Consider the following 57671-nt stretch of genomic DNA (forward strand, 5'->3'; position numbering starts at 1 on the left):
CTGTCCGGCACGGCTGCCTTGGGCTTCATAATCGGTGCGGTCCTATCCGGTACCGCGGGTTTTATCGGAATGCACGTGTCGGTTCGCGCCAATGTCAGGACCGCTCAGGCATCGTCCCATAGTCTGGCCGCCGGCCTCGACATCGCCTTCAAGTCGGGCGCCATTACCGGCATGCTGGTGGCGGGCCTCGCCCTGCTCGGCGTGTCGATCTACTATTTCATCCTGACCTCGGTATTCGGTCATCCGGGCGGCTCGCGCGAGGTGATCGATGCGCTCGTGGCCCTCGGCTTCGGCGCGTCGCTGATCTCCATTTTCGCCCGCCTCGGCGGCGGCATCTTCACCAAGGGGGCCGATGTCGGCGGCGATCTCGTCGGCAAGGTTGAGGCCGGTATTCCGGAAGACGATCCGCGCAACCCGGCAACCATCGCCGACAACGTCGGCGACAATGTCGGCGATTGCGCCGGCATGGCGGCGGACCTGTTCGAGACCTACGCCGTGTCGGTCGTCGCCACGATGGTGCTGGCCGCCATCTTCTTTGCCGGCACGCCGGTACTCGAATCAGCCATGGTCTATCCGCTGGCGATCTGCGGTGCCTGCATCATCACATCCATCATCGGCACCTTCTTCGTCAAGCTCGGCTCCAATGGCTCGATCATGGGTGCGCTCTACAAGGGGCTGATCGCAACCGGCATCCTGTCCATCCTCGGTCTGGCACTCGCCACCTCGATGACCGTCGGCTGGGGCGTGGTCGGCACGGTCGCCGGCAAGGAGATCACCGGCTCGAGCCTGTTCGTCTGCGGTCTCGTCGGCCTCGTCGTCACGGCGCTGATCGTGGTGATCACCGAATATTATACCGGCACCAACAAACGGCCGGTCAATTCCATTGCCCAGGCCTCTGTCACTGGCCACGGCACCAACGTCATCCAGGGGCTTGCCGTCTCGCTGGAATCGACGGCCCTGCCGGCCATCGTCATCGTCGGCGGCATCATCGCCACCTACCAGTTCGGCGGCCTGTTCGGCACCGGCATCGCCGTCACCGCCATGCTCGGTCTTGCCGGCATGATCGTTGCTTTGGATGCCTTCGGTCCTGTCACCGACAATGCCGGCGGCATCGCCGAAATGTCGCATCTGCCGCCCGAAGTGAGAAAGTCGACCGACGCGCTCGATGCCGTCGGCAACACCACCAAGGCGGTCACCAAGGGCTATGCCATCGGCTCCGCCGGCCTCGGCGCGCTGGTGCTGTTTGCGGCCTACGCCAACGACCTGCAATATTTCGCCGCCAACGCCGAGCAATATCCTTACTTCCAGGGTGTCGGCCCGATCTCCTTCAGCCTTGCCAATCCTTATGTCGTGGCAGGTCTGATCTTCGGTGGTCTGATCCCCTATCTCTTCGGCGGCATCGCCATGACGGCGGTCGGCAAGGCTGCCGGCTCGATCGTCGAGGAAGTACGTCGCCAGTTCCGCGAAAAGCCCGGCATCATGGCAGGCACCGACCGGCCGGATTACGGCCGCGCCGTCGATCTTCTGACCCGTGCCGCCATCCGCGAGATGATCATCCCCTCGCTGCTGCCGGTGCTGGCACCGATCGTCGTCTATTTCGGCGTGCTGCTGATCTCCGGCGGCGACAAGGCCTCTGCCTTCGCGGCCCTTGGCGCGTCTTTGCTCGGCGTCATCGTCAACGGCCTGTTCGTGGCAATCTCGATGACGTCTGGCGGCGGCGCCTGGGACAATGCCAAGAAGAGCTTCGAGGATGGCTTCGTCGACAAGGACGGCGTGCGCCACATGAAGGGGTCGGATGCCCACAAGGCATCGGTCACGGGCGATACGGTCGGCGATCCCTACAAGGATACGGCAGGTCCCGCCGTCAACCCGGCGATCAAGATCACCAATATCGTCGCACTGCTGCTGCTGGCGATCCTCGCCGGCTGATTCGCGAGAGCGTCCTGCCTCTGAATGGATGCGGGACGCTCCAATTCTCCGAATAGAAGCCACAAACAGGAAAGCCCCGGATCGTCTCCGGGGCTTTCTCAATTTTTGAAACTGTTCTGCGGTTCTTATTGGCTCATGCCGCTCAGCATGTTCTTGACCGCTGCGGCACCGCTGCTGGCTGCGCCCGTGCCACCGGCAAGAATCTGCTGCAGGAAGGACAGGTCGCGTCCGCCGGTCGGCGTCGTGCGCGAGATCATGTCGAACACCTTGCCGTCCTTCATCGTGTAATTGGCCTTGCGGGCGACGGTGCCGTCCTTGTCGAGATAGATCGCAAGAATTGACTGCTCGACCAGATGCGGCTTCATGAAGGCCACGGGGCGCTCGCGCTTCTGCGAGATGTAGTAGAGCACTTCGGTATCGAAGGTCGCCGTCGTCGACGGCGTCCCCATGGTCAGAAGCACCTGCTCGCGGCTCGATCCGACAGGGATCAGCTCGAGCGACTTCTGGTCGATCACATAGCCATTATACATCGTGTCGCCGATATTCATCGACGTGCAGCCGGAAGCGGTGACGGAAGCGAGAAGCACCAGGCTGATGGCAGTTTTATTCAGAAATGTCATTCCGTACTCGACAGTCCGCTTCTTCAACGGCATCCCCCAGGGTAATAAAGGCCGGCGTCCTAACCGGGTTTCTGCTGTTCATCACCATTGTGGCTATTCCGGGGACGATGACCCGGTCCCACACAAGGTTTTTCCGGATCGAACGCACCGGTCGCGGCCTTGGCCGAACGGCATTGCAATTCGCGCCTGCTTCGGTAAACCAGCTTTTGTCTCCATGCAACATTAGGCCCGGCCAAAGGCGGGACTTTCGATGATCTTCGGTCTGTTCAGGAAGAAAAAGCACAATCAGGCCATTGTCGAGCGCCAGTACGCAACCTTGACGTCGGCAGCCCGCATCCCCTTCTTTTACAGCGATCTTGGCGTTCCGGACACGGTCATGGGGCGCTACGAGATGCTGTCGATCGTGATGATCCTTTTTTTTCGCCGCACGGCCCATTCCGGCACGAGCGGACGGGAATTGGCGCAGGAGATCATCGATGAATTTTTCCAGGACCTCGATCATTCGATTCGCGAACTGGGTATCGGCGATCAGGGCGTGCCGAAGCGGATGAAGAAACTGGCAGGCATGTTTTATGGCCGGGTGGAAAGCTATGCGAAGGCTCTGGATAGAGGTAACAAGGACGATCTTGCCGCCAGTCTGGCGCGCAATGTCCGACCCGGTGAGGACCCCGCACCCGATATGGGCGGTCTCGCCGCATGGATGATCGAGGCCGAGCGGCAGCTCGCAGAGGTCTCCGAAGACGATATATCCCGCGGGGCGGCAATGATCCTGCCGCCGGTCCGCGCAAGTGAGGAAGAATGAAGAACGATCACAACAATGCGGGCAAGCCGCCTTTCTCCTATCCGGTCAAGGTCGGTAATATTTCCGCCAATGCCGTCACCGTCATGCTTGAGGCAAATGATCGCGAGCGCCGCGACGTGGCCGACCTCTGGAACGTGGTGGAGGTGAAGTCGCTGTCTGCCGAAGTCCATCTGTCGCGCTGGAAAAAGGATGGCGTGCGGGCCAAGGGCAGGGTCAAGGCCGAGATCGTCCAGTCCTGCGTCGTCACGCTGGAACCGGTCGAATCGGTGATCGACGAGCCTTTCGAGCAGATCTTCGTGCCGGAAGGCTCGAAACTGGCCCGTATCGTCGCCAATGACGCGGCCGAAATGGTGCTGGATCCCGACGGCCCGGATCTTCCCGAAGCCTTCAACGGCGATACGATCGACGTCGGCGAAGCCGTCACCGAGTTCGCCGCCCTGGCGATCGACCCATATCCGCGCAAGTCTGGGGTTGAGTTCGCCGATCACATTGAAAGCGATGCGAGCGCCAAGAGCGACAAGCCGAACCCCTTTGCCGTCCTCAAGGACTGGAAAAAGGACTGACCCTGTTGTAAGCGGCGCCGAAAACTATATTTTGGCCACGATTTCGCCGGGTGGGCCACGCATGAGCATGGCCCAAACTCCGGCGGCGACCGCCAGGTAGGCTGAACGCCGGTCTGGATGGCCGAAGATTAAGGATCAGAGACGCGTGATCAGAATTTCTCTGGATGCGATGGGGGGCGATTTCGGTCCCGAGGTTGTCATACCCGGTGCCGCCAAGGCCCTCGATCGGCATCCTGACGTAACCTTCATCCTGTATGGATTGAAGGCGGAATGCGAGCCGTGGCTCGCCAAGTTTCCCAAGCTGCGCGAACGCTCCGTTTTCCACGAATGCGAAGTCGCCGTCGCCATGGACGAAAAACCGAGCGCCGCTCTCAGGCGCGGCCGCTACGTATCCACCATGTGGCGCGCGATCGAGGCCGTGAAGCTTGGCGAGGCCGATGCCTGTGTGTCGGCCGGCAATACCGGCGCGCTGATGGCGATGGCAAAATTCTGCCTGCGCACCATGGCCAATGTCGAACGCCCGGCGATTGCCGGCGTCTGGCCGACGCTGAAGGGCGAAAGCATCGTGCTCGACATCGGTGCGACGATCGGCGCCGACAGCCAGCAGCTTCTCGATTTCGCCCTGATGGGCGGCGCCATGGCCCGCGCTCTCTTCGAAATCGACCGCCCGACGGTCGGCCTTCTCAATGTCGGCGTCGAGGAAGTGAAGGGCCAGGAAGAGGTCAAGGAGGCCGGACGTCTGATCCGCGAGGCCAACCTGCCGACGATCGCCTATCAGGGCTTTGTCGAAGGTGACGATATCGGCAAGGGCACGGTCGACGTCGTCGTCACCGAAGGCTTTACCGGCAATATCGCCCTGAAGACGGCAGAGGGAACCGCCCGCCAGATTGCCACACTGCTGCGTCAGTCGATGTCGCGCACGCTCTTCTCCAAGATCGGCTATCTGCTCGCCAAGCCAGCCTTCGACCTGCTGCGCGAGAAGATGGACCCCAACAAGGTCAATGGCGGCGTGTTTCTCGGCCTGAACGGCATCGTCATCAAGAGCCACGGCGGCGCCAATGCGGAAGGTTTCGCGGCGGCGATCGACGTCGGTTACGACATGGCGCGCAATGATCTGAATGCCAAGATTGCCCAGGATATGACAGTTTACCATGCCAAGCGCCAGCCGCCGGCCGGCCCTGAAGCTGCATGACGACAGGATGTGATTGAGAATGATCCGATCAGTAGTTCGCGGTTATGGGGCAGCGCTCCCGAAGCGGGTAATGACCAACCGCGAGATGGAGAGCATCGTCGATACCACCGACGAATGGATCGTCCAGCGCACCGGCATCACCCAGAGATACATTGCCGGCGAAGGCGAGACGACCGCCTCGCTCGGTGAGCTGGCCGCCCGTGCGGCGCTCGACAATGCCGGACTGACACCGGCCGATATCGATCTGGTTCTGGTCGCCACCTCGACGCCGGACAACACGTTCCCGGCCACTGCCGTCGACATCCAGCGCCGCCTCGGCATGGAGCACGGCTATGCCTTCGACATGCAGGCCGTCTGTACCGGCTTCGTCTACGCGATGGCGACCGCCGACCTGCATATCCGCGGCGGAATGGCGCGGCGCGCCCTGGTCATCGGTGCCGAGACTTTCTCGCGCATTCTCGACTGGAAGGACCGCACCACCTGCGTCCTGTTCGGCGATGGTGCGGGCGCCCTGGTCATCGAGGCACAGGAAGGCGAGGGAACCGTCGCCGACCGCGGCATCCTGACCGCCAAGCTGCGTTCCGACGGATCGCACAAGGAAAAGCTCTATGTCGATGGCGGCCCGTCTTCCACCGGCACGGTCGGCCATCTGCGCATGGAAGGCCGCGAGGTCTTCAAGCATGCGGTCGCGATGATCACCGACGTCATCGAAGGTGCCTTCGCGGCAACCGGCACGACGGCCGACGACGTCGACTGGCTGGTTCCGCATCAGGCAAACCGCCGAATCATCGATGCTTCCGCCAAGAAACTCGGCATCCCGCCGGAAAAAGTGGTCGTGACGGTGGATCTTCACGGCAACACTTCGGCAGCCTCGATCCCGCTTGCGCTTTCGGTCGCCTGTGCCGACGGTCGCATCAAGAAGGGTGACCTCGTGATGCTGGAAGCCATGGGCGGCGGTTTTACGTGGGGTTCGGTTCTCGTCCGCTGGTGATCGTTCCCTTCTTCGGATCAAATAGCTGATTGCTCACAGGTGCTTGACCCTCGCCGCCAAGCAAAATAGTCTTAATTGGCTTTGATAAGATCAATATTGGAAACTGGGCGGGGATCATGGCCGGAAAGACAGTGACGCGTGCAGACTTGGCGGAGTCGGTGTTTCGCAAGGTCGGGCTCTCCCGGACCGAATCGGCCGAACTGGTTGAAACCGTGATCGACGAGATCTGCAATGCGATCGTCAGGGGCGAAGTGGTCAAGCTTTCGTCCTTTGCGACCTTCCAGGTGCGTTCGAAGAACGAGCGGATCGGCCGAAATCCGAAGACCGGCGAGGAAGTGCCGATCTCTCCCCGGCGGGTCATGACCTTCAAGGCGTCGAACGTATTGAAGCAGCGGATCCTCAAGGCGCATCTCAGCCGCAAGGCCAAGATGAAGTCTGCCGCACCGGTCGCCTGAGCTGGTTTCATTCCCCTCTGGCGAACCAGTCTCCTTGTCATTCCTGTGAACACACTTGAATCTGTCGTCTCAAGCCATTGAGATAGGTATGATTCGTGACGTACCGTCACGAGCCTCAGGTGATTTGCCCTGCGGTTGTTTGGAGGTTTGAGCTTGGACAAGAGCCCGGATGCATTTCGCACGATCAGCGAGGTTGCGGATGATCTCGACCTGCCGCAGCACGTGCTGCGTTTCTGGGAAACCCGGTTCACCCAGATCAGGCCGATGAAGCGTGGCGGCGGGCGCCGCTATTATCGCCCGGAAGATGTCGAACTGCTGAAGGGCATCCGCCATCTGCTCTATGATCACGGCTACACGATCAAGGGCGTCCAGAAGCTCCTGAAGACCAATGGAAACAAGTTCGTCGCGGCCATCGCCTCCGGCGACGTGGCGACGATGGACGCCATCATTGCGTCAAACAGCGACAAGCATTCCGAACCCAAGGTGGGGGGAGGCGAGGAGGATCAGGTCCTCGGCCGCCCCAAGGTCAAGCCCAGCGGCCGCTTCTTCGGCTTCGGCTCCTCCGGAGACGACGATACGCCGGAAGTCTCGATCGGCAAATCCAGCGTGGGCAAGGAAGACCGGGCGCTACTTCAGGAAGCCTTGTTCGATCTTCTGGAATGCAAGCGTCTTCTCGATCAGGTCCGATAGGCTCGCCCGCGCGGGAGCGCGGGCATTGAGCGCGTCTATGCAGACAGCCTGCGCTGGGGCTGGCAACTATAGCGCAATGGTTGAATTTTGAGCCGGAAGACGGGCATGCTTGTCCATCGATAAGCGTATCTCAACTTCCCGTCTTCACCGGAATTTTACCGTTCACCTCTGGTTCAGAACGAAAACTGGATCATTTCACCTTGGGAGACACATTCCGAGGAGAAGAAAATGAAGAAACTTGCGATCATTCTGGTGTCGGCCGTTACCGCCTTTTCCGGCGTAGTCCCGGCCCAGGCGTTCCCGATGGTGAATGCTCCACAGGTCCAGACCGCGCAACAGGTGGAAAAGGTGCAATACCACCGCCATCATGAATGGCGCGGCGGTGGCCATCGTTACCACCGCTACCATGGCGGCCGCCACTACCGCTACGATGACCGTCGCTGGCGCTACCATCGCCACCACCATGGTTCGAATGCAGGCGCCATCATCGGCGGTCTTGCCGCCGGCGCCATCATCGGTGGCGCACTGGCTCAGCCTCGCTACGCACCGCCGCGCCGCTATGTCGGCGGCAACAGCCATGTGAACTGGTGCTATTCGCGTTACCGCTCATACCGCGCCTATGACAACACGTTCCAGCCCTATAACGGCCCCCGCCAGCAGTGCTATTCGCCCTATCGCTGATCGTCGGCACTGAATGAAAATGCCGCCCGGTTCGCCGCGGCGGCATTTTTCATCCGGACGGACGCGAAGTCGTTCAGCGGCTTGCGCAAGCCAGAGAAGATAATCGCGAAATGTAATCAGGGAAAAGAGGGGGAAATGGTCGGAATGGCGGGATTCGAACCCACGACCCCTTGACCCCCAGTCAAGTGCGCTACCGGGCTGCGCTACATTCCGACCCGCTTCGTAGAAGCACGATCTCCATACTGGGATGCCATTCGTAGCGCAAGCGAAAAATCCGGACAGGATGGCCGACCGCGGACGCTTTCCAGCGCAAAATAATCGCGCGCTGCGCTGCGGCCTTGCAAAGGCACGGCGCGGCTGAAATTCATCGGAATTGGTGAAAAGTAAAAGGCGGGCTCGACCAAGTCTTACCCTGCTGGACATCGCCGCCATGGGGTTCTGTCAGTATCACACAAGTAACGCTCTCGCCGGTCTGCGGCAGTATCGCGTCGCCTTCTTGTGGTGAAATCAGCGGAAGCGGGGAGCCCGGCTTGCGTTCATCAGCAGTTCCTGCTGCGATGCAAATGGCCCGAGAAGCTTGAGGAGCCGGGCTTCTTCTTCAGTGTCGAGGCGATAGCGCCGGGCAAAGTCCGCAACGCTCCAGACCTTTTTCAGGCCCTTGTCTTCGATTTCTGCTGTGCTGAGATGCGATGTCATGTGAACCCCTCTTCGCGTTCAAAAGACGTTGCTAAAGCAATCTGGACGAACTATGCGCTTTTATAGTTAAGTTTATATGCGCAATTTTAATTTTATTCTTCTTTCACCTTCACGCCGTTTTCGCCGATGCTGATCGACACGCCGTCCGGCTTCGTCTCTTCGCGATAGAAGTAGAAGCTCAAGCCCGCAATCACGACGATCAGGGCTCCGATGAGTATGTAAAGGCTGTTGCTGCGCGCCATGCGTCTTCCCGTTGTTGGTTGGCGGCGGGAAAACGCGTTAAACCTCAGATGGTTCCTGAAAATTTTAAATTATTTAGCCGTCATTCGCAGAGTTTAGATTGTCGGGCTTGATCCCTTCGTCCATGCCCTGCTGGTGCAGCCTCACGCCGGCGCCGGACGCGTCCTGCTGGCCGGCCGCGACGAATACCACTCCGCGGGATTCAAACAGGCGCTTGAGGCGCTCCGCAGTCTCCGGGTCTGCCGTTCCGGATGACGCTTCTATCGAGCGGATAGTATCTGCGCTGACACCCGTGGCGCCGGAAAGGTCGTCCACAGTGATGCCGATCAGGGCGCGCGCGGCGCGCAATTGGGAGGTCGTGAGCATGAATAAGATGTGGAATGCCCACAGCTCAAGTCAAGAGGCGGTTGCTGTATTCACTGACGCAGCCCGCTGCCGGCGCATCTGCTTGTGCTCGAGCGCGTAGCAGCCCCACAGCAGGCCGAGCAGCATGTAGAAATGGCGCCAGTGGTCGGTATCGATGACGTTGCCGATCAAGGCATGGCCAACGATCATGATCCAGGCGATCATCAGGAAGGGCTGCCAGGGTCGCTCGCGCAACAGATAGCGAAAACCCATGGAAATCGTCGACCAGATCATGATCTGATAGGTGACGAAGCCGAGCCAGCCATAGGTGGTCAGCGATTTCAGCCAGATATTGTGTTCGTCCTCGCCATAGATCTTGCCGAAGGCCATCGGTCCGAGCCCGAGCGGCCGCTCCATCGCCATCAGGAAGCCGATCTTGTGCCGTTCGAAGCGTCCGAGACGGGCGCCGTCATAGGACTGCACCAGCTTGGCGCGGTTGGTGAACAGGTCCGAGACCTGATGGAACTGCAGGGCGATCACCAAGGCCAGCACCAGCACCAGCGCCGCCACCATCGATATGGTGAGGATCTTCAGCCGGAACGCCGTGCTGCGCTCTTTGAGCAGCATGACCACCACCAGGGCCAGTCCGCCGAACACGAGCAAGCCCCAGGCCGCGCGTGAAAACGACAGGAACACGCCGAGCACCAGCACCAGCAGGCCCGCGACGAGAAGCGGCGAGATGATCAGCCGTCCGGTCAAGAGCCGGTAGAGCATGTAGAGGATCGGCCCGACGAGATAGGGGCCGAAGACGTTCGGATCCTGGAAGGCGCCCATGGCGCGATCGTAGCGGGTGAACACATGCGCGCCGGGAAATGCATTGAAATAGCCGAGTATGCCCAATATCGCCGTCGCCAGGGCGGCGACGATCCACACCTTGAACACCAGTTCCAGCCGCCAGGGATCGTCCTCGACCACCGCCGCGTAGAAGACCGAGCTCAGTCCGAGAAAGGTCGATACGGCAAAATACATCGGCGCGCCGCTCATGTCGTTCATCACCGTGATCGAGAATAGCCCGCCGATGTTGAACACGAGAAGCAGCACCAGCAGCACGCAGGTGGTGCGTGAAAGCTTCAGCCCGAGCAGAAACCAGATGGCGATCTGCACCACCATGAAAAGCTCATAGGGCGCAGGTTCCGAAATGACGAAGCCGGATAAGAGGACGCCGAACGCGATAAGTCCCTTGCCGCCGAGCCGCACGAGCTGCATGGCCGAAGGGCGCTGATCGCGCGTCGTGTCGAAGGCCGCGGTCGTCAATATGCGTTGTCCGTGTTGAACAGGCTGATTGGCGTGAGGAAAAGGATCTTGAGGTCGAAGAGCAGCGACCAGTTCTCGATATAGTCGAGGTCGTGCTGGGTGCGGGCGCGGATCTTCTCGTCCGAATCGAGTTCGCCGCGCAAGCCCTTGACCTGTGCCCAGCCGGTCACGCCGGGTTTTACCCGGTGACGGGCGAAATAGCTTTCCATCACATCGACATATTTGCGCTCGCCGGTCTGGGCGTGCACCGCATGCGGACGCGGACCGACCAGTGACAGTTCGCCCTTCAGCACGTTGAAAAGCTGCGGCAGTTCGTCGATCGAAGACTTGCGCAGGAAACGGCCGACCGGGGTGACGCGCGGATCGCCCTTGGTCACCGCCTTCACCGCCGTCTGGTCGCTCATGTTTGTATACATCGAGCGGAACTTCAGAACCTTGATCGTTTCGTTGTTGAAGCCGTGACGGTTCTGACGAAACAGGATCGGCCCTTCGGACGTCGCTTTGACCGCAATCGCCGCAATCAGCATGATCGGCCACAGGCAGGCGACTGCAATCACGGTGAAGACGATGTCGAAGACCCGCTTGGCAACCGAATCCCAGTCGCGGATCGGCTTGTCGTAAAGATCGAACATCGGCACGGTGCCGACATGCGAATAGGAACGGGGCCGGAACCGCAGCTGGTTCGCATGGGCCGCGAGGCGGATGTCGACCGGCAGCACCCACAGCTTTCGCACCAGTTGAAGAATGCGAGCCTCGGCGCTTGCCGGCAGGGCAATGATCAGCATGTCGATCCGCGCCAGACGGGCAAATTCCACCAGTTCGGCGAATGTGCCAAGCTTTGGATAGCCGGCGACGACGCTCGGCGAGCGTTGGCTGCCGCGGTCGTCGAAGATGCCGCAGATACGGATATCGTTGTCGGACTGTTGCTCAAGCTGGCGGATGAGCTGCTTGGCCGGCTCCCCGCCGCCGACGATCACGGCACGCCGCTCCATCACCCCGTTGCGGGCCCAATGGCGGATCGCATAGGCCGTCAGCATGCGCTCGGCCAGCAGGACGACGGCACCTGAAAGAAACCACACGACCATCGCATCGGTTGGAAGCCGGGCGCCTTCGGCAAACGATATTGCAAGATAGGTCAGCGCAAGGCCGATCAGCCACGATACCAGAACGCGTCTTGCCGTGCGCCGGACTGCACGAAGCGACGGGATGAGGTAGGTATCCACCAGCTGCAGCATGATAATGGTCAGCACGCTTCCTGCCGCGATCATTGCCAGCCGCTCCAGAAGGAGACCCTCGGGAGCCGGTGCTACCAGCAGGCTGACGGCCAGGCCGATGGCGAGAAGCAGGGCGAGTTCGAACAGGCGGAACTGGCCGATCAGCATGGTCGCGGACGTATTGCTTTCGCGAAACTGCTCGGCGATCTGCTTGGCGAATGGATTGAGTTCGACCGACGCGCCAGGCGTCGCCGCAGCAGCGCCGGCATCTGCCTCGGCGCCCGAGGCGCGGCGACGCAGTGCCTCCGGATCCTGGCCCTGCGGATTACCCAATTCGTTCATGGACAGGTTCCTTGCCCCGCCTTCCATACGGGAAATCATGCTTGGATTTGCTTATCAGCAAGATGCTAAGGAAGCCTTTAGGAGGCCCGTTTTGTCGCTGCCGGAAGCAGTTCCCGATAAAGCCCGATCATGTCGCGGGCCATGACGGGTGCGGAGAAAACGGCCTTGAACGAAGCCGGTTTCGGCATGATGCGTGCCCGCCAGTCCGGCTGCGTCGCCGCGGCCGTCATGATGCGCGACAGGTCGTCCGCATCGCCCGGCACAGCCAGTGCCTCGCTGTCTTCTCCTAGCACCTCCGGTATGCCGCCGACCCTGGACGCGATGACGGGCTTGCCCGCCGCCAGCGCTTCCAGCACGATATAGGGCATGGCTTCGGCGCGCGAGGGAACGACGATGGTCTTCGCCAGCGCGAAGGCCTTTCGGGTCGGCATGGCGGGCTGCATTTTTAGCCGCAGGCCAAGGCCGCTTTCGGCAATCATCGTGCGATAGCTGTCCTCGTCGGGACCGTCGCCCACCAGAAGTGCCGTCAGCGGGCGCCCGATGCGTCGCTCGGTACGTGCCAGCGCGTCGATGAACACGTCCGGCCCCTTCATGTCGCGCATCATGCCGATGAACATGAAGTCGGCAGCATCCGGCTCCAGCGCGACCGGCGAAAACTCCGCCTCGTTGATACCGTTATAGATGACCTGCGAATGCGGCCGCGGCCTGCCGATCTTCGCCTCGTAGGTGCGTCGCTCGTAATCGCAGACGAAGACGATCGCGTCGCTGAAGCGTTCCTGGAAACGTTCGAGCCTGAGCACGATCTGGCCGGCGAGCGACGACCGTGCAAAATGCAGGCTGCCCCCGTGGGGGGAATAGACGCGGGCGACGCGATACCTGTTAACCCGCAACACTGAGCCGATCGCTCGAGCCATGGCGCCGCCCTTGGCGCCGTGACCGTGCAGAATGTCCGGCTGCAAACTCTTGATATGCCGATAGCTCTTGAAGAGCGCTATCATGTCGGTTGGCGAAATCGCCCGCCGCATCGGCATGCGCGTCAGCCCGAGTGCGAGCCGTGGCCGGATCGTCTCGAACAGCGCGTCTTCATAGGCGCCACCCGTCGTGCTGTCGCACAGGATGCCCACCTGGTGTCCCGCGGCGCTGTGTTCCTCCACCAGATCGCGCACATGCCGGAAGATCCCGCCGATCGGGTTGCGGAAGCAGTGCAGGATTTTGAGGGGAGGGGCGGCCGCCATGTCCGGTCGGGGCTCTGGTCAGAACAGTCGCTCGCGGACATAGATCGTATCGCCGGCAAGCACCGTCGCCGTGACGCCGGTGCGGCCGGTCACCACTTCGCCGTTGATCTTGCGGGTCACGTCAACATCCTGCTCGTAGCCGCGCGACGTGAAGCCGCCGGCAATGGCAATCGCATTCTGCGCCGTCATGCCCGGCACATAGGAATACTGGCCCGGACGGCCAACTTCACCCATGACGAAGACGGGGCGATAACGGTCGATCTCGATGCTGACATCCGGATCGCGCAGATAGCCCTGCTTGAGCTTGGCAGCGATCGTATGTTCCAGTGCCGGCAGTGTTTGGCCGCGGGCGGTGACCTGCCCGACCAGCGGGAAGGCGATATAGCCGGCCTGATCAACCGTATAGGTATTGGTAAGCCCCGCCTGTTCGAAAACGGTGACACGCAGGCGATCGCCGCTATCCAGTCGATAGGGCTGCAACGCCGAAGTCTCGAAGCCTGCAGTCGCAGGAGGCGTGGTCGCGCAGCCGCTCAGCAGCGCGGCGCCAGCCAGCATGGCTGCAAGCACCGTTTGGGCACGGACTTTTTTGAAAGGGGCGAGGACCATGTCCCACTCAGGCTCCGGCTTTTCGTAGTATCTGTGTCCGTTATGAAACTGTTAGGGTTAATGGCCGGTAAAAGCGCCGTCGAAAATCAGCGATTTCGTAAATAACGTCCCGTTGTGGGCACTGTATTAACCGCGAGGTTACCACGGGCCTTTACCATCCCGTGAGCGCGAATGGTGGAGCATGTGATGTCTGGTGCGAACGGCAGTTACCAGGATGTGGATATCGACCTGGGTCGGGTGGCCGCGGCTCTGTGGGAGCGAAAGGGTCGCATCCTGGCCGTGACCGCGCTTGCCGCTGTCGGTGCACTTGTCGTGACCAGCCTGATGACGCCGAGCTACAAGGCCGAGACGCGCCTCCTGATCGAATCCCGCTCGCCCAACCTGACCGGCGCCGACGCGAACGCCGCCAATGATCCGGTTCTCGATGCGCTCAACATCACCAGCCAGGCGCAGATCCTCCAGTCGACAGACCTGATCCGTCGTGTGGCAAGGGAATTGAACCTTGCCAAATACAAGGAATTCGATCCCGCCGCCAAATCGCTCGTCCCTGATCTTCTTGTGCTGACTGGCCTGAAACCTGACCCGATGTCGCTCGATCCCGAGGATCGCGTGGTCGAGAAGTTCCGCGAGAAGCTGCAGGTCTATGCGGTGGAAAATTCACGAGTCATCGCGATCGAGTTTTCGTCCCATGACCCGAAACTGTCTGCCGCCGTCCCCAACAAGATGGCCGAGGTCTACCTGCAGATCCAGAGCGGCGCAAAGATCGACAATCATGAGGAAACGGCCAAGTGGCTTGAACCGGAAATCGCCAGCCTGACCCAGAAGGTCAAGGATGCCGAACGCAAGGTCGCCGACTACCGCTCGCAGAACGGCCTGTTCCAGACCAATGGCGCAAGCAGCTTTTCGTCCCAGCAGCTGAACGACATTTCGGCCGAACTCACCCGCGTGCGCGGCGATCGCGCCAATGCCGAGGCGAGGGCGCAGAATGTCCGTGCCGCGCTGAAGGCCGGCCGCAGTCCCGATACGATTTCCGAAGTCTCCAGTTCGCAGGTCATCCAGCGGCTGAAGGAGACGGAGACCAATCTCCAGGCGCAGATCTCCGATCTCTCGACGACACTGCTCGATGGCCATCCGCGGCTGAAGGGGTTGCGCGCCCAACTTGCCCAGATCCGCCAGCAGATTGCAAACGAGACGCAGAAGGTTCTCGCAGGCCTCGACAGCGAGGCAGACGTCGCGCGCCTGCGCGAACAACAGTTGGTAAGCCAGCTCAATGCGCTGAAGGCAGATTCGGCCCGCTCCGGCGAGGAGGAAGTGGGGCTCAGGGCACTGGAGCGTGAGGCGACCGCCCAGCGCCAGTTGCTCGAAACCTATCTGTCGCGCTACCGCGAAGCGACGTCCAAGCTCGACGGCAATGCGACGCCCGCCGATGCCCGTATCGTCTCTCAGGCTGTCGAACCGTCCGAACCCTTCTTTCCCAAGATCATCCCGATCATCGTCGTCATCACGCTGGCCACCCTTATTGTCAGCTGCCTGATCGTGATGATTTCGGAACTGTTCAGCGGCCGCGCCCTTCGCCCGGTCAATCGCGATGCCGATTCCTTTCCTCACCGCGCCCATGACGAGGCGGGGCGCGATGAGCCGGTGGTTGCTGCCGTTCCGGCTCTTGCGCCCGTCGTGGCACGGGAAGTCGTGGTTCATCCGGCAACGCCCGAGCCGGCGAGCCTCACGCCGGAGCCGGTCGTCGAAGCTGCTGTGGCGCCGGCGCCAGAACCCGAAATCCGCAAGGCAGCAATTGCCGCCACCCGTGTCCAGCCGCCGGTGGAACATGTCGCAGCCAAGGAACTGCCGGCCGCCGTTGCTGTCTCCGCCGACCTGCCGCAAAGCGAAGCCTCGGAGCCGCCGCGTGCCGCCGACACCAGCTTTACCATCGGCTCCGTCGCCCATTATTTGCAGCGCCATGCCATACCGGTAGCGATTGCCGTATCGCCCGCCGGCGATGATGGATCGACCGCGACCGTCATGCTGGCCCGCGCCGTGGCCGAGACGGCCCGCACCGTCATCCTCGTCGATCTCACCGGTTCGGCCTGCCCGACGCGGTTGATGGCCGAGCATGACCGGCTGGCCGGCATTACCGATCTTCTCTGCGGAGAAACCGCATTCGGCGATGCCATCCATCGCGACCGGCTTTCGGATGCCCATATCGTGCCGCAGGGCGTCTCAGACGTCGTGCGTGCCATGCGCGCCGCCGACCGCCTGACGATCATCATCGATGCGCTTTCCGATGCCTATGATCTCGTGCTGATCGAATGTGGTCCGGCCGATATCGCAAGCCTCAAGCGCCTGGTCCGCGGCGAAAACACCGAGATCATCCTCTCCGTGCCCGGCTTCCGCGAGGAGGCAATCGCCAATCTCGTGGTCACCTATGCGGATGCCGGCTTCCCCAACCTTCTGGTGATGGCGCAGGGCGACGACCATCAGACGCCATCTTCCCGCCGCTCGAGCGCGGCCTGATTTTTTCAGCCGAGCTTTGATCGAAGGCTCTGCGCCAGCGTGTAGAGCCGCGGATTACGCTTGATCATGGTTTTGGCGCGGGTTGCCGCGAGGTGCCGGAAGGCGAGCAGCGATCCCTTGAGGGTGAGCGGCAGCAGCATGTCGTGCAGTACCGTCTCCTGACTGCACCAGCTGCGCTTGTAGGGCTGGTCTCCGATGCCGAAGTCGAACAGGCCAGCGCCGTTCTCGATACTGTTTTCGATGACGAGCCAGAACAACAGTTCCCCCGGGCTCGCATCCGCACCGATGCTTTCGTCGATCGAGCTGAACTGGCAAAGCACGTGGCCACCCTGGCGCGACAGGCCGGTAATGGCCGCCAGATGGCCTTCATGTTCGCCCTTGAGGCGGATGGCATGCATCGCAAGCGCCCTGTCCGTGCCGCGCTCTGGCGCATCCAGAAGACGATGCAGAAACGCCTGCGTCTCCTGCGGTGCGAACACGTCCGGCAGGCCGAAGGCCTTCAGCCGCGTTCCCTTCTGGACGAAGAAGCGGTCGAGCAGATCGTGCTGCTCGTTGGCCTCCGTTGCGACCACATAGTCGAACCCGCCGATTGCCTCCAGCCGGCGCACCTGCGCGCGGAATTTCTTCCGTCGCGTCTTGGCATTCACCTGTGAAAGCGTTGCTTCCATCGTGCCGAGAAGCGGCAGCTGGAAGGAATGGTTCTGGTTCTCGATCGAAGCCAGGGCCGCAAGCGGATGGCTGATGCCCTTCCACTGAAGCGGTACCTCGTCGATGACGATAAGATCGGCAAGGCCGTGCAGTGTTTTCGCAAGAGATGCCTTGAACCGCTGCAGCTCTTCCGTATTCGGCTGGGTCAGTTCTTCATCGAACAGACCCGTATTGATATTGTTGAACCGGCCGCCGGGAAGGCGCGCAACGCGGCCAAGTCGTTCGCGGCTGATCTCGAAGGGCAGGATCAGAACCACGCGGGATCCGATCGAGCCGGTGACCGTGGCCATGTCGGCTTTTTGGGTTTCCGCCCAGGTGCGACACCAGTCCAGGCCCTGGTTGAGCGAGTTCCACTCGCGGCCTTCCAGCCGCCGCCAGTCGGTCTCGATCGAAGAATAGTCTCTAACCACCGCCAGCCGGATATCGCCGAATTGCAGCGCAGCTCTGTCCGTCGGGCCGGGCAGGGGCAATGCTACATCCGTACTGGTCTGGCTTGCCGCTATTGTCATGGTTCACCCGTGTCGTTGGGTGCCATGTTAGGACAAGCCGGCAAACAATGCGTTTATGCGGCGACGGCAATGGGCCAAGCCTTGCGTCTGGTTAACCGCGAATGAAGCTCACTGCTTGGGCCGCGGTCCCGCCATCCATTTGATGATCAGCATCGCCGGCAGGATCCACAACAGGCCGGAGAGCAGGAAATACAGGAAATGCACCCACCATGGCGCGTTGGCGAGTGTCAGCGTTGCGATCGTCGTGGCGGCCAGTGCGTAGACGACCACGAGCACGATGATCAGGATCGTGCCGACAAAGCTTCTCCAGCGCGGAACCATTCGTTCGCCTCCCGAACACTTGATGCCGCGACCGCATGCCGCGCGACACTGGGACTTGTTTTGCATGGGGGCTTGAGGCAAAGCAACGGTGAATAGAACAATGCCGCGCTTCTGCGTCGCGTTGTCCCATCGATACGGGCCGATGAACACCCCAGCTGGCGGCCCGCGAACATAGGTTCGGGCGATAAGTCCGAGACCAGAGCCATGAATGGCAGGAGCCTTCGTCATGTCGGCAGCAGACGCGATCATCATCGAAGCTACGCCCGAGATCGGGCGCATCAGCCGCAATCGCAAGGCGGTTCGCATCTGGCTCGGTCTGGTCATCCTGACACTGTTCTGTCTCGTCCTTGTCGGCGGCGCAACGCGGCTGACCGGTTCCGGCTTGTCGATCACCGAATGGAAGCCGATCCACGGGGTCATCCCGCCGCTCAATGCGGCCGAGTGGCAGGAAGAGTTCGAGCTTTATCAGCGCATCCCGCAATTCCAGCAGTTGAACAGCGACATGACGGTCGATGGCTTCAAATCGATCTTCTGGTGGGAATGGTCGCACCGGCTGCTCGCCCGCTCGATCGGCATGATCTTCGGGCTGCCGCTGATCTTCTTCTGGCTGACCGGCCGTATCGAGCGCCGCCTGCGGCTTCCCTTGGTCGGCCTTCTGGCGCTCGGTGGCTTCCAGGGTTTTGTCGGCTGGTGGATGGTGTCCTCCGGCCTCGAAAAGCTGACCAGCGTGTCGCAATACCGGCTTGCGACCCACCTGACGATCGCCTGTCTCATTTTCTCTGCCTCGGTCTGGATCATGCGCGGCCTTGCCCGCCAGCCGACCGATGCCCCGCCGACCGCATATTCCAAATGGGCCGCCGGCGCGCTCGCCTTCATGGCGCTCTTCCAGATCTATCTCGGCGCGTTGGTCGCCGGCCTGCATGCAGGCCTTGCCTATAACACATGGCCGCTGATGGACGGCTCGCTGGTACCCGGCGATCTCTTCGTCCAGCAGCCATGGTGGATCAACCTTTTCGAGAACCCGAAGACGGTGCAGTTCGTCCACCGTTGCGGTGCCTATGTCCTGTGGACCGGCACCTTCCTTCACATGTTGACCGCTATGATCCGCGCGCCGCAATCCTCGCATGCCCGCCGCGCGCTGATCCTCTTCATCCTCGTCAGCATCCAGGCCGCGATCGGTATTTCGACGCTCGTCATGGAAGTGCCGCTCGATCTGGCGCTCACCCACCAGGGCATGGCGATGATCGTACTTGGCTTCGCTTTCGCCCATTTCCGCGGCTTCGTCGGAGAATATCCGGTCGAAACAAAAACGGCGGCACGCTGAGCGCACCGCCGGTTCGGATCTCTATGAAGTCTGTCGGTTATGCCGACAGCATCAGGTCCATGTTCTGCACGGCGGCACCCGATGCGCCCTTGCCGAGATTATCGAGAAGCGCGACCAGATTGACATGCGCACCGCCCGGCGTGCCGAAGACGAAGAGCTTCATCCGGTCGGTATTGGCAAGTTCCTCCGCATCGACGCGCGGCAGCTTGGCGCTCTCTTCGAGCGGCACGACCGTGACGATGTTCTGGCCGGCATAATGGGCGACGAGTGCTGCATGGATGCTCTCGGCCGTCGCGCCATCCTTCAAGTCGTCGAGGAACAGCGGCACCTGCACGATCATGCCCTGCGGGAAACGGCCGACCGAAGGCGAAAACAGCGGCGAACGATCGAGCAGGCCATGGGTCTTCATCTCAGGCACATGCTTGTGCTTGAGGGTCAGGCCATAGACGAAATTGTTGGCGGAGATCGCATCCTCGCGGGACTGGTCTTCCATCTGGGCGATCATCTGCTTGCCGCCGCCGGTATAGCCGGAAACCGCATTGACCGTGACCGGATAGCTGTCAGGCAGGATGCCGGCAGCCCTGAGCGGCCGGATCAGGCCGATCGCGCCGGTCGGATAGCAGCCGGGATTTGCCACATGGCGGGCAGCCCTGATCTTGTCGGCCTGCGCCTTGTCCATTTCGGCAAAGCCATAGGCCCAGTCGGGGGCGATCCGATAAGCGGTCGAGGTGTCGATGACGCGTACCTTGTTATTGCCCGACAGCATCGACACGGCTTCGCGCGAGGCATCGTCCGGCAGGCAGAGGATGGCGATGTCGGCGCTGTTGAGCAGGTCCTCCCGCATGGCGGCATTGCGCCGCTCGGCTTCCGGGATCGACAACAGGTCGACGTCGCGGCGGCCGGCCATGCGGGTGCGGATCTGCAGTCCCGTCGTGCCGTGTTCGCCGTCGATGAAGATCTTTGCCGTCATTGTCTTTGTCCTGTTGAATCAGTGCCTTGGATGAAGTGCTGGAATCAATCTACCAGCAACTTGAGAAAGTTTCTTAACGAGCCGTGGCCTCGCGGGCCAAACGCTCGGCCTTGAGCCCGAGCATATACATTGCAACCGTTGCCCCGGCAATGGCGGTAATATCGGCATGATCATAGGCCGGAGCCACTTCCACGACGTCGCCGCCGCGTATGTCGAGTGCACCAAGCTTGCGCAAGACCGACAGGATTTTGGCGCTGGACGGTCCGCCGGCCACCGGCGTGCCGGTGCCCGGCGCGAAGGCAGGATCGAGGCAGTCGATGTCGAAGGTGAGATAGACCGGCCGGTCGCCGACATGGGCGAGGATCGCATCGGCTATCTGTTGCGCCCCCATGTCCTCCACCTCATAGCCATGCAGGATGCGGATGCCGAAATCGTCCGGCGCATGGGTGCGGATGCCGATCTGGATCGAATGCGCCGCATCGATCACGCCCTCCCGCACCGCGCGGGCGACGAAGGAACCGTGATCGATCCGTTCACCGCCATCATCCCCATTGCTGTCGTCCCCATTGCTGTCGTCCCATGTGTCCTGATGCGCATCGAAATGGACAAGGGCGAGGGGGCCATGCTTTTCCGCATGAGCCTTGAGCAGCGGCCATGTAACGAAATGATCTCCACCCAGCGAAAGCAGAAAGGCGCCCGAAGCGATGATCTTCGCCGCTTCTGCCTCGATCAGCCCCGGCGTCTTCCGGTGATTGCCATAGTCGAGCAGCACGTCGCCGTAATCCACGACTGCCATCGCCTCGAACAGATCACGCTCAAACGGATATTGCGGGTCATTGTCGAAGATCGCCGAGGCACGACGGATCGCCTGAGGCCCGAAACGGGCGCCGGGACGGTTGGAAACGGCCGCATCGAACGGGATGCCGAGCACCACCGCGTCGGCGCCGTCGATATCCTTGGAATAACGCCGCCGCATGAAGGAGAGGGCGCCTGCATAGGTCGGGTCGGTTGCTGCCCCGCGAAGCGCTCTTGCGGTAAACGCGTTATCGATCGATTTGCTCGCCATTGCCTCTCCTACCTGTCGAGCCCGTAGGCCCGCTCCACCCGTGCGATACGCACCTGATAATCCTCGTACCAGCGTTCCCGCCCAAGCCTCTGCGCGGCGGCATGGGAGACGACGGCCTTCCATGCCCTGATACTGTCCTCGTCCACCCAATAGGAATTGGTAATTCCGAACCCGTCAATGCCGCGGGCGCTCTCGACCCCGAGAAATCCGGGTTGTTGGCTGGCAAGCTCGACCATCGCATCGGCCATCTGGCCATAGCCCTGATCGCCCTCGGTGCGACAGGAAGAAAAGGCGACGACGTAATAGGGCGGTTGCGGAAGCCGAGCGAAGGGGGATGGCGCAGATGCCGACATGGAAAGGTCCTCTCTCAAACTGATGCATGAAAGTCATCTGTGGCCATGCACAGTTGATGCGCAAATCTCAAATCGTGATGTATGCGGGAAAGTCCGGTTCAATAATAAACGCGGAGAGTATTAGGGTATTCGCTTCTCTCGTGATGTGTATGGAAGTCAAGTATATTTTGGTTTTCTAATGGTAAATGCGAAAATTCGATATATTCCATTTAGGCACATTTAGAGATTCCCGTTGTAAGCATCAGTCATATTTGGTGCGGCGGGATATTATTGATGTTAGGCATATTTAATGCGGCAATGAAATGCTGCAAAAGACTGGTTAAGGATGGTGGCGGCAACTTCGCCGTTACTACGGCGCTCATCTTGCCCGTTCTCGTTGTTGCCGCAGGAGGTGCGGTCGACGCGTCTTCCGCCTATCTGGAAAAAAGCAGGATCCAGGGGGCGCTTGATTCAGCCGTGCTTGCCGTGGCCGGGGTGAGCGACAATACGCAACGTTTAACCACTGCTGCGAGCTTCATGCCGCCGGCATCGGAAAATCCAGTTGCCAATCCGCTCGTTCTCGCCGCCAACAGCGACGGCAGCGTGACGGGAACCTACACGTATGAAGTTGAGAACAATTTCCTCAATATCATCGGGATCGACAACTTCAGGATTGTCGTGACGGCAACCGCAATGTCGTCCGGGACGAGTGCGAGCAGCGGTTCGGCCTGCATCCATGTTTTGGGCAATGTCGGGCAGGCGGTCCTCATCAACTCCGGTGCCAACGTCAAGTCGGCGGCCTGCGGTATCGACGTCCTGTCGACGTCCTCCCCGGCCTTCATCATGAACAGTGGTTCGACGATCTCGACGCCGCGCTTCTGCGTCAAGGGCACGAATTACATCAAGAACGGTGGCACGCTGACCAATCTTCAGGTCGGCTGCGCGGCCTCCGCCGATCCCTATGCCGGTCTCCTGCCGGAACCGCCGGTGCCTTCCACCTGCACCATGTCCGGCGCGCAATCGGGCACGACCTTTACGCTCTCCCCCGGCGTCTATTGCGACGTGACGTTCAACGGCAGTCCCAAACTCACGTTCCAGTCGGGTCTCTACATCATCAAGGGAACGATGATCATCAATTCCGGCGCGGTGGTGAATGCCCAAGGCGTGACCTTCTACTATCCGGATGTCAACAGCCGCATCCTCGCCAATGGCGGCCTGACGTTCAACGCGTCTGCGCCGACCTCCGGCACCTATGCCGGCCTGCTGATGTATGAGGCGACGAGCAGCGCCGCTAACAATGCCAACAAGCAGCAATATATCTTCAACGGCTCTGTCGGCGAGACGCTGAGCGGCATCATTTACCTGCCCAATCGGCAGGTTACCTACAACTCCACGACAAACCAGACGAGCACGATCAACATGGTCGTCTACTCCCTGATCATGAATTCGTCGAACTGGGCAGTCGAACCCTATGCCGGCTCGTCTCCCTACACCCAGTCCTCGGTCGCTTCCGTCCGGCTGATGAACTGACGCCTTCCGATTTCACTGACGCCTCAGGTCGCCGTCGCTCCGATAAAGGGCGGCGGCTTTTTCTTGCTCGTAGAAAGCCGAAAAATAGCGCTGGAAAAAGCGCATAACGAAAAAGGCGGAGCCGAAGCCCCGCCTTTCCAAAAGCAGATGTCTGAAAGCGATTAGCGCTTGGAGAACTGGCCGAAGCGCGATTAGCGCTTGGAGAACTGGCCGAAGCGCGATTAGCGCTTGGAGAACTGGCCGAAGCGCGATTAGCGCTTGGAGAACTGGAAGGAACGGCGAGCCTTGGCCTTACCGTACTTCTTACGTTCGACAACGCGGCTGTCGCGGGTCAGGAAGCCACCCTTCTTGAGGACCGAGCGAAGGCCCGGCTCGAAATAGGTGAGGGCCTTGGAGACGCCGTGACGAACGGCACCGGCCTGACCGGAGAGACCGCCACCGGTGACGGTCGCGATGATGTCGAACTGGCCGCCGCGGGCAGCAGCAACGAGCGGCTGCTGCAGGATCATCTGAAGGACCGGACGTGCGAAATACGCGGTGAAGTCGCGGCCGTTGACGATGATCTTGCCGGAACCAGCCTTGACCCATACGCGGGCAACGGCGTTCTTGCGCTTGCCGGTCGCATAGGAACGACCCTGTGCATCGACCTTGCGGACGTGAACCGGTGCTGCCTGGCCTTCAGCCGGAGCGAGGTCCTTCAAAGAGGAAAGATCAGCCATTATCAGGCGCTCCTTACGTTCTTGCTGTTCAGCGAAGCCACGTCGAGGGCGACCGGCTGCTGTGCTTCATGGGGATGGTTGGAACCGGCGTAAACGCGCAGGTTCTTCATCTGGCGACGGCCGAGCGGGCCACGGGGAACCATGCGCTCGATGGCCTTTTCGAGAACGCGCTCCGGGAAGCGGCCTTCGATGATGGCGCGTGCGGTGCGTTCCTTGATGCCACCCGGATAGCCGGTGTGCCAGTAATACTTCTTGTCGGAATACTTCTTGCCGGTGAAGACAACCTTTTCCGCATTGATGATGATGACGTTGTCGCCATCGTCAACGTGGGGGGTGTAGGTAGCCTTGTGCTTGCCGCGCAGGCGATTGGCAACGAGGGTGGCGAGGCGGCCGACAACGAGCCCTTCGGCGTCGATGATCACCCACTTCTTCTCCACCTCTGCAGGCTTCTGAACGAAGGTAGACATGGTTTTCTCTTTCGTTGGACCCTGGAACTGTCGGAAAACCGGCTGTAAGGGCGTTTTTTGTTGCTTGGATTGGCAGCCTTGCGGATGCCAAAAAAGAAAGCGGGCCTGTTACGGTCCGCGATCTGCGGCGGCTTATAACCCGGTCGCTTCGGCCGGTCAATATTGCGCATTTGGGTGCTTGAAAAATAAGCCGATATAAATCAATGGGTTAATGTTGTGGTCTTATAATACCACAATTTATCTTGCTGGCGACACCTGCGCTCTGCCGTCCCGGGAGACCTATTTTAGTAACCCATCACTAAATTATAAGCTGTATCTAATATGCCCGGGAACAAAGCTGGAATGTTCCAGAAACAAAAGAGGCAGCTATGCAAATCGGCCCTTCATAAGGGCTCCACGGTGACGATTTGAAGCGCCCGCCCGGCCGTGCCGAGCATGGCGAAACCTCCCTGCAATCCCTAGATAGATGGCTTGTGAGGGAAATCGCGGGAGCGGAACATGAACCATGATCGATACGAGGACGCCTATCTCGCCGGCATCCTGAAGGACGTCAGGACGATCGCCCTTCTCGGTGCCTCGCCGAAGCCCGATCGCCCGAGCTTTGGTGTCATGCGCTTTCTTCTGGCGCGCGGCTATACTGTCTATCCCGTCAATCCGGGGCAGGCGGGCAAGGAAATCCTCGGACAGAAGACCTATGCAACGCTTGCCGACATACCGGAGCCGATCGACATGGTGGATGTCTTTCGGGCCCCGGAATATCTCGATGCCGTCGTCGATGAGGCAATGGCGCTGGAACAGCGGCCGGCGGTGATCTGGGCCCAGCTCGGTGTGCGTGACGACGCGGCTGCCGCAAAGGCCGAAGCCGAAGGCGTGAAGGTCGTCATGGATCGCTGCCCCGCGATCGAATATCCCCGCCTCGTCGGCTGACGGGGCGACAATCCGGTTCAGGCCCACAGGGGCAGGCCCCGTCAGCCGATCAGCAGGTCGGGGTCGGCGCGCATCGCATTGAGGCTCGATGCATTGCCGCAATAGTCGGAAAATTCCTGGCCAGCGACACGCTCCTGCAGGTCGTAGCGGCAGCGGCTCTTCGACTGACACTTGGTGCAGGTGAGCTGCATTTCCCGGTAAAGGGCAGGGTGCAGCACGGCGACGTCGCTCTGGTCCAGATTGAGCGCCCGCATCATTTCGATCATCTCGTCGGCGGCGTGCGGGCCAGCCTTGACCAGTTGCAAGAGATCGTCCGGCGCGATCGCGCAATCCTTTGAGATCTGCTGGATCGTATCCTCGTCCAGCATGGCGATTTCTTCCGCCTCTGCCGCGGCCGACCACGCTTCCGCGCACCAGGTCAGAAACCGCCGCGACATGCTCGTGTTATCCTCGTATGCCACCCTTCCCATGACAACCTCCTTTGTTTCCTGAAGGATGCCGTTTCGCGCAACGATATTCCTTGATCCCCGTCAACGTTCAAGCTTTCCTGCCGGACGATCGACAATAGATGATGTAAGAACAGATCATGTGATGGGAGGATAATGCCATGCCGCCATTCAACCCCGGCTTTTCCACGCTTGCCGTTCATGCCGGAGCAGCTCCGGACCCGACGACGGGTGCGCGGGCAACGCCGATCTACCAGACCACGTCCTTCGTCTTCAACGATACCGACCATGCGGCCGCCCTGTTCGGGCTGAAGCAGTTCGGCAATATCTATACCCGCATCATGAACCCCACCCAGGCGGTTCTGGAGGAGCGGGTGGCGGCGCTCGAAGGCGGCACGGCAGCGCTCGCGGTCGCCTCCGGCCATGCGGCGCAGATGCTGATCTTCCACACGATCATGCAGCCCGGCGCCAATTTCGTCGCCGCAAAAAGGCTCTATGGCGGGTCGATCAACCAGTTCGGCCATGCCTTCAAGAATTTCGACTGGCATGTGCGTTGGGCCGATACCGATGACCCGGCAAGTTTCGAGGCGGCGATCGATGACGAGACGCGGGCGATCTTCATCGAGAGCCTCGCCAATCCGGGTGGCACCTTCGTCGATATCTCTGCCATCGCCGATATCGCCCATCGTTACGGCCTGCCGCTGATCGTCGACAATACGATGGCGAGCCCCTATCTCCTGCGGCCGCTGGAACACGGCGCCGATATTGTCGTCCATTCGCTGACGAAATTCCTCGGCGGCCACGGCAATTCCATGGGCGGCATCCTAGTCGATGGCGGCACGTTCGATTGGTCGAAATCCGGCAAGTATCCGATGATGTCGGAGTCCCGGCCGGAATATGGCGGCATCGTGCTGCATGAAACCTTCGGCAATATCGCCTTTGCCATCGGTGCCCGCGTTCTTGGCCTGCGCGACCTTGGGCCGGCCATCTCGCCCTTCAACGCCTTCATGATCCTGACTGGCATCGAGACCCTGCCGCTCCGGATGCAGAAACATTGCGACAATGCGCTGGCCGTCGCCGCATGGCTGAAGAAGCACAGCAAGGTTCGCTGGGTCAGCTACGCCGGGCTGGCGGATGACCCGAACCATCTGCTGCAGCAGCATTATGCCCCGAAGGGCGCGGGCTCCGTCTTCACCTTCGGCATCGAAGGCGGTTACGAAGCCGGCCGAACCTTCGTCGAGGGGCTGCAGCTCTTCTCGCATCTCGCCAATATCGGTGACACGCGCTCGCTCGTCATCCATCCGGCCTCGACGACCCACCGCCAGCTCACCGAGGAGCAGCAGATCGCCGCCGGGGCCGGCCCGGATGTCGTGCGCCTGTCGATCGGCATCGAGGACGAGGCCGACATCATCGCCGACCTGGAACAGGCCCTGTCGAAGGTGTGATCCTCGGTTGAAGGCGTGATGGCAAAAGCCTGACGGAAGGGCGCCTCAGGCGCCCATGCCGCCATCGATCGTGTGCATGGCGCCGGTGGTGAAGCCGGCCTCCGGGCCAGCCAGATAGGCGGCGAGACCGGCCACTTCTTCCGGACGGCCATGGCGCTTCAACGCCATGAAGCCGTGCATCGTGTCCTTCATCGGGCCATCGGCCGGGTTCATGTCGGTATCGATCGGGCCGGGCTGGATGACGTTGACGGTGATGTTGCGCGGTCCGAAATCGCGGGCGAGGCCGCGTGCCAGGCCCTGTACGGCCGATTTGGTCAGGGCATAGGCGGCACCGCCGGCAAACGGCATGCGGTCGCCATTGACCGAGCCGATGATGATGATCCGCCCGCCATCGTGCATCTGGCGTGCCGCCTCTACGGCCGCGTGGTAGGGAGCCCGCACGTTGATGTCGATCATCCGGTCGACCGCATCGGGGTCCGTTTCGAGCGGATCGCCAAGAACCAGCGTGCCGGCATTGACGACGAGGACATCGAGCGCGCCGGCAGCCTTGACGGTCGCGATCGTCTGGGCCCGGTCGCCCGCATCGGATTTCACCGCGCTGGCGCCGGTCTCGGCGGCCAGTGCATCGGCTGCATCCTTGGAGCCGGCATAGGTGAATGTCACCGCGCCGCCATCGGCCGCGAAACGCTTGACGATGGCTGCTCCGATACCCCGGCTGCCGCCGAGAACGAGCACTTTCTTTCCATGGAAGTCGGTCATTTCATCTCTCCATATCATGGGGCTTGAGATTTAATGTAGTGAGCGATACATAAATAGCGGAGACGGCAACGTCAAGGATTTTGTAGTGAATAATACAGAAATAAAGCCCCGGCGTGGGCGACCCCGCACATTCGACAGGGACGAGGCGCTGGCCAAGGCGCAGGCGCTGTTTCATGCCAGGGGCTATGATGCGCTGAGTGTCGCCGACCTCACCCAGGCGCTGGGCATCAATCCGCCGAGTTTCTACGCCGCTTTCGGCAGCAAGCTGGAACTCTATGACGAGGCGCTGCGCCGTTACGAGAAATACGAGGGGCTCGACGTGGAAACCGCGCTGGCGCCCGGAACGCCTCTGGCGGAAGGCGTGGCAAAGCTGCTGCGCTACGCGGCCGATGCCTATGCCACCGGCGATGCCCATGGCTGCATGGTGATCGAAGGGGCGAGGGGTACGGCCGATCCCGAGGCGGGTGGTAGGGCGCGCGCCCGGATGGCGTCAAGCCACGCCTTCATCCGCGACAGGGTTGCGGTTCTCGACAGCGAGCATGCCGATCTGGCGGCCGACTATATCATGACGTCGCTGGCGGGCTTGTCGGCAAGTTCGCGCAATGGCATGTCGGTGATGCGCCTGCGCGTGATGGCCGAGATCGCCGCACAAGGGCTTTCCGCCTATATCAGCCAGACCGGCTGATGCCGCGCATCCACCGGTTCGACCAAGAGGGATCACCAATGAAAGCCTGGACCAGTCTCGACATTTCCAGCGTGGAACCGGAAGAAGGCGCGCCGGCCGCCGATCGGATCATTTCCGGCAACCCGGTCTTTCGCACCTGGAATGTCGAGGAAGCAGACGGCGGCATCTATGCCGGCATATGGGAGGCAACGCCCGGCAAGTGGCGCGTCGCCTACGACGAATGGGAATATTTCCATCTTCTCGAAGGCTATTCGATCCTGACGGAGGAGGGTGGAGAACCCGTTCACCTGCGTGCCGGCGACCGGATGATCCTCAGACCCGGCTTCAAGGGAAGCTGGGAAGTCGTTGAAACGACTCGCAAGGATTACGTCATCCGGCTTTGATCGATGCTGCTATGCTGCAGCAGATGGGGAGAACCATCGCAGCGGGTTTTTCTCGGCCGTCGTTCAGGTTAAGCAGTCGCATCGACAACGGCTTGGACAAGGCCTCGATCGGGCCCGGACATCGCATGCGCATTGTAAGACTTCTCGCCATCATCGTCATCGCCTTTGCGGCGGTCTTCGGCTTCCGCTGGTATCGCTATATCGGCAATACCGACAGTCCCTATGACGAGGTTGGCATCGAGATCAACAGCCGTCTTCCGACGCCTCTGCGCAAATGGGGCTGCGACAGGCTGCACGCCACTTTCGGCAATGCCCTGCCGCCCTATGGCTGCCAGGCCGGTGCCGACGGACGCAGCTGGATGTAGTCCCGTCAACGGCCGGCAGTCTGCTGGTTCAGTGCGTCTGGTCTTCTTCGCCCTCATCTGCCGCCGCATAGGCCGCTGCAAATTCGTCCGACGCGATGAAGGCGAGCGCCCGGCGAAATTCTTCCGATCGCTCCGCACCGAACACCTTGTCGAAGCGACGCTGCGCGTTCTGCCAGGCCGCCACAAGCTCGTCCTGCCTCTGCTCGCCTGCCGGTGTCAGTCGCACTCGCCTGGCGCGCCTGTCCTTTTCGTCCGGCACCAGTTCTACCAGTCCGTCGCGGATCAACAGCTTCAGCGTGTGGCCGAGCGCCGAAAGATCCATGATCATCACCTGCGCCAGTTCCTTCTGCGTCGGCTCCTTGAGATGCCGGATCTGTGACAGCAGCGAAAACTGCGTGCCGCGAAGGTCCGTCATCCCCATTGCGTCGCCATAGAGTTGCCGGAGCTGGCGGGCTGCACGCCGCACGGAACTGTTGCTGCAGTGAAACCAGATATTGTCTTCGATCTTCTTTTCCATCGCGTCATCATTCCTGACCCGAGCCGCCGCCGCAACATTGGCCGCTCCCGGCAATCTGCGGCGCGCACAAAAAATTCGGCGCCCCACTTGCGTTCTCGAAATCCAGGCTCAAATATAGTGGCATATACCAGTAAATTCCAGCCTTCTTCGGAAAAGGGAAAATCTGTCATGCCATCCAATCTTGGAACTGCTCTCGTCACCGGTGCCTCGTCAGGCATCGGCGCAACTTATGCCGACCGGCTTGCAGGCCGCGGTTACGACCTCGTCATCGTTGCGCGCGATGCGGCAAGGCTCACGGAACTGGCTGGAAAGCTGAGTGCGACCCACGGCGTGAAGGTCGATATTCTCGCCGTTGATCTCGGCCAGTCCGCCGGTGTCTCTGCCGTGGAGCAGCGCTTGCGCCAGGACGACAGCATCACGCTTTTCGTCAACAATGCCGGCATCGGCCCCACCGGTTCGCTGCTTGAGAGCGACCTCGATTATCTCGACAAGATGGTGGCCTTGAACGTCACCGCAGCCAACCGTCTTGCCGTCACCGCGGCTCAGGTCTTCGCCGCCAAGGGCAAGGGCGCCATCGTCAACACCGCCTCGGTCGTGGCGCTTGCACCGCAACTGTTCAATGGCACCTATGTCGCCACCAAGGCCTTCGTGCTGGGCCTGACCGAAGCGCTGGCAAGCGAACTCGTCGGCAAGGGCGTCAAGCTCCAGGCGGTGCTGCCCGGCCTCACGCGTACGGAGATCTTCGACCGGGTAGGGCGCTCCTTCGACGATTTCGATAAGGAAAGGGTCATGGATGTCGGCGATATGGTCGATGCGGCACTGTCCGGCTTCGACCAGGGAGAACTGGTGACCATTCCCTCGCTTGGCGACAAGGGCCTTTACGACAGTTACATCGCCGCACGCGGCGAACTCGGTCCGCACCTGTCGCGGCGAGAGCCGGCAGCCCGCTATGGCGTCAAAAGCTAACGCAGGATATGGGCGAGCAGCGGGGCGGCCAGTACGTTGACCAGGCCGACCAGAACCATCACCAGTCCGGCCACCGAGCCTTCCTCGCGGCCGATCTGGTTGGCCTTGGCCACACCCGCACCATGCGCGCCCATGCCGAACAACGCGCCTCTGGCGAGCGATGACTTGAGCGGCAGGATACGCAGCAGGTTTTCGCCCATTGCCGCACCCAGCACGCCGGTGACGACCACGAACAGAGCCGTCAGATCCGGCACGCCCCCGATATTCTGCGAGATCGCCATGGCAAACGGCGTGCTGATCGAGCGCGGTACGAGGCTGAGGCGCAATGCCCCGTCGATCGACAGTAGGCTGGCAAGTGCCCAGGCGGTCACCATGGCCGTGCCGCTACCGACCACGATGCCGAACAGCAGGACTGGCCAATAGCGCATGATCATCGCGCGCTGCTCATAGATCGGGATGGCGAAGGCGACCGTCACCGGACCGAGGATGACCATCAGCCAGCGGGTGGCACCGATATATTCCGTATAGGTCGTGTGCAGCGACAGAGCGAGCGCTGCAAGCAGCACCGGCGTCAGCACCAGCGGCGAGGACCAGATGGCCGGCCAGCGGCGATAGGTCCGCTTGGAGAGAAAGTAGATGGCGATTGTCGCAACCGACCAGAAGATCGTGATCGCGACGGTCTCAAGCGAGGGAGGCTCAAGAGAGGGCATGCCGCGTCTCCAGCCGGAGCATCAGCCGGTAACCGAGATCGACGGCCATCGCCGTCATGCACATCACTATCAATGTTCCGGCAACGATGACCGCAAGCACCTTCAGGCCCATCGGCCCGAAGAATTCGTGATGGTCGAGAACGGCCAGCACCGCCGGCACGAAGAACAGCAGCATGTCGGCCAGAAGCATATAGGCGCCGCGTCGCATCGTCGAAATATGGATCGTGCCGGTCACCAGCAGGTAGAGCAGACCGAACAGCCCGAGCACGCTGCCGGGGATTGGCAGTCCTGTGCTGCGCGACACGGCTTCTCCGACAAGCCACAGGACCGCGATCAGCATGATCTGGGCGATGCGGCTGCGATGCAGGCTCTTGTGCAAGAGAATGGAAGCTTTGCGCTTGGTCACGGAAGGGGCCTTATTCAACGATCCTCCCTGACCCGTACTATAAGGTACTGTTTCCACTAAACAATCAAACAGATTGCATAAGAGCCATGTGTTTTCGATGTGACCAACTGCCGCCCATGCTCCGAACCCCGCCTCACCAGGCCAAATCCAGCCGCTCCAGACCGTGAAAATGATAGACGTCCTTCACCTTCGGCGCAGCGGCGATCCGGAGGTCGGGCAGGCGCTTGAACAGGATCGGCAGGACCGTGTTGAGTTCCAGCCGTGCCAGCGGTGCGCCGATGCAGAAATGGATGCCGGCGCCGAAGGAGAGGTTCTGCGCCTCTTTCCGATCCGGCTTGAAGCTGAGCGGATCGGAAAACGTCTTCGGATCGAGATTGGCGGCGGCCAGGATCAGGCTCACCTTGTCGCCGCGCTTCAGCGATACGCCGTCGATCTCGACGTCCTCGAGCGCCCATCGCTGGAAGATGTGGACGGGAGCGCAGATGCGCAGCGTCTCCTCCACCGTTCGCTCCGTCGCGCTCGCGTCGCAAAACAGGTCTGCCGGCGAAAGACCGCTTTCGAGGATCACCCGCACCGAATTGCCGATCTGGTGCACCGTCGCCTCATGGCCGGCGTTCAAAAGCACGATCGTCGTCGAAACCAGTTCGTCGTCGGTCAGGTGCTGTCCCCGCCCTGAATCGGAAGACTTTCGCTCGGTATGGATCATGTGGCTGAGCAGGTCTTCGGCCGGCTGCCGACGACGTTCGACGATCAGCGTCTTCACATAGTCCGAAAACTCCCTGGCCGCCTGATCTGCTGCGTCCTCGTCTTCCCGCGATCGCTTGAACATGTACATGCCGACATAGGCATGGCTCCATTTCAGGAGCTGCGGTCCCATTTCGTCCGGTATGCCGATCATCCGGGCGATCATAGTCACGGGTATGATGTCGGCGAAGGAGGACAGAAGCTCGGTCCGCCCGTCCTTTTCAAAGCCGTCGATCAGCCTCTCCGCCAGATCGGCGATCTCGGGCCTCAGGCGCTCGATATGGCGCGACACGAAGGCACGGTTGACCAGCGTCCTCAGCCTCGTGTGCTCCGGCGGTTCGATCTCCAAGAGCGAATGCCGTTCGGCCAGATCGAAATTGGCGATATGCGCTTCCGGCTCCGGCAGGCCGAGCTCCTCGCGGCTTGCCACATGCAGGATCTGCCGCCCGAAGCGCCGGTCTCTGAGCAGCGCGTTGACATGGTCGTAGCCCGTGAAGAACCACTGTCGCTGTTCCTCCCAGTAAAAGGTCGGACAGTCGCGGTGCAGGGCCGCATAGACGCGGTTCGGATCGCCGTAAAAGGCCGGGTTGCGGCCGTCGAGGCGAACGCGTCGGGTTTTCGGGTCGATGTGGAGAAAATCGGCGAGAGGTGTCATGCCCGATGCGTAGCGCAATCTTTCGTTGCTGCGCAATCGCGATCGGCAAAATCCCTCTACTCGCCGATGGCAATCCCTTCGCGGCGGGGATCGGCGCTGCCGGCAAGCTTGCCGTCCTTGATCTCGATCGCCTGCAGCCCCGAATTCATCTCGGTGGATTTCACCTCGTAGCCCAGTGCCTTGAGCGGCCCGGCAAGCTTTTCCGCATCCGTCCCGGCCTCGATCTCATAGGGGCCGAACCTGTCGATCAGATGCGGCTGCGCGACGATCTTTTCGATCGGCATGCCCCAGTCGATATAGGCGATGAGCGCCTGCGACACATAGCCGATGATCTGGCTGCCGCCCGGCGAGCCGATGGCGAGAAGCGGCTTGCCGTCCTTCATCACGATCGTCGGCGACATCGATGAACGCGGGCGCTTGCCGGGTTCGACGCGATTGGCGACCGCCAGCCCGCCGTCATGGGTCTTGAAGGAAAAGTCGGTGAGTTCGTTGTTGAGCAGAAAGCCATGGGTCATCAGTCGCGAGCCAAAACCGTTCTCGATCGTCGTCGTCATCGAGACGACATTGCCTTGCCTGTCGACGATCACGATGTGGCTGGTCGACGGCAGCTCGATTGCCGCATCGCGGCCGAACAGCATGGCATGGTCCCATTCCGGCTCGCCGGCCTGAACTTGATCCCTGGTCAGCGCCTTGTCGCCGTCGAGAAGCTTCGCCCGTTCGCCGAGATAGGCCTTTTCGAGCAGGCCCTTGAGCGGCAGCGGCTGGAAATCCGGGTCCGCGACATAGCGTTCGCGGTCGGCAAAGGCGAGCCGCTGCGCATCGCCGATGATCCGCCAGCTCTGGGGATTTTCCGGCCCGAGCCCCTTGAGATCGAAATTTTCCGCCATGCCCAGCATCTGGCCGATCGCGATGGCTCCGGAAGAGGGAGGCCCCATGCCGCAAACATCGAGCGCACGATAGGAGAAGCAGACCGGATCGCGTTCCTTGATATGGTAGGTCGCAAGATCCGTCAGCGACAGGACGCCGGGATTGCCCTTGGCGCTGCTGACGGTCCTGACGATGTCCTCGGCGATCGGGCCACGATAGAAGGCATCGGCGCCGCCGGTGGCGATCGCTTCCAGCGTATCGGCATAGGCGGGGTTCTTCAGGATCGCCCCGGCCTTCAACGGTGCGCCGTCGGCATCGAAGAAATACTCGCGTGCCCCTTCGAAGCGTTTCAGCTTGTCACCCTCGGCGGCGATCAGCGAGGCAAGGCGAGGGGAGACGGCAAAGCCGTTGCGCGCCAGCGTGGCAGCGGGCTTTAACAGCGAAGGCCAGCTTTCGTGGCCATAGCGCTTCTGCACGTCTTCCATCAGGCGCACCGTGCCGGGCGTGCCGACCGAGCGGCCGCCGACCACCGCATCCATGAATTTGAGCGGCTGCCCCTTGTCGTCTAGGAAGAGCTGCGGTGTCGCCTCCATCGGCGCGGTCTCCCGCGCGTCGAAGGTCGTCAGGTGTTTCGAGGCGGCATCGTAATAGACGAGAAAGGCGCCGCCGCCGAGGCCGGAACTCTGGGGTTCGACCAGGCCGAGAACGGTCTGCACCGCCACCAGGGCGTCGATCGCGTTTCCGCCGCGCGCCAGCACATCGCGGCCGGCCTTGGCTGCCGCCGGATTGGCGGCTGCGACCATGAAATCCTTGGTCTCGACCCGCTTGGCAACCGTCGTCGCGGTCGCCCGTTCCGGCGCTGTCGTATCCGAGGCCTGCTGTGCCATGGCCGGTGAGATCGACATAAGGCCGATGATGACGGCCCCGTAAAATCGCTTCGCCATGCCCCATCCTCCGCGGTTGATTTCAGAGAGATTTGGAGGGTTCGGCGAGGGAAGGCAAGAGGCAAATACGAAAAGCGGAGCCGCCTCCGATGTCGCTGCGGCCTATTTTCCGATGGCGACGATGCGCCGGAGGGCGGCAACCTGCTGCGTCATGCTTGCCTGCACCGGAGTGCTCTCCGTCTCGGCATGGTCGATCGCCGGAACGATCGATACGTCGTTGTCCGTGCCGATCGCCGTCCGGTCGCGGCCGTTCGTCTTGGCCACATAGAGTGCCCGGTCGGCGGTACTGAGCAGGGTATCGAGATTGGCCGAGCCGATCTCTGCCAGCGCGATGCCGATGCTGACGGTGACGGGGATCTGGTGTTCGCCGACGGTCACCGGCTGGCGCTTCAGCGTCGTCCGGATCGCTTCGGCAACGCTTGCTGCCTCGATCATGTTGGCAACATGCATGATCGAGGCGAATTCCTCACCCCCCATGCGGCCGAAGGAGCCGCGGCCGCGCTGCGCGGCGATGCCGATCCTGGCGAATGCCACCAGCACCTCGTCGCCGGCCTGGTGCCCGTAGAGGTCGTTGATCTGCTTGAAACCGTCGAGATCCAGATGGATGAGCGCCATAAGGCCGCTGTCAGACGCATGGCTGCGCTTCAGCATGTGGAATTCATCGATCATGCCGCGACGGTTGAGAAGGTTGGTCAACGGATCGGTGACGGCGAGCAACCTGAGCTTCTGCTCGTTGCGCTCGTTGATCAGTCTTGCGCCGCTCATGATCGCCGCCATGAAGCAGAAGGCGGCAATCAGGAGCAGCCAGATGGAACTGTTTCCGGCAGCAAAGGACTGCGGCTTGTTGATCAGCGCATAAATCGCCACGGTCGTGCTCGACAGGACCTGAATGCCGACGAAGAGCGAAAATACCCGGCGGGTTCGGGAATGCCCGTTCTCTCCCCACAGGGCTGCGGCGATCAGCATCAGGTAGCCGATCACGGCCGCGCCGTGAAACAGGGCGACACGATAACCGAAGTCTGTGCGCACCGGGTCGAGCATCATGCCGGCGACGCAGATCAGCGCGGGGATCGCGATGAAGGCTTCCACCCGGCGCTTGTCGAACTGCAGCATGCCGGCGATCCACAGGCCGATGCCGACCAGCGCCATGACGTTGGCGATCTCGATCGACACGAAATCCGGCAGTGTACCGCGCAGGCCCACCATGCCGACGCCGACACCGTGGAGAATGAAGCCGGCGCCCCAGGTCAGGTAGAATGGTTGCCGTTCGTAGAACCAACGTGACCACAGGAGAACGCCGAGAGTGCTGGCCTCTGCAGCCCAGATCATGAAACCGGTTACAATATCCAACGCAATACTCCCCGCCGACCCTTGGCATGAGCCTGTGTATAAGCGGGAAAGTTTAAGGCGTCGTTTGCACGTTTCCGACCGCAGATCGCCGGCAGCCTGCTATTGGGCGCTTTCGCACCTGGGATTTACATCCGCTTTACCTTGGTGATGAAAAAGCACGTGGGAGCATGGCGATTTCGATTGAGCCGGATCGATTTATTCGCGACAGCGCAGAAGCGATTGGTTTGATACATCCCATGCGAGTTAAGGATATCCGGCTCTCCGTCTTGAAGTACCGGGCATTGACACTCTATGTAGGGATTGACCCATTCCAATGATTCCGGAGCGGCACGCTGCCTTCGGCAAGGCATTTGACAAAGGACGGACATGAAAAATCCAGTTGATACCGCAATGGCCCTGGTGCCGATGGTCGTCGAACAGACCAATCGCGGTGAACGCTCCTACGACATCTTCTCGCGCCTGTTGAAAGAGCGCATCATCTTCCTGACCGGTCCGGTGGAAGATCAGATGGCCTCGCTCGTCTGCGCCCAGCTGCTTTTCCTCGAGGCTGAAAACCCCAAGAAGGAAATCTATCTGTACATCAACTCGCCGGGTGGCGTCGTCACCGCCGGCATGTCGATCTACGATACGATGCAGTTCATCAAGCCCGCCGTTGCCACGCTGTGTATCGGTCAGGCTGCCTCTATGGGTTCGCTCCTGCTCGCCGCTGGTGAGAAGGGCATGCGGTTTGCAACGCCGAATGCCCGCATCATGGTGCACCAGCCTTCGGGCGGTTTCCAGGGCCAGGCATCCGACATCGAGCGTCATGCGCGCGACATCCTCAAGATGAAGCGCCGCCTGAACGACGTCTATGTGAAGCATACCGGCCGCACGCTCGAGGAAGTTGAAAAGACCCTTGATCGCGACCACTTCATGGATGCAGACGAGGCCCAGGAATGGGGCGTCATCGACAAGATCCTGACCTCGCGTCTGGATGCCGAGGGCGGTCCGCAGGGCTGATCAGGTTGTAGCCTTTCGGCCACTGTAACCCCGATGTGAGCGAAAAGGGGTTTCAAGTCGGCCGGAAAGCGCTATTAGTAACTATTAATGCTGTGTTGAACTTTTATGACATAGCATTCGTTTCTGAGGGGTTTCGTTGCCGCCGGATCAGATAATGACCGGTAGAGTACCCCCGAAGCAGGGCAGGCACGTGAGGCCCGTCGGTGTCACGTGCCGGCAGCGGTTGAGTGGACTGCGACCGTATTATACGTGAGCGCAGAGTGCTGGAAGGAAAGTGATATGAGCAAAGTCAGCAGCGGCAACGGCGGCGACTCGAAGAACACATTGTACTGCTCCTTCTGCGGAAAGAGCCAGCACGAGGTCCGCAAGCTGATTGCAGGACCGACCGTATTCATCTGCGATGAATGCGTCGAATTGTGCATGGATATCATTCGCGAAGAGAACAAGACCTCGATGGTCAAGTCCCGCGACGGCGTTCCCACGCCCCAGGACATCATCAAGGTTCTCGACGAATACGTCATCGGCCAGCAGCAGGCCAAGCGCATCCTGTCGGTCGCCGTTCACAACCATTACAAGCGCCTCGCGCATGCCTCCAAGGGCGGCGATGTCGAGCTTGCGAAGTCGAACATCATGCTCGTCGGCCCGACCGGCTGCGGCAAGACCTATCTTGCCCAGACGCTCGCCCGCATCATCGACGTTCCCTTCACCATGGCCGATGCAACGACGCTGACCGAGGCGGGTTATGTCGGTGAAGACGTCGAAAACATCATCCTGAAGCTTCTCCAGGCTGCCGACTACAATGTCGAGCGCGCTCAGCGCGGCATCGTCTATATCGACGAAGTCGACAAGATTTCGCGCAAGTCCGACAACCCGTCCATCACCCGCGACGTGTCGGGCGAGGGCGTGCAGCAGGCGCTTCTGAAGATCATGGAAGGCACGGTTGCCTCGGTTCCCCCACAGGGCGGCCGCAAGCATCCGCAGCAGGAATTCCTGCAGGTCGACACGACGAACATCCTGTTCATCTGCGGCGGCGCATTCGCAGGCCTCGACAAGATCATCTCCGCCCGTGGCGAGAAGACCTCGATCGGCTTCGGTGCCATGGTTCGCGCCCAGGACGAACGCCGCGTCGGCGAAGTCCTTCGCGAACTGGAGCCGGAAGACCTGGTCAAGTTCGGCCTCATCCCGGAATTCATCGGTCGTCTGCCGGTTCTGGCAACGCTCGAGGATCTCGATGAGGACGCACTGATCCAGATCCTGTCGGAGCCTAAGAACGCGCTCGTCAAGCAGTACCAGCGCCTGTTCGAGATGGAAGACGTGGAACTGACCTTCCACGAGGATGCCCTTCGCGAAATCGCCCGCAAGGCGATCGTCCGCAAGACCGGCGCCCGCGGCCTTCGTTCGATCATGGAAAAGATCCTGCTCGACACGATGTTCGAACTTCCGGCACTCGATGGCGTCCGCGAAGTGGTCATCTCCGACGAGGTTGTTAACGGCAATGCCCGTCCGCTCTATATCTATGCGGATCGCCAGGACGAGAAGGCCAACGTCTCGGCCTGAGCCATACCGTCAGTATAGAAACGATCGAGGCCCCATATTGGGGCCTCTTTTCGTTGGTAAGTTGTGACTTGGCGCAGTCTTTGCGCCAAATCGCAAAGCTTGGTGGTTGTGCGATATTCAGCTTGCTTTAGACGTCAAGCACGGAGATCATGGTTCTTCTCGCTGCTTCGCGGTTGCGGCCTGTCCGGCAGGACGTGGCGCATGTTTCGACAACGGGAAAACTGGTTCGGCGTGCTTGGTCAGCCTGGCCTAGGTGCCATGGCAAATTTGCGTAGGTGCCTTGTAATATCCCTGTAACACTGGCGACTGTCAGGGGGCTTGCAAGGCTTGAAAATGACATAGGAAAACTCCACCTTGGGCGGGAGTGAAGTGCCTGGGTATTCCTCAGGCCATCCCGGAAACGGGACGATGGAAAGGAAACAAGATGACAAGTTCAACGTCTGCTGCAGCCGGCGCCGCGACCTACCCGGTCCTGCCATTGCGCGACATTGTGGTCTTCCCGCATATGATCGTTCCCCTGTTCGTCGGACGTGAGAAATCCATCCGCGCGCTTGAAGAGGTCATGGGCTCCGACAAGCAGATCATGCTCGTCACCCAGATCAATGCCAGCGACGACGATCCGGAACCCGATGCGATCTACAAGGTCGGCACGGTCGCCAATGTCCTGCAACTGTTGAAGTTGCCCGATGGCACGGTCAAGGTTCTGGTCGAAGGTCGCTCGCGCGCCAAGATCGACACCTATACCGACCGCGAGGAATTCTACGAAGCCAAGGCCGAAGTTCTCGACGAGCCCGCAGAGGATGCCGTCGAGGTCGAAGCCCTGTCTCGCTCGGTAGTCTCGGAATTCGAGAACTACGTAAAGCTCAACAAGAAGATTTCGCCCGAAGTCGTCGGCGCCGCCAGCCAGATCGAGGATTACTCGAAGCTTGCTGACACGGTGGCCTCACATCTGTCGATCAAGATCACCGAAAAGCAGGAAATGCTGGAAACGGTGTCCGTCAAGCTGCGCCTGGAAAAGGCGCTCGGCTTCATGGAAGGCGAGATCTCCGTATTGCAGGTCGAGAAAAGAATCCGCTCGCGTGTAAAACGCCAGATGGAGAAGACCCAGCGCGAATATTATCTGAACGAACAGATGAAGGCGATCCAGAAGGAACTCGGCGACGGCGAGGAAGGCCGCGACGAGATGGCCGAACTGGAAGAGCGCATCTCCAAGACCAAGCTTTCCAAGGAAGCCAAGGAAAAGGCCGATGCGGAGCTGAAGAAGCTGCGCCAGATGAGCCCGATGTCGGCGGAAGCCACCGTCGTGCGCAATTACCTGGATTGGCTGCTCGGCATTCCGTGGGGCAAGAAGTCCAAGATCAAGGCCGACCTCAACAACGCCGAGAAGATCCTCGAACAGGATCACTTCGGTCTCGACAAGGTCAAGGAACGCATCGTCGAATATCTGGCGGTCCAGGCGCGTGCCACGAAGATCAAGGGCCCGATCCTGTGCCTCGTCGGTCCTCCCGGCGTCGGCAAGACCTCGCTCGCCCAGTCGATCGCCAAGGCGACCGGCCGCGAATACGTGCGCATGGCGCTCGGCGGCGTGCGTGACGAGGCCGAGATCCGTGGTCACCGCCGTACCTATATCGGCTCGATGCCCGGCAAGATCATCCAGTCGATGAAGAAGGCCAAGAAGTCCAACCCGCTCTTCCTGCTCGACGAAATCGACAAGATGGGTTCGGATTTCCGCGGCGATCCGTCGTCGGCGCTGCTCGAAGTGCTCGATCCGGCCCAGAACTCGACCTTCATGGATCATTACCTGGAAGTCGAATACGACCTGTCCGACGTGATGTTCATCACCACGGCGAACACGCTGAACATTCCGGGTCCGCTGATGGACCGCATGGAGATCATCCGCATCGCCGGTTACACGGAAGATGAGAAGCGCGAGATCGCCAAGCGTCACCTTCTACCGAAGGCCATCAAGGAACATGCGCTGCAGCCGAACGAGTTCTCGGTCTCCGACGACGCGCTGATGGCGATCAGCCAGCAGTATACCCGCGAAGCCGGCGTCCGTTCGTTCGAACGCGAACTGATGAAGTTTGCCCGTAAGGCCGTGACCGAGATCATCAAGGGCAAGACGAAGTCGGTCGCCGTCACGGCTGCCAACATTTCGGATTACCTCGGCGTACCCAGGTTCCGCCACGGTGAGGCCGAGGGTGAGGATCAGGTCGGTGTCGTCACCGGTCTCGCCTGGACGGAAGTCGGCGGCGAACTGCTGACCATCGAAGGCGTCATGATGCCGGGCAAGGGTCGCATGACCGTTACCGGCAACCTGAAGGACGTGATGAAGGAATCGATCTCGGCTGCGGCATCCTATGTCCGCTCCCGCGCCGTCGATTTCGGCATCGAGCCGCCGCGTTTCGACAAGTCGGACATTCACGTCCACGTGCCGGAAGGTGCGACCCCGAAGGACGGTCCGTCCGCAGGTGTTGCCATGGCAACGGCGATCGTGTCGATCATGACCGGCATCCCGGTTTCCAAGGATGTCGCGATGACCGGCGAGATCACGCTCCGTGGTCGCGTCCTGCCGATCGGTGGCCTGAAGGAAAAGCTGCTCGCCGCACTTCGCGGCGGCATCAAGAAGGTGCTGATCCCGGAAGAGAATGCCAAGGACTTGGCGGAAATTCCGGACAACGTGAAAAACAACATGGAGATCATTCCGGTCTCCCGCATGGGCGAAGTCATCAAGCATGCGCTGGTGCGCCGCCCCGAACCGATCGAATGGGATGGCACGGTGGAGACGCCTGTCATCGCTACCGTCGACGGTTCAGACGACAGCGCGACGACGATTGCTCACTGAGCAGATGCTCGGGTGAACCAAGTTTGAATTGTGGAGAAAGCCGGCGAAAGCCGGCTTTTTTTGTGAAAAATGCACGAAACCCCTTGTTTTTCAGGCCATCTGAGAGCTTTTGGGTTGCCAAGCACCGACGCAAAACTATTGTCGGCGCCGACTAATCGAGTCGTTCCAAAACCGTAGAAAGGGATGGAAACATGAACAAGAACGAGCTGGTTTCCGCAGTTGCCGAAAAGGCTGGCCTCTCCAAGGCTGACGCCGCATCCGCCGTGGACGCAGTATTCGAAACCGTCCAGGGCGAACTGAAGAAGGGCGGCGACATTCGTCTCGCTGGCTTCGGCAGCTTCTCCGTATCCCGTCGCGAAGCCTCCAAGGGCCGCAACCCGTCGACCGGCGCAGAAGTCGATATTCCGGCTCGCAACGTTCCGAAGTTCTCGGCCGGCAAGGGCCTGAAGGACGCCGTGAACAGCTAATGAGCTGTACCTGGCGATGCATTCGCCATGGTCTTTAAACCCCGGATAGTCTCCGGGGTTTTTTGTTGCCTGAGATCTCCGCTCCACCTGCGGTGGCGCCCAGTAGACCAAGGCCAATTGCCGGTCTTTGCCCACTGGTGCGATGGCGCAACATCATCTTCCCTTTCTTGTCTTTCATCAGGAAATTGCCGGGAAGCGGTTTTCCAAGTGCTTGTCAGAACAAGTCTATCCCTTCTTTCTCATGGACGGGGGCATAAGCGATTCTTGTTTTAGAGATATGATTTAAACTTATATTTTTAGGCAGTTCATATTTCGACTTCGCTGAAAGCATCCGCTCAGTCAATTAACGAGTGGTCTGGAAAATGTTACTGAAATCCAAAGTTTTGTGTCTGCTCGCGAGCTCTGCGCTCGTGGGGATCGTCAGCCTGGCGTCGACCGCCAATGCGTCTGTGGGATCCGATATCCTGGGCCTGAGCAGCGACGGTTCGGTCATGCTCAACTATTCCTATGATGCCGATACCGAGACTGGCACCTATCTGCTGACGACGACGTCGACCGGAGAAACCCAGCAGATCACACCGCCCGCCGGCGCAATGTCTGTTTATCCCTCAGCGCTGAGTGCTGATGGCAAGACGGTAACCGGCTATTACGTCACAGACGCCTACCAGAAGGTGGCCTTTGTCTGGACCGCCGCCGGTGGCTTTGTTGACCTCGGCGTGCTGGACGAAGATACCACCGGCGCCTTCGCGCAGTCGGTAAGCGGCGATGGCTCGGCCGTTGCGGGCTATGTCAGCATCGACAGCTATATGGCGGAGGGCTTCTACTGGTCGTCGTCGACGGGCATGGTGGGTATCGGCACGCTCGGCGGCCGTGACTCCTATGCCAACGCGATCAGCACGGATGGCAGCACGGTTGTCGGACGGGCAGATACTGCTGACGAAGTTTTCCATGCTTTTGTCTGGAGCGTGGATACCAACACCATGCAAAATATCGATACGCTTTACACGAGTTCGTCGGCAACTCTGGTGAGCGATGATGGTACCGCCGTCGCGGGCACCGGATCGACTGGCACTACTTCGGGTGTCTTCCGCTGGACTGCGGATACCGGCATGGTCGACATCGGTACGCTCGGTGGGATCTACACCAGTGTGGCCGCCATGAGCGGTGATGGGAACGTTCTGGTGGGTCAATCGACCACCGTGGGCGAGTCCGACTATCATGCATATCGCTATGTAGCGTCGACATCGACCATGACCGACCTCGGAACGCTGGGCGGAACCTATTCCTACGCAAGCGACCTGACTGCGGACGGTTCGATCGTCGTCGGCAGGGCGAGCGATTCCGCATCCGCCTATCACGGCTTTGTCTGGAGCGAGGCGACCGGCATGCAGACGGTCGAGGATTGGCTGACTGCCCACGGTGCCACTCTTGAAGGTGACATGACGACGAGCGCCGACAAGATCTCTGCCGACGGCAGCGTCATCGTCGGCTCGACCACCAGCGGCTCCACCTATATCGCCCGCGTCGTCACGACCGGCAGCGATGACAGCACCGGCGGCGACAGCGGCGGCGGCGATAGCGAGTGCAATGCCGATGTCTGCGATGGCGGCGGCGAGAGCGGCATCATCGACACTGCCAAATATTTCCCGACCGTTGCTTCGGCCAACAACATGATCGTCCAGAGCGGCGTCAATAGCGCCGACACGATCATGTTCGGTGCCCAGGGTGCACCGATGCGCAACCTGCTCAAGACTGGACAGAAATCCGTCTGGGGCACGGTCGATGGCGGTTATGACGACAGCGATCATGCCGACGGCGGTCTGGCCCTCGGCGATTTCGGCTTCGGTTATGGCATCGCTGAAGGTGTGACGGCACGATTCTCGGCCGGCATGACCTATACCGACCAGGATCTCGACGCCGGCGGTGACGTGCGCCAGCGCGGATTCTATCTCTCACCGGAAGTGTCTGCCGATCTCGGCAGGAACGTCTATATGACGGTTGGCGGCTATTGGGGACGCAGCAGCATCGACAGCCGCCGCGGATACGCAAGCGGTGCCATCACCGATTACTCCTACGGTGATACCAATGCCGAAACCTGGGGTGCCAAGATCCGCTTCGACTGGCTGAATGCGGCAACCATCGCCGACACGGCGATCACCCCCTATGCCGGCCTGTCCTATGCCCATACCCGCGTCGATGGCTTTTCGGAAACCGGCGGCGCCTTCCCGGTCGAATTCGATGGCAGCAGCGATCACGCCACGATCGCCCGCCTGGGCAGCGATTTCGTTCGCCCGCTGAACGACACCGTGCGTCTTCTGGCAAAGGCCGAACTGGACTATCAGTTCGAAAATCATGCTGCTGCAACCACCGGCACCCTGACCGGCATCAGCGACTTCGACCTTGAGGGCCAGGATCTGCAGCAGTTCTGGGTCCGCGGTGGTCTCGGCGCCGAGTTCGACGTCGGCAAGGGCGTCGCTTCCTTCATGGTCAATGCCACGACCAAGGGCCAGGACCCGACCGTCTGGCTGCGCAGCAACTATACGGTCAAGTTCTGATCGACCTTGCATAGAGGCGCGCTGTTTTGAAATGAATGTGGAGAAAGGCCCGGCCATGCGCCGGGCCTTTCTCGTTTGTGGGGATGAGGGATGCCCATCAACAGAAAATGCCGCGCTCTTTCCTCGTTACCCTTTCCTCCGGGAAGGACCTGACTTAAGTCTGGCGTTCCTGATGTGTTCTGATCCAGCGAGTCGATGACCTCATTCCGCTTCATTCACGCCGCAGACCTGCATCTTGGCAGTCCTTTTCAGGGGCTGGCGCTGAAAGATGCCGATCTCGCCGATCTGTTCGTCGAGGCAAGCCGCAGGGCCTTTTCCGCCCTTGTCGATGAAGCGGTGGCGCGCAAGGTGGATTTCTTCATCGTTGCCGGCGACGTTTATGATGGCGACTGGAAGGACAACAAGATCGGCCTGTTCTTCAACCGCGAGGTGGCCCGGCTGGAACGTGCCGGCATTCCGGTTTTCCTGTTGAAGGGTAATCACGACGCCGAAAGCGTCATCACCCGGACGATCATGCTGCCGAAGAATGTCAGCGAGTTCCCGACCGCAAGGCCCGGAACTTTCAGGCTGGAGCATCTGAAGGTGGCATTGCACGGCCAGGGCTTTGCCGAACGCTCGGCGAACGAAAATCTGGCGCTGAATTATCCGAAGCCTGAGAGCGGCTGGTTCAATATCGGTGTGCTGCACACGTCGCTCACCGGCCGCGAGCCGCATGCGCCCTATGCGCCATGCTCGCTCGAAGACCTGCGCTCGCGGGGATACGATTACTGGGCACTCGGCCATGTGCATGATTTCGAGATCGTTGCCGAGGACCCGCTCATCGTCTTTCCCGGCAATATCCAGGGCCGGTCGATCCGCGAGCAGGGGGCAAAGGGCGCCCTTCTGGTAACCGTCGAGGACGGCCGCATCAGCCACGAGCGCCTGATCACCGACAGCGCCCGCTTTGCCGAGATGAATATCAGCGTCGAGTCGGAGGATAACGCAGCCCTGATACTGCGCCGTCTCGAACACGCGCTCGATCCGCTCGTCGAAGCGATGGAGGGGCGGCCTCTGGCGCTTCGGGTAAGGATCGCCGGCGCCAGCCGCTTCCGCAACGAGATCCTGGCCCGCGGCGAGGATTTTCGCGACGAGGTGCAGGCCGCCTGCCATCGCGGCCACGCCGATATCTGGCTGGAAAAACTGGAACTGCGTATCGAGGCAGAAGGCGAAGCGTCGTCGGGCGGTAGCGGACTGCTCGGGCTTGACGGCCTTCTGTCCATCGACGGCTTCCCGGCGGAACTGATTGCCGAGGCTGAAGCCCGCATTGCCGAGATCGCAGCCCGTCTGCCGGGGGGCGCTGGCGCAGGCGACCTGCCGCTTGGCGACGCGGTCGATGTGTTGCTGGCCGAAGCGCGGGATCTGTTGATGTCGCGCGCGGCGGAGGCCGGCTGACATGCGTTTCGACCGTCTCGACATCCTGCGCTACGGCGCTTTGACCGATCGCACGCTCACCTTCCGGCCGGGCGCGAAACTGCATATCGTCTACGGGCCGAACGAGGCCGGCAAGTCGTCGGCGCTGTCGGCCATATCGGATCTGCTGTTCGGCTTTCCAGAGCGTACCGCCTACGGCTTCCAGCATGATAGCGCAGCTCTGCGCATCGGTGCGACGCTGACCGCCAGAGACGGACAGGCGCTTTCCTTCCGTCGCCGCAAGGGCCGGCGGAACACGCTTCTGACCAATGCCGAGGCCGAGGAAAATCTGGCCGACGACGCGCTGGCACCGTTCCTCGGCAATCTGTCGCGTGACGTCTTCGAGCGTGCCTTCGGTCTCAATTCCGATTCGCTGCGTGCCGGTGGCGAGACCATGCTGAAGAGCGGCGGCGAGATCGGCAGCCTGCTTTTCTCCGCGGCATCCGGATTGACCGGCCTGTCTGGCCTGCGCAAGTCGCTGGAAGCCGATGCCGACAGCATCTATTCGCAGCGCCGTTCGAAGGATCGCCGCTTCTATCAGGTTCTCGATGCCCATGACGCGGCCCGCAAGGCCGAACGCGACAGCGAGTTGAAGTCCGGCGACTGGAAGGGCCTTCTCAAGGAGGAGGCCGAGATCGCTGCCGATCTCGACGCGGTCCAGCAGGTGCGCGGCGAAACCAAGCGCAGCCTCGATCGCCTGCGTCGGCTGCTCGCACTCGATCCGCTTCTGCGCGAACTGGATTTCGAACGCCAGCGTCTTGCAGAGTTTGCCTTACTCGCTTCCCTGCCGGCCGGCTTCGAGCTTCGCCTCGCCGAATTTCTCGATACGCGGCAGCAAAACGTTGAGGCGCTTGCCGCCGCCGACAAGGAGATGGCAAGGCTTAGCGAAGAGATCGCCGCAATCCATGTGGATGAAGCGCTGCTTGCGCAGGCACCCGCCATCCTTGCCGCCTATGGCCATAGCGGCGTCTATCTCAAGGCGCGCGAGGATATTGCCCGCGTCCGCGGTGAGGTAGACGATTTCGATGGGCGTATCCTGCAGGCAGCCCGGCGGCTCGGCTTTGCCGCTCTTGCCGATCTTGAGCGGGCGCAGCCCGCCGATGCCGATCTCGCTCGGCTTCGGGACCTGGTGGAAAAAGGGGCCGAGCTCGATCGCGATATACGCCAGTTGCGCAAGCGCATCGAGAACGAGGCGGATCAGTTGCGCAAGATGGAGGCCGACCTGCCGCCCGGGCGCCTGATCGACCCGAAACCGTGGAGCGACCAGCTTGCGGCGCTGAGGCCAGATATCGAGGAACTCGCCAATCTCGAAACGCTGAAGGTTCGGGCAGTGAGGGCAAGGACGGATCTCGATGCGGCTGCGGCCCGTCTCGATCCTCCGGTCAGGGATATCGGACTGCTTCTTTCGGTGCCATTGCCGGATATCGAAACGCTTGCCCGTCACCGCCGCCTGATCGAGGCGGAAAGACAGGAAAGTACCCGCGCCAGCCAGAAACTGGCTGACCTGCGCGACGAGGCGTCAGAACTGGCCGGCCAGATCGAACTTCTGGAAGGCGAGGGGCGGATCGTCTCCCGCGACACCATCACCGCCGCCCGCCAGTCGCGTGACGGCATGATCGCCTCCCTTGCGGAAAAACCGTCCAGAGAGGCGTTGCAGCAGGCGATAGCGTCGGCCGGCGATGCCGATGAGCTCGTCGATACAGCTCTTGCCAATGCCGAACGGGTTTCGCGCCATGCTCAACTGACGCTGCGCCGGCGCAAGCTCGACGAGGCGATCGCCGCGGCCGAAATGTCGGTGAAGGAAAGCGCGATCGCCGCCTCTGATGCCGTGACGGAATTCGAAGACCTGTTCCATGCAGTGCCGGTAACGCCCGGCCAACCGGAAAAAATGTTCGAATGGCGCCGTGCCGTCGAAAATCTGTCAGCCCTTTCCTCGGCCCTGAATGCTGCCGAGGATGAGCAAGAGGCCTTGCGGCTGAAGGAAGAGGCGATCGCGCCGGCCTTGACGGCATTGGCCGACGCCGTCGGCGTCACTTCGGGCGTGCTTCCGCTGCGCAGCCTCGCGCGCGATATCGCCCGTCGTCTCGATGAAGTGACCCGCCAGTGGACCGAAGGCCGCACGCTGGAACGGGTGAGGGACAATAGCCGTCAGGGGCTGGAAAAACTCGAAGCCGATGAAGCACGACTGCGGGGCGAAATCGACGTCTGGCGCTCGGCCTTTTCTTCGGCGGCATCGCTCGCAGGCCTGGCGGAGGATGCGACGATGGAGATGGCGGCAGCCGCACTGGATGTCTGGCGAACGCTGCCCGATCTTCTGTCGGAACGCGCAAACCGCGACCGCCGCGTTCGCGGCATGGCGCGCGACATGGAGGCGTTCGAGGAGGAGATTGGAGCACTTTGCCGTACGGTGGCCGCCGACCTGTCCTCGCTGCCGGCCGATCTTGCAGGGCGAATGCTGAACGACCGGGTCTCGGTCGCGCGTGCGGCGGCCAGCCAGCGATCCGCACATGTTGCCGCGCTGAAACGGATCGAAATCTCCCGCGCCCGCCAACTGGCCGATGCCGAAAGTCTGGCAGCCGAGGAGGCGGCGCTTGCCGCAACGGCGGCAGTCGAATCGGAGCGTCTTAAATCCGTGCTGGCGGGTCTTCGCCAGCGTGCCACACTCGTCACCACTACCGAGCAGTCGCGCAACCGTTTTCTCCTGCAGGCCGAGGGTGCCGACGAAGAAGAGGTGCGTAACGCCCTGACGGATTTTGACCGCAGTGCCGCGGCCGTGGAAATCGAACGGCTGGAGGCGGAGGACGGCCGTCAGGTCAACCGTCTCGCAGAACTGCGCGCCGCCGAGGCAGACAATCTGCGCCGTCGCCAGGAATTGGAAAAAGGCACCGGTGCCGAACGTGCAGTGTTCGACAAACTGGCCGCCGAACAGGAAGCTCGGGAGCTTGCCCGCCGCTGGGTCGTGCTCAAGCTTGCGGGCTCGCTTCTGTCGCATTCGATGGAAAATTACCGCGAACGCCAGGCCGATCCGGTGATGAGTCGTGCCGGCGACGTGTTCCGCGATCTGACCGGCGGCCGCTTTTTGCGCCTCGTTCAGGTCTATGACGATAGCGATGAGTTGCAACTGGCCGTCGAGCGAAAGAGTGGCGAGCAAGTGCCGCTTTCCGGCCTGAGCGAGGGTACTGGCGATCAGCTCTATCTGGCGCTGCGCCTGGCTTTTCTCGAAGACTATTGCCGCCGCAACGAACCGGCGCCGCTGGTGCTCGACGACATCTTCCAGACTTTCGATGACGAACGCACCGCCGCAGGGCTCAAAACGCTCGCCGCGTCTTCGGACGCCTTCCAGACGGTTCTCTTCACCCATCAGGCCAGCCTGATGGAGGCTGCCGGGCGCGAGCTTGGTCAGGGTGTGGACCTAATTCGGCTCGATCGGGCGTAGAGGCCGAGGCTGTGGTATTTGCAGGCATCCTATCGGTGTCGGCGTAATCTGCGAATTGAGCACCGCGCCGCCGGACGGGAAGGCGGCCGAGCCGCATGCCACGGATGCGGGGAGCGGCAGGATCAGAATGTTGTAGCGCCGGTCGTCTTCCCGTTCGCGTTCCAGCACGATCCGGTAATTCGCCAGCGTGGAAGCGAAACTGCGGCCCTCGTTTATTCGATTACGGAGATAGCGGCGGCTTTCGGGCGTCATTTCCAGACCGAACCTTTCGACCGCCTGCAATGCGAGCTGGATCGTCGCCGCGTTCTGGCTTGGATCGAGAAGGCTGAGCTTGAGGCGAAAGGTCCTGAAGGCGTCGGATGCCGTGCCCTTGATCTGGACGAACAGCACCGAGGGATCTGCCCCGTGACCGAGCTGTTTCGCGTAGAGGCATTCCCATTCGTTATTATTTGTCTGGAACGTCGGTGGTTGTTTGTCGCCTTCAGGTGCCAGCCGTGCGCAGCGTTCAGAGGCATTGAAGCGGGGCGTGAGTTCGAACCGGTCACGGCCGGTGGAACGTGGTTCCGTGAGTCGTTTCGGCATGTCGACGATGAGTGCCGTGCGGTGTGAGCGCAGCGGCTGGGGAGGGGGAGTGGCGATAGGCCGCGCAAGGTAATCGTCCATGCCAAGCCAGATTACCAACCTGTGGTAGTTGCGGCCGTCATTGACGGCGAGCACGATCCCGACGAGCGACACGAGGCCCACAGCGAGCAAGGCGATGAACAGCGTCATCGCCCGCCTGCGTCTGCGCAGGCGCATCATAGGCGTCAGAATTTCCGCCTTGTCCGCCAACCAGATACGCTCCACTTCTGTCCAAATGCCCAGAAGCATTGCCACATCTGGCAGGTCTGTGTCCAAGATTGATTCGCGGCGCAAGGTGGCGGATGGCTGTAAGGCATGGAAGCGTCGCGAGGATATCCGTGTCGCCGTTAACCACGTTAATTAGGATGCATTTAAGTTAACTTTTTTAAGTTCTGTGCGGAATATCAGTATGCTCATGACTATGGCTTTAAGACCGCATCGGAATTTATTTTGCGGATAGCCGGAGCCATGACGCTTGTTGTTCGTCGCCCGGTGTGCTTTCAAAGGCGCAGAATTCTGGATTGTAAGGACGCGAGACCGCGCTCCCGTGATCCTGACTTGGAGTATCGAGATTTGGTTCGAGTGACTGCGATCGTGATCTGCGCCGCCCTGGCAGGATGCCAGGCTGTGCCGGCTGAAGGACCTCTGGCATCCGCGATCAATGATGAAGCCGGCCGTTCCGCGACAGAAGTCGGGCGTCCGAATGCGGCCGTTTTCGATATCGTCAACGTCGACAATCACACTGCAAGACTGGTCTCCGACTATGTCTCCACCGCGCTGAAGCGCCGTTTCGGCATCGGCGGCGGGCCGGGCAGGGCCGTCATCGGTGTTGGCGACCAGCTGAATATCACCATTTTCGAAGCTGGTGCGGACGGGCTGTTCTCCACAAGCGAACGCAAGCAGACACCACTCAACATCGTTGTCCAGCCGGATGGCACGGCAGCCATCCCGTATGTCGGCACGGTCAAATTCGCCGGCCGCACACTGGAAGAGGCCCGTCAGGCGATTCTCACGTCTTTGAAGAGCAAGGCGGTCGAGCCTGACGTCATCGTTGCGAGCGGCGATACCCCGTCGCGTTCGGTGACGATTTCAGGTGCGGTCAACAAATCCGCACAGATTCCGCTCAATCTGAGCGGCGAAAAGATCTCGGATATCATTGCCAAGGCAGGCGGCCCGACCGCGCAGCCCTATGAGACCTACGTCACGATCGCTCGCGGCAAGCGGACGGGCACTGCGCTGCTGAAGTCGATTATCGAAAACCCGACCGAAAACATCTACGTCCAGCCGGGTGACCAGATTTTCGTCACCCGTGATCCGCGCACATTTACACTGCTTGGATCCGTCAAGGCCAGCTCCCGAATCGATTTCGGTGCAAACGACCTGAACCTGCTTGAGGCGGTCGCGCTCGGCCGTGGTGGCAACGACCAGGCTGTGGATGCGCGAGGCTACTTCCTGTTCCGTTACGAGGATGCAGAAGTTGTCCAGAGCCTGCTTGGCCCAAGCCGCTTCAACGAACTTGTGCGCAAGGGCATGCAGCCCGACAAGGATGGTCACTATCCGATCGTCTACCGCTTCGACATGAGCCAGCCGGACAGCATGCTCGTCGGCCAGACCTTCCCGGTCAAGAGCCGTGACGTGATCTATGCTTCACGTCATCCAACTGTAGACCTGACGAAATTCCTGCAGGTCATCGGCACGCCACTGGGCATCGCTGCGAGAGGTGCCGCAATTTCCAATGATTTGAGTGATTGATTTCACGGTCTGATATATTGCTGAATTATCAAGGGTTGTGAATTTTGGTCTATTCACACCTAAGGTGTTATTTTATCCGCTTTTCTGGTGACAACCGGAGGCAAGTGTGGTGTTAAAGTCGAAATGTCGGCTTAATTCCGCATTAGCTTTTATATCTGGCACAAACGCAGAGTGACGATGACAGTAGAAGTAATTGGCAGATCATGCATTGCGCCCGGTGCCAACTCCATCCAGGAGTTGCAGCAGGTCTTGAGAGCGGGGCGCTGCACCGTCACGCAAATTCCTGCCGATCGCTGGGAGCTCGCACGCTTCTGGCATCCTGTCCAAGGTACGCCTGGCAAGACCTATACCTATGCCGCCGGTGTCATCGATTCGGTCTATGATTTTGATCCCTCCGTCTTCGGCCTTTCCCAGCGCGAAGCCATGCAGATGGATCCGCAGCAGCGCATTCTTCTGACGATCGTCTGGAAGGCGTTGGAAGACGCGAACCTTCCACCAAGCACGCTCGCAACCCAGAGGGTAGGCGTTTATATCGGTGCGTCGAGTCTGGAAGCCGGTAACCTGTCGTCTGAGGACCCGGCGTCGGGCAGCCCTTATTTCATGACGGGCAATACGCTCTCCATCGTCTCGAACCGTATCTCGCATGTTTTCGGCTTGAACGGACCGAGCATGACGATCGACACGGCCTGTTCCTCCTCCCTTGTCGCGCTGGACCAGGCATTCCGGGCACTGCAGCGCGGTGATATCGACACCGCCATCGTCGGCGGCGTCAACATCCTCGTCCATCCACTCTCCTTCGTCGGTTTCGCCCAGGCACGCATGCTGTCGCCGGAGGGCCTTTGCAGGGCCTATGACACCAATGGTCAGGGCTATGTGCGTGCGGAGGGTGGTGCTGCCATTGTGCTCCGCCGCAGCGATGTGGCTCGCCAGCAGAACGACCGCAGCTACGGCCGCATTCATGCGACAGGCGTCAATTCCTCCGGCCGCACCAACGGCATCAGCCTGCCGTCCAGGGAAGCGCAGGCCGATCTGCTGCGTTCCATCTATCAAGGCCAGGGCATCGACGTGAACCGCGTCGCCTTCATCGAAGGCCACGGCACCGGCACGCGGGTCGGCGATCCGGCAGAGGTATGGGCGATCGGCAGCGTCATCGCGCAGAAACGCCGCGCGCCGCTCCCGATCGGCTCCATCAAGTCGAATATCGGTCATACGGAGCCGGTTTCCGGTCTGTTCGGCCTGTTCAAGGCCATGCTGGCGCTGGAGAACGATTATCTTCCGGCCACCTTACATATCGAAGCGGTCAATGAGGACATCGATTTCGATGGCCTCAACGTGCGGGTCAACACGTCCGCGATCAAGCTCTTGCCCGCCAAGGAAGCGCGCCTCGTCGGCATCAACTCCTTCGGCTTCGGCGGCACCAATGCCCATGTGGTCATCGGCGACCCAGAGCCGGCGACGCAGGCCGCTTCTCCTGCCAAGACCGACAACGTGTTGTTCATGGCCAGCGCCCACAGCGCGACGGCGCTGGAAACCCTGCTCAAGGACTATCGTATGCGCCTTGTTGCCGCCGAGCCCGACAAGGCGCGCCGGATCATTGCCGCGACGACGACCAACCGTGACGCACTGAAACATCGGTTTGCCGTCGATGCGCGCAGCGAGCATGCCGTGCTTGAAGCCATCGATTCCCATCTCTCCGGCAAGGGGACGATCGGCGAACGCGGCGAAGCTCCGACCACGCTCGGCAAGATCGCCTTCGTATTTTCCGGGAACGGGGCCCAATGGTCCGGCATGGGCGTAGAGGCTTATCGCGAGAACCGCCATTTCCGTCAGTATTTCCAATCCTTCAGCGCGCTGTTCGAATATCACCTCGGCGAAAAGCTGACGGATCTTATCGTCGACGACGAGCTTGGTGCTCGCCTTGGCGATGCGACCATTGCCCAGCCGTTGCTGTTTGCGGTCCAGGCATCTCTGTCTGATTGCCTGAGTGTTTATGGTATTCGCCCGGACGTGGTCTTTGGCCACTCCGTCGGTGAAATCGCCGCCGCCTATGCGTCAAAGGCGCTGACGGCAGCCGAAGCCGTCGCCATCGTCGCCAAGCGCTCCCGTTCGCAGCATCTGTTTGCCGGCATGGGCAAGATGGCGGCCGCCGTGATGGGCGAGGAAGCGGCGATCGCCTTTGCCAAGGATCACGGGCTCGACAATATCTGTGTGGCAGCGGTCAATGCGCCCAATTCCGTCACCATCTCCGGTCCTGTCGATGAAATCCAGGCCTTCCGGGATCTGGCGCGCAAGGCCCAGACGGTCGTCCATATCCTCGATATCAACTACCCGTTCCACCACCCGATCATCGATAGCGCCCGCGACGGTTTCCTGGCCGAACTGCCGGCCATTGAGCCTCAAAGTGCAGCCTGCACCTTCGTTTCCACGGTCAGCGGTGGCATCTATGACGGCAAGGGTCTCGATGCCGAATACTGGTGGCACAATGTCCGCGAGCCGGTGCTGTTCCGCTCGGCCGCCGAAACGGCCCTCGATCTCGGCTGCAACCTGTTCATCGAGATCTCGCCGCGCACCATTCTGTCCAACTACGTGTCGGAAATTGCCAAGAGCCGCGCCCAGCCGGCCGTGGTGATCGGCACGCTGCAGCGCGAGACGCCGGTGGATGGCCGCGATCCGGTCGCCCGCTCTTTCGCCCGCGCCCTGGCCCATGGTGCAGTTCCGGCGCCGTCGAGACACACGGCAAGACGGGCAGCGGTGATCGATCTGCCGCCGCTGCCCTTCGAGCCTGTCTCGTTGAAAGTGCCCGGCACGAGCGATGAAATCGACGTCTTCGGGCGCGATCTGAAAAGCCGCTATACGTTGCTCGGCTGGCGAAACGATCCGAACGGTTCGCACTGGAAGAACCATATCGATGCGCTGCTTTTCCCCGATCTGGCGGAGCATGTGGTCGATTCGCGCGCGATCATGCCGGGCGCGGGCTTCCTGGATATCGCCGTCACCGCTGCGCAGGCCCATTTCGGCAGCGACGAGGTGGAAATCTCCAACATGGAGATCGTCCGTCCGCTTGAACTGCGTGCCGACCGCCTGTTGGAACTGTCGACGCTGCTGTCGCCTGAAACCGGAAATATCGAGATCCGTTCGCGTGAACGCCTGAGCACCGACGACTGGACCATCCACGCTGTCGGCCGTTGTCGGCGCCCGGTGGAGGAGGAAGCCGACCGTTTCGAGCCGGTTGTCCCGGCTGGAGAAGGTGTCAGCCTCTCGTCCGCCGAAGTCTATGAAACGGCCGAGCGTTTCGGCCTGCAATATGGACCGCATTTCCAGCTCCTGTCGAAGGCGGTCGCATACGGCGACAACATCGTCGAAGTGGAACTGAAGGATGCCGCAGAGCCCGCGCATCCTTATGTCGGTTATGTTCTCAATCCCTTCTCTGTCGATGCGGCATTCCACGGGCTTGTCGCTCTGTTCGATCGCCTTTCCGGCAGCGAGGCGGGCTCTCCCTATATCCCGGTCCGGTTCGGATCGATCCGCGTCACCGGCAGCGGTCGCGCGGTCTCCAGGGCCCGCATTGAAATCGAGCGTTTCAGCCACTTCTCGATCAAGGTCAATTTCCGCCTGTTCGATACAGAAGGCGAACAGATCGCCGTCCTGTCCGACTGCCGCTTCCGCCGCACGTCGCTGCGCCGCCACCATACGCTGGATTCGGTCGCCTTCCATTTCGAGGCCGTCCCGAGCGCGGTCCTGACGTCTTCCACCGTCCGGCCGATGGCCCTGCCGGATCTCGCCGAAGGATCGCAGACAGGCGCCAAGGACAACGCTTCGCTGATGATCGATGCCGCGATCTATCGCGCATCCCACGAGATCGCGTTGTCGCTTGTCGGCAGCAATGATCTTGTCCTGTCGATGTCCCTGCCTGGAGACAAAGCTTTCCGCGCCTTCCTGACATCCTGCCTGTTCATTCTGGAGGATGCCGGGATCGCGACGCCGGTCGACGGAGGATGGAGCATTCCGGCCGAGTTCTCCTTCCCGAGCGTCGGTGAACTGATCCAGGAAATCTACCGCGAGGATTCCTCGCGTATCGCCGAGGCGGTACTGGTCAATGACGTCTATCGTGATGCCCTTGAGCAACTGTCTCTCGGTGGTGGCGATGCGGATGAGGAGAGCGATTGGTCGCGCAATATCGGCGAGGCGACGCTCGATCACGTTTTGGTCCATTCGCCGCTCGGCCGTAATCGTGCCGAACGCGGCTTCACGTTGGCGGAACGCTTCTGCCGCGATCATCAGGGTCATATCCGCTTCGTCGTCGAACTGGGAACCACCAGCCAGTCGATGAGCACGAGGCTCGCCGCACTCGCCGCCGAAATCGGCGCGGTGCTCGTCATCGCCGAGCCGAAGGAAAATCCCCGCCGCATGCTGGAGCTGGCATTCGAGCAGAATGTCAACGTCTCGGTCGTCGAGCCGAAGGCTCTCGAATCGCTGCCGCATGTCGATCTCGTCGTCGCAAGCGGCCTCAACAGCCAGTCGATGATGGCGGCAGATGATGACGTTCGTCAGGCCGTCCGTTCCATCGCTGCCAAGGGTGCGGCACTGGTGTTCGCAGACCGCGCCCCGTCCGCTTTCAACGACTTCGCCTTCGGCCTTTCCGAAGACTGGTTCGCCGCAAGCCAGTCCGCCGAATTCCCGGTCGGGCAACTCGGAACGGCAGGTCAGGTCGAAACTCTTCTGGGCGAACTCGGTTTTGCCACAGCGTCGGTCGAGGAAGTCGGTACCGACGAGGGCACGCTGATTGTCGCCGTCGCGACATCGCAGGCAAGTGAGCAGCAAGACCTGCAATCCAGGCCGGCGCAATCCGGCGCACGTCTCGTCGCCGTTGTTGAACCCGCCTCGGAACAGACCTTGGCTGCCCTGCGCCCCAATACTTCCGTGGTCCTGGCGACGCGGGCCGAAGAAGCGCTCGATTTCCTCGCCGGCGATACCGAGGCGCAGGCCTGTATCGTCTATATAGCCGACCGTGCTGCAGGGCAGGATGTGTCGGCATTGGAAATCGACCGGCTGTCGCGTTTCAAGGTGCTTGCCGAGGGCCTGACGCGCAAGGCGTCAGGCCTAGCAGGCCGTCCGCGCCTGATCATCGTCGCGCCCGGTGGCTCGCCGCTGGCCGGTGAAAAGAGCGATGCGGCCAATGGTGGCCTTTGGACATTCGCCCGCGTATTGCAGAACGAATATGATGCGATCGACATCCACCTCATCGATGCCGAAGGTGCAGAGGCGGCAGCACTTGTCGACCGGATTTCGACTGTAAAGAGCGCCAATCGCGAATGGCTGGCGGATGCTTCAGGCTTGAAGGAAATCCGCGCCGCTTCAGGCCCGTTTGCCGGCAAGGACGTGAAGACGACCGATTTCGACTCTGCGACCATCCATCAGCTGACGAGCGGTCGCGTCGACAGCATCGTCT

The 57671-nt window shown here is 61.1% G+C and carries 50 protein-coding genes and 1 tRNA gene (2 of these 51 running past the window's edge); 26 read left to right on the top strand and 25 right to left on the bottom strand.

What is annotated here, in order from left to right; translation table 11 throughout:
- Positions 1 to 1929: the 3' portion of a sodium-translocating pyrophosphatase gene (locus NCHU2750_RS05570; protein WP_119939545.1), read on the top strand. The gene continues 213 nt to the left of window position 1, outside the view; only the last 1929 of its 2142 coding nucleotides appear in the window; the start codon falls outside the window, past its left edge; it ends in the stop codon at positions 1927 to 1929.
- Positions 1930 to 2054: 125 nt separating this feature from the next.
- Here NCHU2750_RS05570 and NCHU2750_RS05575 read toward each other — a convergent pair whose 3' ends face one another.
- Positions 2055 to 2582 carry an outer membrane protein assembly factor BamE gene (locus NCHU2750_RS05575; protein WP_119939546.1) on the bottom strand — a complete coding sequence of 176 codons (528 nt, stop codon included), beginning with the start codon at positions 2580 to 2582 and terminating at the stop codon, positions 2055 to 2057.
- Positions 2583 to 2799: 217 nt separating this feature from the next.
- On the opposite strand from NCHU2750_RS05575, the gene NCHU2750_RS05580 reads away from it, so the two are divergent.
- The 7 genes from NCHU2750_RS05580 (at position 2800) to NCHU2750_RS05610 (ending at position 7923) form a co-directional block, all read left to right on the top strand.
- Positions 2800 to 3351, top strand: coding sequence for a ubiquinol-cytochrome C chaperone family protein (locus NCHU2750_RS05580; RefSeq protein ID WP_119939547.1), 552 nt, complete (start codon positions 2800 to 2802; stop codon positions 3349 to 3351).
- Positions 3348 to 3914: a YceD family protein gene (locus NCHU2750_RS05585; RefSeq protein ID WP_119939548.1), complete on the top strand. Its 567-nt coding sequence runs from the start codon at positions 3348 to 3350 to the stop codon at positions 3912 to 3914. Before NCHU2750_RS05580 ends, NCHU2750_RS05585 begins: the two co-directional genes overlap by 4 nt.
- A 145-nt stretch (positions 3915 to 4059) precedes the next feature.
- On the top strand, positions 4060 to 5106 hold the full coding sequence (gene plsX, locus NCHU2750_RS05590) for a phosphate acyltransferase PlsX (protein ID WP_119939549.1): 1047 nt from the start codon (positions 4060 to 4062) through the stop codon (positions 5104 to 5106).
- A gap of 19 nt (positions 5107 to 5125) precedes the next feature.
- Positions 5126 to 6097, top strand: a complete 972-nt coding sequence (locus NCHU2750_RS05595; RefSeq protein ID WP_119939550.1) for a beta-ketoacyl-ACP synthase III — start codon at positions 5126 to 5128, stop codon at positions 6095 to 6097.
- A 116-nt stretch (positions 6098 to 6213) separates the two neighbouring features.
- Positions 6214 to 6552, top strand: a complete 339-nt coding sequence (locus NCHU2750_RS05600; RefSeq protein ID WP_119939551.1) for an integration host factor subunit alpha — start codon at positions 6214 to 6216, stop codon at positions 6550 to 6552.
- Between the two features lie 153 nt (positions 6553 to 6705).
- Positions 6706 to 7242 carry a MerR family transcriptional regulator gene (locus NCHU2750_RS05605; protein ID WP_119939552.1) on the top strand — a complete coding sequence of 179 codons (537 nt, stop codon included), beginning with the start codon at positions 6706 to 6708 and terminating at the stop codon, positions 7240 to 7242.
- A 228-nt stretch (positions 7243 to 7470) separates the two neighbouring features.
- Positions 7471 to 7923 (top strand): BA14K family protein, encoded by a 453-nt coding sequence (locus NCHU2750_RS05610; RefSeq protein WP_119939553.1) that lies wholly within the window; start codon positions 7471 to 7473, stop codon positions 7921 to 7923.
- A gap of 136 nt (positions 7924 to 8059) precedes the next feature.
- Here NCHU2750_RS05610 and NCHU2750_RS05615 read toward each other — a convergent pair.
- The 8 genes from NCHU2750_RS05615 to NCHU2750_RS05645 all read right to left on the bottom strand — a co-directional run bounded on the left by NCHU2750_RS05615 (position 8060) and on the right by NCHU2750_RS05645 (position 13915).
- A tRNA-Pro gene (locus tag NCHU2750_RS05615) sits at positions 8060 to 8136 on the bottom strand.
- 294 nt (positions 8137 to 8430) lie between these two features.
- Entirely contained in the window at positions 8431 to 8619 is a 189-nt protein-coding gene (locus NCHU2750_RS05620; RefSeq protein WP_119939554.1) for a hypothetical protein, read from the bottom strand.
- 92 nt (positions 8620 to 8711) lie between these two features.
- Positions 8712 to 8861 carry a hypothetical protein gene (locus tag NCHU2750_RS30355; RefSeq protein ID WP_162939498.1) on the bottom strand — a complete coding sequence of 50 codons (150 nt, stop codon included), beginning with the start codon at positions 8859 to 8861 and terminating at the stop codon, positions 8712 to 8714.
- A 73-nt stretch (positions 8862 to 8934) separates the two neighbouring features.
- Positions 8935 to 9225 (bottom strand): helix-turn-helix domain-containing protein, encoded by a 291-nt coding sequence (locus tag NCHU2750_RS05625; RefSeq protein WP_119939555.1) that lies wholly within the window; start codon positions 9223 to 9225, stop codon positions 8935 to 8937.
- A 30-nt stretch (positions 9226 to 9255) separates the two neighbouring features.
- Positions 9256 to 10470 carry an O-antigen ligase family protein gene (locus tag NCHU2750_RS05630; RefSeq protein ID WP_119943004.1) on the bottom strand — a complete coding sequence of 405 codons (1215 nt, stop codon included), beginning with the start codon at positions 10468 to 10470 and terminating at the stop codon, positions 9256 to 9258.
- A gap of 44 nt (positions 10471 to 10514) precedes the next feature.
- Positions 10515 to 12074 carry an undecaprenyl-phosphate glucose phosphotransferase gene (locus tag NCHU2750_RS05635; protein ID WP_119943006.1) on the bottom strand — a complete coding sequence of 520 codons (1560 nt, stop codon included), beginning with the start codon at positions 12072 to 12074 and terminating at the stop codon, positions 10515 to 10517.
- Between the two features lie 77 nt (positions 12075 to 12151).
- Positions 12152 to 13309 carry a glycosyltransferase family 4 protein gene (locus tag NCHU2750_RS05640; RefSeq protein WP_119939556.1) on the bottom strand — a complete coding sequence of 386 codons (1158 nt, stop codon included), beginning with the start codon at positions 13307 to 13309 and terminating at the stop codon, positions 12152 to 12154.
- Positions 13310 to 13327: 18 nt separating this feature from the next.
- Positions 13328 to 13915, bottom strand: coding sequence for a polysaccharide biosynthesis/export family protein (locus tag NCHU2750_RS05645; RefSeq protein ID WP_162939499.1), 588 nt, complete (start codon positions 13913 to 13915; stop codon positions 13328 to 13330).
- 186 nt (positions 13916 to 14101) lie between these two features.
- Here NCHU2750_RS05645 and NCHU2750_RS05650 point away from each other — a divergent pair, with 186 nt between their 5' ends.
- Positions 14102 to 16426: a GumC family protein gene (locus NCHU2750_RS05650; protein WP_119939557.1), complete on the top strand. Its 2325-nt coding sequence runs from the start codon at positions 14102 to 14104 to the stop codon at positions 16424 to 16426.
- Positions 16427 to 16431: 5 nt separating this feature from the next.
- Here NCHU2750_RS05650 and NCHU2750_RS05655 read toward each other — a convergent pair whose 3' ends face one another.
- Both NCHU2750_RS05655 and NCHU2750_RS05660 read right to left on the bottom strand, forming a co-directional pair.
- Positions 16432 to 17643: a GNAT family N-acetyltransferase gene (locus NCHU2750_RS05655; RefSeq protein ID WP_119939558.1), complete on the bottom strand. Its 1212-nt coding sequence runs from the start codon at positions 17641 to 17643 to the stop codon at positions 16432 to 16434.
- Between the two features lie 108 nt (positions 17644 to 17751).
- Positions 17752 to 17964, bottom strand: a complete 213-nt coding sequence (locus NCHU2750_RS05660; protein ID WP_119939559.1) for a DUF2842 domain-containing protein — start codon at positions 17962 to 17964, stop codon at positions 17752 to 17754.
- Positions 17965 to 18190: 226 nt separating this feature from the next.
- Here NCHU2750_RS05660 and NCHU2750_RS05665 point away from each other — a divergent pair, with 226 nt between their 5' ends.
- Entirely contained in the window at positions 18191 to 19288 is a 1098-nt protein-coding gene (locus tag NCHU2750_RS05665; protein WP_502703823.1) for a COX15/CtaA family protein, read from the top strand.
- Between the two features lie 37 nt (positions 19289 to 19325).
- Here NCHU2750_RS05665 and argC read toward each other — a convergent pair whose 3' ends face one another.
- From argC to NCHU2750_RS05680, 3 genes are all read right to left on the bottom strand, one after another.
- A complete protein-coding gene (gene argC, locus NCHU2750_RS05670) occupies positions 19326 to 20258 on the bottom strand; it encodes an N-acetyl-gamma-glutamyl-phosphate reductase (RefSeq protein WP_119939561.1) in 933 nt (310 codons plus the stop codon).
- Between the two features lie 73 nt (positions 20259 to 20331).
- Positions 20332 to 21324 carry an agmatinase gene (gene speB, locus NCHU2750_RS05675; protein WP_119939562.1) on the bottom strand — a complete coding sequence of 331 codons (993 nt, stop codon included), beginning with the start codon at positions 21322 to 21324 and terminating at the stop codon, positions 20332 to 20334.
- Between the two features lie 8 nt (positions 21325 to 21332).
- The gene (locus NCHU2750_RS05680; protein WP_119939563.1) at positions 21333 to 21677 is read right to left on the bottom strand and encodes an antibiotic biosynthesis monooxygenase family protein; all 345 of its coding nucleotides are present in this window, start codon (positions 21675 to 21677) and stop codon (positions 21333 to 21335) included.
- A gap of 273 nt (positions 21678 to 21950) precedes the next feature.
- On the opposite strand from NCHU2750_RS05680, the gene NCHU2750_RS05685 reads away from it, so the two are divergent.
- Positions 21951 to 23186 (top strand): TadE/TadG family type IV pilus assembly protein, encoded by a 1236-nt coding sequence (locus NCHU2750_RS05685; RefSeq protein ID WP_245480345.1) that lies wholly within the window; start codon positions 21951 to 21953, stop codon positions 23184 to 23186.
- A gap of 251 nt (positions 23187 to 23437) precedes the next feature.
- On the opposite strand, the gene rpsI is transcribed toward NCHU2750_RS05685, so the two are convergent.
- Both rpsI and rplM read right to left on the bottom strand, forming a co-directional pair.
- On the bottom strand, positions 23438 to 23905 hold the full coding sequence (gene rpsI, locus NCHU2750_RS05690; protein ID WP_119939565.1) for a 30S ribosomal protein S9: 468 nt from the start codon (positions 23903 to 23905) through the stop codon (positions 23438 to 23440).
- A gap of 2 nt (positions 23906 to 23907) precedes the next feature.
- A complete protein-coding gene (gene rplM / locus NCHU2750_RS05695; protein ID WP_119939566.1) occupies positions 23908 to 24372 on the bottom strand; it encodes a 50S ribosomal protein L13 in 465 nt (154 codons plus the stop codon).
- A 498-nt stretch (positions 24373 to 24870) separates the two neighbouring features.
- Between rplM and NCHU2750_RS05700 the strand changes: the two genes are divergently transcribed.
- Positions 24871 to 25299, top strand: a complete 429-nt coding sequence (locus tag NCHU2750_RS05700) for a CoA-binding protein (protein ID WP_119939567.1) — start codon at positions 24871 to 24873, stop codon at positions 25297 to 25299.
- 41 nt (positions 25300 to 25340) lie between these two features.
- Here NCHU2750_RS05700 and NCHU2750_RS05705 read toward each other — a convergent pair whose 3' ends face one another.
- On the bottom strand, positions 25341 to 25769 hold the full coding sequence (locus tag NCHU2750_RS05705) for a DUF6455 family protein (RefSeq protein WP_119939568.1): 429 nt from the start codon (positions 25767 to 25769) through the stop codon (positions 25341 to 25343).
- 137 nt (positions 25770 to 25906) lie between these two features.
- Here NCHU2750_RS05705 and NCHU2750_RS05710 point away from each other — a divergent pair, with 137 nt between their 5' ends.
- Entirely contained in the window at positions 25907 to 27190 is a 1284-nt protein-coding gene (locus NCHU2750_RS05710; RefSeq protein WP_119939569.1) for an O-acetylhomoserine aminocarboxypropyltransferase, read from the top strand.
- A gap of 45 nt (positions 27191 to 27235) precedes the next feature.
- Here the strand turns inward: NCHU2750_RS05710 and bdcA are convergent, their stop codons facing one another.
- Positions 27236 to 27949: an SDR family oxidoreductase gene (gene bdcA, locus NCHU2750_RS05715; RefSeq protein ID WP_119939570.1), complete on the bottom strand. Its 714-nt coding sequence runs from the start codon at positions 27947 to 27949 to the stop codon at positions 27236 to 27238.
- An 85-nt stretch (positions 27950 to 28034) separates the two neighbouring features.
- On the opposite strand from bdcA, the gene NCHU2750_RS05720 reads away from it, so the two are divergent.
- The 3 genes from NCHU2750_RS05720 to NCHU2750_RS05730 all read left to right on the top strand — a co-directional run bounded on the left by NCHU2750_RS05720 (position 28035) and on the right by NCHU2750_RS05730 (position 29382).
- The gene (locus NCHU2750_RS05720; protein WP_119939571.1) at positions 28035 to 28634 is read left to right on the top strand and encodes a TetR/AcrR family transcriptional regulator; all 600 of its coding nucleotides are present in this window, start codon (positions 28035 to 28037) and stop codon (positions 28632 to 28634) included.
- 38 nt (positions 28635 to 28672) lie between these two features.
- Positions 28673 to 29017 (top strand): cupin domain-containing protein, encoded by a 345-nt coding sequence (locus tag NCHU2750_RS05725; protein WP_119939572.1) that lies wholly within the window; start codon positions 28673 to 28675, stop codon positions 29015 to 29017.
- 125 nt (positions 29018 to 29142) lie between these two features.
- Positions 29143 to 29382 carry a hypothetical protein gene (locus NCHU2750_RS05730; RefSeq protein ID WP_119943010.1) on the top strand — a complete coding sequence of 80 codons (240 nt, stop codon included), beginning with the start codon at positions 29143 to 29145 and terminating at the stop codon, positions 29380 to 29382.
- A gap of 28 nt (positions 29383 to 29410) precedes the next feature.
- Here the strand turns inward: NCHU2750_RS05730 and NCHU2750_RS05735 are convergent, their stop codons facing one another.
- On the bottom strand, positions 29411 to 29899 hold the full coding sequence (locus NCHU2750_RS05735; RefSeq protein ID WP_119939573.1) for a MarR family winged helix-turn-helix transcriptional regulator: 489 nt from the start codon (positions 29897 to 29899) through the stop codon (positions 29411 to 29413).
- 168 nt (positions 29900 to 30067) lie between these two features.
- Between NCHU2750_RS05735 and NCHU2750_RS05740 the strand changes: the two genes are divergently transcribed.
- Positions 30068 to 30865, top strand: coding sequence for an SDR family NAD(P)-dependent oxidoreductase (locus NCHU2750_RS05740; RefSeq protein ID WP_119939574.1), 798 nt, complete (start codon positions 30068 to 30070; stop codon positions 30863 to 30865).
- Here the strand turns inward: NCHU2750_RS05740 and NCHU2750_RS05745 are convergent.
- The 5 genes from NCHU2750_RS05745 to NCHU2750_RS05765 form a co-directional block, all read right to left on the bottom strand.
- Positions 30862 to 31575 carry an LrgB family protein gene (locus NCHU2750_RS05745; RefSeq protein WP_119939575.1) on the bottom strand — a complete coding sequence of 238 codons (714 nt, stop codon included), beginning with the start codon at positions 31573 to 31575 and terminating at the stop codon, positions 30862 to 30864. The two genes, NCHU2750_RS05740 and NCHU2750_RS05745, sit on opposite strands and share 4 nt — an antisense overlap.
- Positions 31562 to 31915, bottom strand: a complete 354-nt coding sequence (locus tag NCHU2750_RS05750) for a CidA/LrgA family protein (protein ID WP_119943012.1) — start codon at positions 31913 to 31915, stop codon at positions 31562 to 31564. The genes NCHU2750_RS05745 and NCHU2750_RS05750 overlap by 14 nt, the downstream gene beginning before the upstream one ends.
- Before the next feature lie 199 nt (positions 31916 to 32114).
- Entirely contained in the window at positions 32115 to 33380 is a 1266-nt protein-coding gene (locus tag NCHU2750_RS05755; RefSeq protein ID WP_119943014.1) for a cytochrome P450, read from the bottom strand.
- A 56-nt stretch (positions 33381 to 33436) separates the two neighbouring features.
- A complete protein-coding gene (gene ggt / locus NCHU2750_RS05760) occupies positions 33437 to 35191 on the bottom strand; it encodes a gamma-glutamyltransferase (protein WP_119939576.1) in 1755 nt (584 codons plus the stop codon).
- Positions 35192 to 35293: 102 nt separating this feature from the next.
- Complete coding sequence (locus NCHU2750_RS05765) at positions 35294 to 36541, bottom strand: GGDEF domain-containing protein (protein ID WP_119939577.1); 1248 nt, start codon at positions 36539 to 36541, stop codon at positions 35294 to 35296.
- Positions 36542 to 36907: 366 nt separating this feature from the next.
- On the opposite strand from NCHU2750_RS05765, the gene clpP reads away from it, so the two are divergent.
- The 7 genes from clpP (at position 36908) to NCHU2750_RS05800 (ending at position 49849) form a co-directional block, all read left to right on the top strand.
- Complete coding sequence (clpP, locus tag NCHU2750_RS05770; protein WP_119939578.1) at positions 36908 to 37540, top strand: ATP-dependent Clp endopeptidase proteolytic subunit ClpP; 633 nt, start codon at positions 36908 to 36910, stop codon at positions 37538 to 37540.
- Between the two features lie 279 nt (positions 37541 to 37819).
- On the top strand, positions 37820 to 39097 hold the full coding sequence (gene clpX, locus NCHU2750_RS05775; RefSeq protein ID WP_119939579.1) for an ATP-dependent Clp protease ATP-binding subunit ClpX: 1278 nt from the start codon (positions 37820 to 37822) through the stop codon (positions 39095 to 39097).
- Between the two features lie 424 nt (positions 39098 to 39521).
- Positions 39522 to 41942 (top strand): endopeptidase La, encoded by a 2421-nt coding sequence (gene lon, locus NCHU2750_RS05780; RefSeq protein ID WP_119939580.1) that lies wholly within the window; start codon positions 39522 to 39524, stop codon positions 41940 to 41942.
- Between the two features lie 191 nt (positions 41943 to 42133).
- On the top strand, positions 42134 to 42409 hold the full coding sequence (gene hupB, locus NCHU2750_RS05785; RefSeq protein ID WP_085423022.1) for a DNA-binding protein HupB: 276 nt from the start codon (positions 42134 to 42136) through the stop codon (positions 42407 to 42409).
- Positions 42410 to 42819: 410 nt separating this feature from the next.
- Positions 42820 to 44964: an autotransporter domain-containing protein gene (locus NCHU2750_RS05790; protein WP_162939500.1), complete on the top strand. Its 2145-nt coding sequence runs from the start codon at positions 42820 to 42822 to the stop codon at positions 44962 to 44964.
- A 195-nt stretch (positions 44965 to 45159) separates the two neighbouring features.
- Complete coding sequence (locus NCHU2750_RS05795; protein ID WP_119939582.1) at positions 45160 to 46395, top strand: metallophosphoesterase family protein; 1236 nt, start codon at positions 45160 to 45162, stop codon at positions 46393 to 46395.
- A gap of 1 nt (position 46396) precedes the next feature.
- Entirely contained in the window at positions 46397 to 49849 is a 3453-nt protein-coding gene (locus NCHU2750_RS05800) for an ATP-binding protein (protein WP_119939583.1), read from the top strand.
- Here the strand turns inward: NCHU2750_RS05800 and NCHU2750_RS05805 are convergent.
- On the bottom strand, positions 49826 to 50719 hold the full coding sequence (locus NCHU2750_RS05805; protein WP_119939584.1) for a DUF6030 family protein: 894 nt from the start codon (positions 50717 to 50719) through the stop codon (positions 49826 to 49828). The genes NCHU2750_RS05800 and NCHU2750_RS05805 overlap by 24 nt on opposite strands.
- Before the next feature lie 324 nt (positions 50720 to 51043).
- On the opposite strand from NCHU2750_RS05805, the gene NCHU2750_RS05810 reads away from it, so the two are divergent.
- Positions 51044 to 52222, top strand: coding sequence for a polysaccharide biosynthesis/export family protein (locus NCHU2750_RS05810; RefSeq protein WP_162939501.1), 1179 nt, complete (start codon positions 51044 to 51046; stop codon positions 52220 to 52222).
- Between the two features lie 177 nt (positions 52223 to 52399).
- On the top strand, positions 52400 to 57671 hold the 5' portion of the coding sequence (locus NCHU2750_RS05815) for a type I polyketide synthase (RefSeq protein ID WP_119939586.1). Its footprint extends 2168 nt past the window's final position; the window shows 5272 of its 7440 coding nt (coding positions 1–5272); the start codon lies at positions 52400 to 52402; its stop codon lies beyond the right edge, outside the window.

The organism is Neorhizobium sp. NCHU2750, assembly GCF_003597675.1.
GTDB lineage: Bacteria > Pseudomonadota > Alphaproteobacteria > Rhizobiales > Rhizobiaceae > Neorhizobium.

Coding starts and splice junctions, on each gene's coding strand:
- NCHU2750_RS05735 (WP_119939573.1), bottom strand. CDS start 29,899: ATGGAAAAGAAGATCGAAGACAATATCTGGTTTCACTGCAGCAACAGT.
- NCHU2750_RS05660 (WP_119939559.1), bottom strand. CDS start 17,964: ATGGTTCCGCGCTGGAGAAGCTTTGTCGGCACGATCCTGATCATCGTG.
- NCHU2750_RS05750 (WP_119943012.1), bottom strand. CDS start 31,915: ATGCTGATCGCGGTCCTGTGGCTTGTCGGAGAAGCCGTGTCGCGCAGC.
- NCHU2750_RS05630 (WP_119943004.1), bottom strand. CDS start 10,470: ATGCAGCTCGTGCGGCTCGGCGGCAAGGGACTTATCGCGTTCGGCGTC.
- rpsI (WP_119939565.1), bottom strand. CDS start 23,905: ATGGCTGATCTTTCCTCTTTGAAGGACCTCGCTCCGGCTGAAGGCCAG.
- NCHU2750_RS05575 (WP_119939546.1), bottom strand. CDS start 2,582: ATGCCGTTGAAGAAGCGGACTGTCGAGTACGGAATGACATTTCTGAAT.
- NCHU2750_RS05755 (WP_119943014.1), bottom strand. CDS start 33,380: ATGACACCTCTCGCCGATTTTCTCCACATCGACCCGAAAACCCGACGC.
- NCHU2750_RS05685 (WP_245480345.1), top strand. CDS start 21,951: ATGTTAGGCATATTTAATGCGGCAATGAAATGCTGCAAAAGACTGGTT.
- clpX (WP_119939579.1), top strand. CDS start 37,820: ATGAGCAAAGTCAGCAGCGGCAACGGCGGCGACTCGAAGAACACATTG.
- NCHU2750_RS30355 (WP_162939498.1), bottom strand. CDS start 8,861: ATGGCGCGCAGCAACAGCCTTTACATACTCATCGGAGCCCTGATCGTC.
- NCHU2750_RS05740 (WP_119939574.1), top strand. CDS start 30,068: ATGCCATCCAATCTTGGAACTGCTCTCGTCACCGGTGCCTCGTCAGGC.
- NCHU2750_RS05580 (WP_119939547.1), top strand. CDS start 2,800: ATGATCTTCGGTCTGTTCAGGAAGAAAAAGCACAATCAGGCCATTGTC.
- NCHU2750_RS05800 (WP_119939583.1), top strand. CDS start 46,397: ATGCGTTTCGACCGTCTCGACATCCTGCGCTACGGCGCTTTGACCGAT.
- argC (WP_119939561.1), bottom strand. CDS start 20,258: ATGACGGCAAAGATCTTCATCGACGGCGAACACGGCACGACGGGACTG.
- NCHU2750_RS05585 (WP_119939548.1), top strand. CDS start 3,348: ATGAAGAACGATCACAACAATGCGGGCAAGCCGCCTTTCTCCTATCCG.
- bdcA (WP_119939570.1), bottom strand. CDS start 27,949: ATGACCGACTTCCATGGAAAGAAAGTGCTCGTTCTCGGCGGCAGCCGG.
- NCHU2750_RS05665 (WP_502703823.1), top strand. CDS start 18,191: ATGTCGGCAGCAGACGCGATCATCATCGAAGCTACGCCCGAGATCGGG.
- NCHU2750_RS05655 (WP_119939558.1), bottom strand. CDS start 17,643: ATGACAATAGCGGCAAGCCAGACCAGTACGGATGTAGCATTGCCCCTG.
- NCHU2750_RS05700 (WP_119939567.1), top strand. CDS start 24,871: ATGAACCATGATCGATACGAGGACGCCTATCTCGCCGGCATCCTGAAG.
- NCHU2750_RS05620 (WP_119939554.1), bottom strand. CDS start 8,619: ATGACATCGCATCTCAGCACAGCAGAAATCGAAGACAAGGGCCTGAAA.
- NCHU2750_RS05650 (WP_119939557.1), top strand. CDS start 14,102: ATGTCTGGTGCGAACGGCAGTTACCAGGATGTGGATATCGACCTGGGT.
- NCHU2750_RS05795 (WP_119939582.1), top strand. CDS start 45,160: ATGACCTCATTCCGCTTCATTCACGCCGCAGACCTGCATCTTGGCAGT.
- NCHU2750_RS05645 (WP_162939499.1), bottom strand. CDS start 13,915: ATGGTCCTCGCCCCTTTCAAAAAAGTCCGTGCCCAAACGGTGCTTGCA.
- NCHU2750_RS05725 (WP_119939572.1), top strand. CDS start 28,673: ATGAAAGCCTGGACCAGTCTCGACATTTCCAGCGTGGAACCGGAAGAA.
- hupB (WP_085423022.1), top strand. CDS start 42,134: ATGAACAAGAACGAGCTGGTTTCCGCAGTTGCCGAAAAGGCTGGCCTC.
- ggt (WP_119939576.1), bottom strand. CDS start 35,191: ATGGCGAAGCGATTTTACGGGGCCGTCATCATCGGCCTTATGTCGATC.
- NCHU2750_RS05625 (WP_119939555.1), bottom strand. CDS start 9,225: ATGCTCACGACCTCCCAATTGCGCGCCGCGCGCGCCCTGATCGGCATC.
- clpP (WP_119939578.1), top strand. CDS start 36,908: ATGAAAAATCCAGTTGATACCGCAATGGCCCTGGTGCCGATGGTCGTC.
- NCHU2750_RS05710 (WP_119939569.1), top strand. CDS start 25,907: ATGCCGCCATTCAACCCCGGCTTTTCCACGCTTGCCGTTCATGCCGGA.
- NCHU2750_RS05600 (WP_119939551.1), top strand. CDS start 6,214: ATGGCCGGAAAGACAGTGACGCGTGCAGACTTGGCGGAGTCGGTGTTT.
- NCHU2750_RS05745 (WP_119939575.1), bottom strand. CDS start 31,575: ATGCCCTCTCTTGAGCCTCCCTCGCTTGAGACCGTCGCGATCACGATC.
- NCHU2750_RS05610 (WP_119939553.1), top strand. CDS start 7,471: ATGAAGAAACTTGCGATCATTCTGGTGTCGGCCGTTACCGCCTTTTCC.
- NCHU2750_RS05730 (WP_119943010.1), top strand. CDS start 29,143: ATGCGCATTGTAAGACTTCTCGCCATCATCGTCATCGCCTTTGCGGCG.
- NCHU2750_RS05635 (WP_119943006.1), bottom strand. CDS start 12,074: ATGAACGAATTGGGTAATCCGCAGGGCCAGGATCCGGAGGCACTGCGT.
- NCHU2750_RS05640 (WP_119939556.1), bottom strand. CDS start 13,309: ATGGCGGCCGCCCCTCCCCTCAAAATCCTGCACTGCTTCCGCAACCCG.
- speB (WP_119939562.1), bottom strand. CDS start 21,324: ATGGCGAGCAAATCGATCGATAACGCGTTTACCGCAAGAGCGCTTCGC.
- NCHU2750_RS05705 (WP_119939568.1), bottom strand. CDS start 25,769: ATGGGAAGGGTGGCATACGAGGATAACACGAGCATGTCGCGGCGGTTT.
- NCHU2750_RS05680 (WP_119939563.1), bottom strand. CDS start 21,677: ATGTCGGCATCTGCGCCATCCCCCTTCGCTCGGCTTCCGCAACCGCCC.
- rplM (WP_119939566.1), bottom strand. CDS start 24,372: ATGTCTACCTTCGTTCAGAAGCCTGCAGAGGTGGAGAAGAAGTGGGTG.
- lon (WP_119939580.1), top strand. CDS start 39,522: ATGACAAGTTCAACGTCTGCTGCAGCCGGCGCCGCGACCTACCCGGTC.
- NCHU2750_RS05805 (WP_119939584.1), bottom strand. CDS start 50,719: ATGCTTCTGGGCATTTGGACAGAAGTGGAGCGTATCTGGTTGGCGGAC.
- NCHU2750_RS05595 (WP_119939550.1), top strand. CDS start 5,126: ATGATCCGATCAGTAGTTCGCGGTTATGGGGCAGCGCTCCCGAAGCGG.